Raw genomic sequence first — 55,225 nt, 5'->3', positions numbered from 1 at the left:
CCCAGGGCTGAGCCCATGCCCATGGCCGAGGTGCGGTGTTCGGGCTTTACTGCGCGGCCCACAGGGCCCAGCACCACGGCGAAGCTGGTGGCGGCCAGCCCGAAGCCCGACACCACGCCCAGGCCGATGGTGGTCATGGCGATGCCGCCCATGCCCACCATCATCATGCCGAGCCCGAAGGCCAACGCGCCGAAGGCGGCGACCTTGGCCGCGCCGAAACGGTCGGCGGCGGCGCCGGTGAACGGCTGGAAGAAGCCCCACATCAGGTTGTGGACCGCCACCGCCAGGGAAAAGGTGGCCAGCGGCCAATGGCGCTCGGCCGACAGCGGACCGATCAGCAGGCCCTGGGCCTGGCGGGCTCCCATGGAGACGCTCATCATCAGCGCGCCGCCGATGAAGACGAGCAGGACGGCGGGTGATAGCCATGCGGGACGGGACATGATCCGTGCAGCCTTCGAGTGGTAAGACCAGAACGATGCTAATGTGCGCCGGGCGGCTGGCGCAAACGAGATTTGTTCAGCCGTGCCGTTAGGAAATCTAACCCGCTGTCGGGGCTCAGAAATCCGGCGTCGAGGCGGCGGGCGGCGGCGGGGGAGGCGGCGGCATCCAGCGGCCGGTCGCGCCGTATACCGCCAGGGCGGCCACGGCCAGCGCCAGGACCAGGGCGACGGGGCCGCCGCCCGCGGCCGGTTCGCCCGGTCCCTCCTTCTCGCCGGTCAGCATGGGCAGGACGAGGTTCTGCTTCTTGATCCGGACATAGAAGACGATGGCGCCCACATGCAGGGCGACCAGCAGGTAGACCAGCTTGGACAGCAGGTGGTGGATTGCGGTCAGGCGGTTGGACAGCGTCTTGCCGGCCAGATCGTAGAGCGGGCCGGTGAAGGCGATGTCATCGTTGGCGAACAGGCCGGTGGCCACCTGGACCGAGAGCAGGCCCAGCAGGCCGATGACCGAAAGGGCGCCCAGCGGGTTATGGCCCTCGCCATGCCACTCGCCCTTCAGATAGGCCCTGATCCTGGCAGGCGTCGGAATGAAGTGGGCGAAGCGGGCATAGGTCGATCCCACCACACCCCAGACCAGGCGGAACGCCAGCAATCCCACCACGGCCAGGCCGATGCGCCCGTGCCAGGTCATCAGGCCGCCGCCCAGCTGGCCGCTGAAAGAGGCGGCGACGATGGCCGCCACCAACAGCCAGTGGAACAGGCGGGTGGGCAGGTCCCACAGGCGGAATTTCGGTTGGCTCATGGCGTATTCCGCCTGTTGCTTCAGCTAGAGGCATTCTCGTCCGTCGTCATGGCCGGGCTTGACCCGGCCATCCATGGACCCCCGGTATCCAAGTCCGGGGGTGACGGCAAGAGGAGGAATGCTGAACTCTACTGCTTGATCTTGAACTCGTCGTGACAGCCCTTGCAGGTGCCGGCCAGCTTGCCGAACTGCTCCTTGGCGGCGGCCGCGTCGCCGGCGGCGGCGACCTTGGCCATCTCGTTGGCTTCCTTGTTGAAGGCGGTGGCCACCTTGCCGAGCGTCTCCTTGTTGGTCCACAGCTCGGGCTTGGCGCGGGTCTTTTCCCAGCCGGTGCCGGTGTCGGTGCCAGGCAGGTACAGCGCGCCCATGCCGGAATTGGCGATGGCCTGAATGGCGTTGGCGGCCTTGATCACCTCGTCCTTGTTATAGGCGGCGCCTTCGACGTTCATCTTGATGCGGGCCATGTTCCAGGCCATGAAGCCGTAGCCCGACTGACGCCACTTGATGGCGTCTTCCGGCTTGATCTGGGCGCTGGCGGTACCGGCCAGGGCGACGAGGGCGGTGGCGGCGATCAGAAGCTTGAACTTCATGGCGAGGTCTCCGAACGGCTTTGGGGGAAGAGAACTTCCAGTCAGGCTATCTAATATAACCCCCTGCGTAAATTCCGTATTCGGTAACAGATTGTTTCATCCTCATCGACAGACGAGGACGATTTTTCCCGTGGCGGCGCGGCCCTTCAACATTCCGATGGCTTCGACCGCCTGAGACAGGTCCATGACCTTGGAGACGTGGGGCGAGAGCTTTCCCGCCGCCCACCAGTCCAGGCATTCCTGCATGGACTCGCGCACCAGCTGGGGCGCGATCTTGCGGTAGGCGCCCCAGTAATAGCCGATCACCGTGACGTTCTTGACCAGCAGGATGTTGGCGGGAATCTGCTGCACCGTGCCGCCGGCGAAGCCGATGATCAAAATCCGCCCGTCGGCGGCGATGGAGCGCAAGGACGCATCGAACACCTGTCCGCCCACCGGATCGTAGACCACGTCGGCGCCCTTGCCGTCGGTCAGCGCCTTGACCCGTTCGCGGATGTCCTCGACCTTGTAGTCGATGCCGTGGTGGCAGCCGTGTTCCAGCGCCACCTTGACCTTGTCGGGGCCGCCGGCGGTGCCGATCACCGTGGCGCCCAGCGCGCGCCCCACCTCGACGGCGGTCAGGCCCACGCCGCCCGCCGCGCCATGGACCACCAGGGTCTCGCCCGCCTTGAGGTTGGCCTTGGCCTTCAGCCCCAGATGCGAGGTGCCGTAGGCGACGGGAAAGCCGGCGGCGGTGACGAAGTCGAGGTTCTCGGGCAGGACGTAGACGTCGGTCCAGGCGCAGACCGCCTCCTCGGCGAAGGCGCCCCCCGTCACGGTGGCCATCACCCGGTCGCCGGGTTTGCAATTCGTGACGCCCGCCGCCACCTCGGTGACCAATCCGGCCAGTTCCATGCCGGGGACGAAGGGCGGCTCCATCTTTTCCTGGTACTTGCCCCCGGTGATCAGCGAGTCGGCGAAGTTGACGCCGGCCGCATGCACTTTGATGCGCACTCCGCCGGGGATCATGGCGGGCGCGGGGAAGTCGGTGACGACCAGATCCTGGCCGAAAGCGGGACAGATTACGGCTTTCATGGAATCTCTCGAGGGGATGTCAGATGGTGGGGCGGCCGGGCGCGTGCTTCTGGGCGGCCCAGGCCCGCTTCAAGGTGGTGAACAGGACGATCTCGGTGATCTGGTCTCTGGTCATGCCACCCGACAGCTCGCCCTGGGCGAACTGGACCAGTTCCAGCGGCGCGGCGTTGGAGGCCAGCAGGTTGGTCAGCAATTCCTTGCGCACCAGCGGCGGGTATTTCAGCACTTCCCTGACCAGCGAGACCTTGACCATCAGCGGAATGTTGGGGCTGACGAACAGCCGGTCGACGCACAGCGCGTAGATGCCGAAATCCAGCTTGCCGGCCACGCTGCGGGTGAAGTCCAGGAACTCGTCCAGGAAGCCCGGTTCGGAGATCTTCTTCTCGATCAAGAGCTTGATCACGTCGAGGAAGGCGCGGTAGCGGGCCCGGGCGGGGCCCACATTGCCGCCCAGTTCGGCGGCCAGCTCGCGGATGCGGGCCTCGCGGAAGCCGGCGGCGATCATCGCCTCGGCCGAGCCGCGCACAGCCGTATCGAAGGCGGTCTCCTCGATCAGCTGGAAAAGCTGCTCGTATTTGGGGCGGTGGCGGGGCTTGACCTTGGAGGCGGCCACCGACAAGGGCAGCATGGCGGCCAGGGCCACCTGGGAATCGCGGGCGACGATGGCGGCCATGGACAGCGCGGCCACGTCGCCCACCGTGCCGTTCAACAGATCGTCGGTGATCACCAGCCGTTCGCCCGGCGCCAGGCTGAGATTGGTGTTGAGCGCCCCGCATTCCATGAAATGCGTCGCCAGATCGGATGGCCTGGCGGCAAGGGGATCGGCGATGGGGGCGTATGTAGTAGCCATGATCGCATTCAGCCACAATACCGGCGGGGGAGCAAGGGTATTGGGATTCCTGCATCTTTTCCCGGCGGCGACGAAGTGCTAGGATGGCGAATTGGGTTCGTCGGGAATTTGGCAAGACCATGGTTGATTCCACTCGCGGCTTCGGCTCGTCGGCATTAGGCAACGCGGTTTCCGGTATCCGCGATGCGTTCAGCCGCGACCAGCGCGCCTCCATCGCGGCCGGCGGCGGCGAGGCGGTGACCGCCATCCATGGCGCCACTCCCGCCGGTCCGCGCGGGCGGCGCATGCTGTCGCCCAACACCTCCGTGGACAGCCTGGACCGCAACGCGCCCCGGGGCACCTATCTCGACATCCTGGCCTGAGGTCTTATGAAGCCGTCCGGGCCGACCCTTCGCTCCATCCCCGAAGGCGATGACCGCGAACGCCTGGTCTGCGGCGATTGCGGCTTCGTGCTTTACGAGAATCCCAAGGTCATCGTCGGCGCCGTCTGCACCTGGGGCGACAGGTACCTGATGGTGAAGCGGGCCATCGAGCCCCGGCTGGGCTATTGGACCATGCCCATCGGCTACATGGAACTGGGCGAGACCACCGAGCAGGGCGCGCTGCGCGAGGTGTGGGAGGAAGCCCGCGCCGTGGCCGAGGTGGACGGCCTGCTGGCGGTGTTCTCCATTCCCCAGATCAGCCAGGTCCACATGATCTACCGCGCCCGCATGGTGGCTCCCGAATTCGCCGCCGGGCCGGAAAGCCTGGAGGTCGGGCTGTTCACCTGGGACGAGATTCCCTGGGACCATCTCGCCTATCCCAACGTCCGCATGGCGTTGGATTACGAGCGCGAGGTCAAGGGCAAGACGGCCTTCGCGCCGATCGGCCTGTAGCCGGCAAGGGGCATCTTTCGAGAGTACCGTCATCACCGGGCTTGTCCCGGTGATCCACGCCCATCCGCCCGGGCCATTGCGTCATGGGGCTTTCAGGCCGGGCCGCGTGGATGGCCGGAAGGTGCTTACATCTCCCGCGCTTCGGCCTCCGCCTCGTCGTGGGCGGCCACGTCGCCCGCCCGTCCGAACAGTTTGGCCGCCGCGTGCATGGATTTGCGGGCCTCGTCGCGGCGTCCCTCGTCGGCCAGAATGCGGGCCATCAGCCGGGTGGCCTTGGCCTCGCCCAGCATGTCGCCCGCCTGGCGCAGCAGGCCCAGCGCCTCCTCGCACTCGGCCCTCGCCCGGTCGGGGTGACCCAGCGCCCGCTGGATGGCGGCCATGGATTTCAGCGCCCCGGCCTCGCCCAGGGTGTCCGAGGCGCGGCGGTAGCAGGCCAGGGCCTCGCGGTAGCGGTCCAGCGCCCGGTCCTGGTCGCCCTGGTCGCGGTCCATGTGGCCCAGCGCGCGATGGACATGGCCGAGGCCGGAGAAATCGGCGGCGGATTGATAGAGTTCCAGCGCGGAGAGGTAGATGGAGCGGGCCTCGGGCCTGTCGTCTTCCCTCAGGGACAGATGGGCGAGGCGCACCAGGATGGCGGCCTGCTCGCGCTGTTCGCCGTTTCGCGCGTGAAGCTGGCGGGCCTCGACGAAGGCCTGGCGGGCGGCGTTGCCGTGGCCGGTCTCCGCCTCGATATCGCCCATGCGGGTCAGCGCGTCGGCCTCGCCCCGTCCGTCGCCCGCCTCGTGATACATCAGGCGCGCCCGCAGGCAGCATTCCCGCGCCCGCTGCTTTTCGCCCGACAGCCACAGGCTTTCCGCCTCGTCGAGCACCCGGTCGGCTTCGCTGCGGCTCATGCTTGCCCTCCGTGACGAATTTGCGACGGGACTAGGGTAAACTTCTCTCACGCCGCTACCAAATATTCCTTTTATGTGGACGCAGGGGGGAATAAAAATCGGATATGAGGTTGGTCCTGATCCTTGCCGCCATCGCCCTGGTCCGCCCGTCGGTATCGCTTGGCGCCGATTGCACCCAGCCGGCGGCGCCGGGCGTGGATTGGCAGCGTTGCTACATGGATGGCCGCGACCTGTCGCGGCACGACCTGAGCGGGGCGCGCCTGCGCGAGACCAGTTTTCAGCGTGCCCGGCTGGCGGAAACGGTTCTGGCGAAGGTGGACGGCTATCGGGGCAAGTTCATCAGCGCCGTCATGACGGGCGCGCGGCTGGACGACGGCGTGTTCAGCGACGCTGATTTCACCAAGGCCGATCTGGCGGGGGCTTCCCTGGCGCGGGCCGATCTGCGCCGCGCCCGCTTCTTTTACGCCTCGCTGCGTGGCGCCGACCTGACGGGGGCCAAGACGCTGGGGGCCGACTTGTTGAACGCCGATCTGTCCGGCGCCCGGTGGACGGACGGGAAGACCATTTGCGCCGAGGGCTCCCTCGGCCAGTGCAACTGAGGTTCAGGTAACGATGAAGAGCCCGGATACCCTTGATGTCGCCGCCCATTGCGCCCGGGCGGCGCTGGCCATGATGGAGCGGCACAAGGTGCCGCCGCATCCGGAGAACTACGCCATCTGGTACGCCTACGTCGCCGGGCGCAATCCCGAGCTGACGGCCGCCATCGACGCGATCCTGGCCTCGGGCAAGAAGTTCACGACCAAGGTCAACGACGAGCTTTACGAGCGCTTCGCCGTCTTTCCCCAGGATACCGCCGAATTGCGCGAGGTGGGCCAAAGGGTCGAGGAAGCGGTGGGCCGCGTGCTGGAATACTTGAGCAACGCCAACCAGGGCACCTCCAATTACGGCGCCGCGCTGGAGGATTTCAGCGGCAAGCTGGCCGACGGGCCGTCGGCCGCCGGTCTGTCCGAGCTGATCTCCGGCATTCTGTCCGAGACCAAGGTGATGGCCGAGTTGAACCGGCAACTGGAACAGCGCCTGGAAAACTCGTCCAACGAGATCGCCCGGCTGCGCAACCATCTGGACGACCTGAAGCGCGAGGCGTCCACCGACGCCCTGACCCAGCTGGCCAACCGCAAGCTGTTCGACCACTCGCTGAATCTGGCCGTGCTCGACGCCCGGGCCTCGGACGCGCCGCTGTCCCTGCTGATGATCGACATCGACCATTTCAAGCAGTTCAACGACACCTACGGCCACCAGCTGGGCGATCAGGTGTTGAAGCTGGTGGCGCGCTCGCTGACCGAGATCGCCCAGGCCAAGGATACCGCCGCCCGCTACGGCGGCGAGGAATTCGCGGTGATCCTGCCCGCCACCTCGCTGGACAAGTCGGTCGAAGTGGCGGAGGCCATCCGCAGCCAGGTCTCCACCAAGCGCCTGACCAACCGGCGGACCGGCCAGGTCCTGGGGCAGGTGACGTTGTCCATCGGCGCCGCCGTGCTGAGGCCGGACGATGCCCCCGAGGTACTGGTCCATCGCGCCGACGAGGCCATGTATCTGGCCAAGCGCGACGGGCGCAACCGGGTGAAGAGCGAGGCGCACCTGGAAAATCCGCTCACCGACGCGGCGAAATAGATGCGCCCCTGGACCCGCGCCGCCGCCGCCTGTATTACTGCTGGAGCGCGTGGCCGGGTGGGGTCGCGACAATCGCCGGTGTGTGGTCCAAGATGATTCTGGAACGTCGCGTCATCGTTTTTCCCCGAGCGGATTTCCTTGACGCCATCCGTCGCTACGGTGAACGGATCGGTAAGATGCTGCCCGACACCGCGCCCGATCTGCTCAGTTTCGATCCGTCCCAGGATATCGCGCTCACCATCCGCTTTCCGGCGGTGTTCGCCGGCGGATCGCCCAAGGATTTCGTCTTCTCGCGCGATGACGTGGGTCAGGCGCTGACGCTGTATTGCCGCGAGCGCAAGGTGCCGCTGCCCAAGAACTCGGCCAAGCAGATCGAGAAGTTCAAGGACGGCGCCGCGTTGACCATGCAGATCGGCGGCGCCGGGCTGCACATCATGGTCATCGACGACCAGGAAGTAATGCGCAACATCATCAAGAAGCTGCTGGGCAAGGCCAATCCCGCCCAGATCTCCGAGGCCAGCGACGGCCTGAAGGCGCTGGAGATGCTGCGCTCGGGCGATGTGGACCCCGATGTCATCATCTGCGACCTGCACATGGAGCACATGGACGGCATCGAGTTCCTGCGCACCCTGCGCACCGAAAAGGGCAACCTCAACAGCCGCAAGCCGGTGCTGATCCTGACCGGCGACAAATCCGAGCAGGCCCACGAGATCACCCGGCAGGTGGGCGCCTCCAAGGTGCTGACCAAGCCCATCGGCGCCGACGACCTGATCCGCCAGATCAATCTGGTGCGCGGCCATTTCGAGGCCGGGCGCTAAGGCGAAGGCAAGGGGGGGCAATGGGGATCTTCCGCTATTGCCGTCTGGCGTTTCGCAGCCTGCTGATCCTGATCGAGCAGTTTCCCGTCTTTCTTCGCCTGTCCTGGCTGTGCATGGCGGTCAGCCTGCTGGGCGCCGCCGTGTCGTCGCGCCACGCCATGGCCGGCGGCATCACCGACCTGCTGGCGCGCGGCGTCTTCGTGGTGGCGTGGCTGCGCCTGGTGGGCCTCGGCGAGGTTCCCTCCAGCCGCCACTACTTCCGCCTGGGCCGCCGCGAGACCTTTGGGGCCCTGGCCTGGATGGCGTCGGAGGTGTTCATCGGCTTTCCCGCCCAGGTGATTTCCGCGTCCCTGGCCATCGCCACCGGCGTGCCCATCGCCGATTCGGTGATGGTGCTGTCGGGAGTGGCCAATCTGCTGCTGGGCGGGTTCTATCTGGTGCCCGCCGATGCGGCGCTGGAGCGGGCCGGCCATTCGGGCAACCTGGGCTGGCGCGTACCCGACCTGATGATCCGGGGCGGTCTGGCCCTGGGGGTGGCGGCCTTTCTGTGCTGGCTGCCGCTCAACCTGCTGCAGGAAGGGGTTCGCCTGCTGCCCGAGATGGATCTGTTCGACGGTCTGGCCCTGCGCGACGCGGCTTTGGTGCCGGCGCGCTATCTGGGCATGGCGCTGACGGCGGGAACCATGGCGCTGGCCTGGAACAGGCTGATGGCTGAGGAAACGGCCGAAGAGTAGTTCAGATTTGGGCCGCCGCCCGCAGGTCGGCGATGCCTTCGCGGGCCAGGGCGTCGGCGCGCTCGTTCTCCGGGTGGCCGGCATGGCCCTTGACCCAGTGCCAGGAAATGCGGTGCCGCGCGGCGGCCTCGTCCAGCGCCTTCCACAGGTCGTCGTTCTTCACCGGCTTCTTGTCGGCGGTCTTCCAGCCCCGCGCCTTCCAGCCGCGCAGCCACTCGGTCATGCCCTTCTTGACGTATTCGCTGTCGGTGTAGAGGTCGATGGCGCAGGGGCGGGTCAGGGTGTTGAGCGCCACCAGCACCGCCGTCATTTCCATGCGGTTGTTGGTGGTCTGGGCCTCGCCGCCCTTCAACTCCCGCTCGATGCCGCGAAAGCGCAGGATGGCCCCCCAGCCGCCGGGGCCGGGATTGCCGGAGCAGGCGCCGTCCGTATAAATCTCTACGGATTCGGGTTTGGGGGCTGCCTCGCTCATTCGATGCCGTATTGGCCGGGGCCGCCGACACCCTGGTGGAAGCGGAGCTTGCGGTAATACTCCATGGGGTCCTTGCGCTTGACCATGGCGCCGGCCGGCGTGTTCAGCCAGTCGTAGCTGCGCGTCAGCAAGAAGCGCATGGCCGCACCCCTGGCCAGCAGCGGCAGGGCCAGCAACTCGTCGGCGCAAAGCGGACGGACCTTGCGGTAGCCGTTCAGCATCAGCCTCGCCTTGGTGGCGTTGAAGGCGCCGTCGTCCTCGAAGCACCAGGCGTTGAGGCAGATGGCGATGTCGTAGGCCAGGATGTCGGTGCAGGCGAAATAGAAGTCGATGAACCCCGACATGCGGTCGACGCCTGCCGCCTTGTCGGCGCGGAAGAAGACGTTGTCGGGAAACAGGTCGGCGTGGATCAGCCCCATGGGCAGGGTCTTGGGCCAGTGGGCCTCCAGATAGTCCAGCTCGTCGGCGATCACCTGCTCGAGATCGGCCTTGATCTCGGCGGCGCGGGGCCGGATGGCCTCGAACAGCGGCCGCCAGCCGGCGACCGACAGGTTGTTGGCCCGGGTCAGGGGGAAATCGGCCCCGGCCAGATGCATGCTCGCCATGGCCGGACCCAGCTCGGCGCAGTGGTTGAGCGTGATGCGCCGGGTCCACATGCCCTTGAGGAAGCTGACGATGGCCGCCGGGCGGCCGCACAGGGTGCGCAGCGCCTGGCCGTCGCGCCCCCGAATGGGGGTGGGGCAGGCCAGGCCGCGCGCCGCCAGATGCTCCATCAGGCCCAGGAAGAACGGCAGCTCTTCCGGGTTCACCCGCTTCTCGTAGAGGGTGAGGATGTAGTTCCCCTGGTCGGTCTGCAGCAGGTAGTTGGTGTTCTCGACGCCTTCGGCGATGCCCTTGCACGACACCACCTCGCCGATGTCGTACTCGGCGGCGAACTCTTCCAATTCGTCGTCGGAAACCTCGGTGTAGACGGCCATGCTCTCTTGCCCCATTGCCCTCAGTCGGCCCAAGCGCTCACGCTTGGCTTTCGCGGCACAAGCCGCGGCGGGCCTTGCCCTTGCCATCGCCCAACGGGCCGTTTCGGCCCATCGGGCGATGGGGTCCAAACGGCTGGAATCGGCGGAAGGTACGATGTTTCTTCCGCCGATGCCAGAGGAGAGAGCCTATTCCGACAGGGCTTGTGGCAGCTTGAAGGTCACGGTCTCGGTGGTGACGCGGATTTCCTCGATGGTGACGTCGAAACGCTCGCGCGCGGCCGCCACCACTTCCTCCACCAGAATCTCGGGGGCCGAGGCGCCGGCGGTGATGCCGAGGCGGTCGACGCCGTCCAGGAGGCTCCAATCCACCTCGGCGGCGCGCTGCACCAGCACCGAGCGGGCGCAGCCCGCCCGCGCCGCCACTTCCACCAGACGCGACGAGTTGGAGGAATTGGGCGAGCCGATGACCATCAGCGCCTCGCAATGGGGCGCGATGGTCTTGACGGCGGCCTGACGGTTGGTGGTGGCGTAGCAGATGTCTTCGCGTTTCGGGCCGACCATGTCGGGGAAACGGCGCTGCAGCACGTCGATCACGGCGGCGGCGTCGTCCACCGACAGCGTCGTCTGGGTGATGTAGGCCAGCATGGAGGGGTCCTTGGGGGCCACCGTCTCGGCCTGTTCCGGCGTGCCGACCAGCAGCACGGTGCCTTCGGGGACCTGGCCGATGGTGCCGATCACCTCGGGGTGGCCGGCATGGCCGATCATGATGATCTGGCGGCCCATGGCGTGGTGCAGTTCCGCCTCGCGGTGGACCTTGGTCACCAGCGGGCAGGTGGCGTCCAGCGAGGTCAGGCCCCGGCGGTCGGCCTCGGCCGGCACCGTCTTGGGCACGCCGTGGGCCGAGAACACCACCGCCGCCTCGTCGGGAACCTCGTTCAGTTCCTCGACGAACACCGCGCCCTTCTGGGCCAGGGATTCCACCACGAACTTGTTGTGGACGATCTCGTGGCGGACATAGACCGGAGCGCCGTACTTCTCAAGCGCCCGCTCGACGATGTGGATGGCGCGGTCGACGCCGGCGCAGAAACCGCGCGGGCTGGCCAGCACCAGGGTCAGGGGCCTCTTGGCAACGCTTGTGGTCACTTTGTCGTTCTCCGGTTTGGCTGGGGGCAGGGGGTTGGCGGCTTGTGTCCGCGCCCCGGCTTCACTACAGTCGGGGGCACCTTTACCAGATCATGTGGCGTTTAAGGAAGTTTGGCATGAACACCCCTCGCATTGCCCGCCTGCTGTTTTTCGTCCTGGCGGCCCCGCTGGTGCTTTCGGGGTGTGATTCCTGGTCGCGCGTCAAGGGCAGGACGGCGCCGCCCTGTCCGCCGGTCTACATCATGGCCGACGCCGCCAAGATCACCAAATACCGGCCCGGTTCTGGGCGCGACCTGACCGACGTGGAGATGGAAGGCGAGGTGGTCGCTTTCAAGGGCGATTGCGTCTACGACGACAAGGGTGGCGAGGTGTCGCTGCAACTGGCCTTCGAATTGCGGCGCGGCCCGGCGGCCAAGGGCCGCACCCTGGACGTCAGCTATTTCGTCGCCGTCCCCAAATACTATCCCGCCCCCGGCGCCAAGGGCGTGTTCACCTTCCCGGTGACCTTCCCCGAGACCGTGGACCGCATCCGCGTCACCGACGACGAGGTGAGCATGCGGCTGCCGGTACGCGATAAGGAACTCATTGATAATTATGAAATTTACCTCGGGTTTCAGCTGACCCCCGAGGAGATGGAGGATAACCGGCGCAACAAGCGCTAGGGAGTCGGACTCCCGTTGACTCCATCGCCGGCGTGGTTGATAAGATGGCCGGCACAGATGATCCCCGTGGGAGAGACCGGCCCTTTATCGGGTCGGCGCCGAAGGAGCAACCGCCCCTGGAAACTCTCAGGCAAAAGGACCGCGGGGGGATGAAACTCTGGAAAGCGCGTCGTCGGACCCTTTAGGGTCAGGCGGCCCACCGACGATGAAAGCCGCGACGTCCCTTCGGGCAGAGCGGTGAATCTTTCAGGTTCCCAGACAGAGGGGGGCAAGCCGGGTGACGTCACAGCCATGCCCGGTGCCCTTCAATTTCCCGCGCGGCGCTGCCGTGAAGGAGGAACCCGGTGTCTGAGTCCGATACTCCCCTGTTGACTGTCCCCCTGGACGCCCTGCATCGCGAGCTGGGGGCCAAGATGGTGCCCTTCGCCGGCTATGCCATGCCGGTGCAGTATCCCGCCGGCGTGCTGGCCGAGCACCTGCACACCCGGTCGGCGGCGGCGCTGTTCGATGTTTCCCACATGGGGCAGGCGGAAATCCGCGGGCCCAAGGCGGTGGAACTGCTGGAAACCCTGGTGCCCGGCGACATCCAGGCCCTGGGAATCGGCAAGACCCGTTATTCGGTGTTCACCAACGACCAGGGCGGCATCCTCGACGACCTGATGATCAGCAAGCTGGCCGACGACCACCTGTTCCTGGTGATCAACGCCGCCTGCAAGCACGCCGACTTCGCCCACCTCGCCCGGCATCTGGGCGGCAAGGTCGAGCTTCGCATGATCGAGGACCGCTCGCTGCTGGCGCTGCAGGGGCCCGGCGCGGCCGCCGCCATGGCGACCCTGTGCCCCGAGGCGGTTGCCATGACCTTCATGACCATCGCCGAGATCAAGGTGGCGGGCATTCCCGTGCTGGCCACCCGTTCGGGCTATACCGGCGAGGACGGCTGGGAGATGTCGGTGGCCAATGCCGACGCAGAAAAGCTGGCCCGCGCCCTGCTGGCCGCGCCGGGCGTCATGCCGGCCGGGCTGGGGGCGCGCGATTCGCTTCGCCTGGAAGCCGGCCTGTGTCTCTACGGCTCGGACATCGACACCACCACCACGCCGGTCCAGGCCAACATCGCCTGGATCATGAGCAAGCGCCGCAAGGCCGAAGGCGGCTTCCCCGGTGCCGCCGTGATCCAAAAGCAGTTGGCCGAGGGCGCGCCCACCCTTCGGGTCGGCATCCAGCCCGATGGCAAGGCCCCGGCCCGCGCCCATACCGAGATCACCGACGAGGCGGGCAACCGGCTGGGCGAAATCTGCTCCGGCGGCTTCGGCCCGTCGGCCGGCGGGCCGGTGGCCATGGGCTATGTCCCCGCCGCCTTCGCCGCAATCGGGACCAAGCTGAAGCTGGTGGTGCGCGGCAAGGCCATGGACGCCCATGTCTGTGCCCTGCCGTTCGTGCCGCATCGTTATTTCAAAGGCTGAGGGGAAATCTTCAAATGAGCAGCAAGCGTTTCACCAAGGATCACGAGTGGATCAGCGTCGAGGGTGACATCGGCACCGTCGGCATCAGCGACTATGCCCAGCACGCGCTGGGCGACGTGGTGTTCGTCGAGGTTCCCGACGCCGGACGTGACTTGGCCAAGGGCGCCGAGGCCGCCGTGGTCGAATCGGTCAAGGCCGCCTCCGAGGTCTATTCCCCGGTATCGGGCACCGTGACTGCCGGCAATTCCGCCATCGTCGACCAGCCCGGCCTGGTCAACGAGGATGCCGAGGGCGCCGCCTGGTTCTTCAAGGTGAAGCTCGCCAATCCGGCCGAACTGAACGACCTGATGGATCAGGCCGCCTACGACGCGTATCTCAAGACCCTGGAATAGGCTTGGCCGCTCGTCATGCCCGGGCTTGACCCGGGCATCCATGGACCCCCGGATCAAGTCCGGGGGTGACGACAAGGAAAGTCGAATTGCTGACCTCAAGGTGACCAACCCATGCGCTACCTGCCGCTGACCGAGTCCGACCGCCGTGCCATGCTCGACGTGATCGGGGCTCCGACCGTGGACGAACTGTTCCGCGACGTGCCCCAATCCGCCCGTCTGGACCAGCCGCTGCCGCTTCCCCGCCACCAGGGCGAGATGGAGGTGGAGCGTGCCTTCACCCGCATGGCCGGCAAGAACCTCTCGGCGGGTTGCGCCCCCTTCTTCATCGGAGCCGGCGTCTATCGCCACCACATCCCGGCGGCGGTGGACCAGTTGCTGCTGCGTGGCGAGTTCCTCACCGCCTACACGCCCTACCAGCCCGAGGTCAGCCAGGGCACGCTGCAGGTGCTGTTCGAGTTTCAGACCCAGGTGGCGACTATCACCGGCATGGATGTGGCCAACGCCTCCATGTATGACGGCGCCACGGCCACCGCCGAGGCGGCGATCATGGCGTGCCGCATCACCAAGCGGAACAAGGTGATCGTGTCGGGCGGCGTGCATCCCCATTACGCCGAGACGGTGGAAACCTCGCTGCGCTACACCGAGATGGAGGCCGACATCCTGCCCCCCGACCCCCTGGGGCTGGAGGACATGATCGGTCGGGTGGATTCCAAGACCGCCTGCGTGGTGGTGCAGAATCCCGGCTTCTTCGGCACGGTGCGGGATTTGCGGCCGCTGGCGGCGCTGTGCCACGAGGCCGGCGCCCTGCTGGTGGTGATGGTGGCCGAGCCCACCAGCCTCGGCCTGATCGAATCCCCCGGCGCCATGGGGGCCGACATCGTGGTGTGCGAAGGCCAGAGCCTCGGCATGGGCATGAATTTCGGCGGCCCCGGCCTCGGCCTGTTCGCCACGCGGGAAAAGTATCTGCGCCAGATGCCCGGTCGCCTCGCCGGCCAGACCGTCGACGTGGACGGACGGCGCGGCTGGGTGCTGACGCTGTCCACCCGCGAGCAGCATATCCGCCGCGAGAAGGCCACCAGCAACATCTGCACCAATTCGGGCCTGTGCGCGCTGGCCTTCTCCATCCACCTGACCATGCTGGGCGGCACCGGCTTCGGCCGTCTGGCTGAGCTGAACCATCTGGCCGCCACAAGGCTGGAGCAGAAGCTCAAGACCGTGAAAGGCGTGCGCGTGCTGCCGCAAAGCTATTACAACGAGTTCGCGGTGCATCTGGGCGATGACGCGGACGCGGCGGCCGTGGTCGACGCCCTGGCCGATAAGGGCATCCTGGCCGGCGTTCCGGCATCGCGCTTCTATCCCAGTTTCCCGGAACTCAAGCCGGTGCTGATCCTGGCCGCCACCGAAACCAACACCGAGGACGACATGGACAAGCTTGTCTCCGCCCTGAAGGAGGCCGTGTGATGAGCGAGGTCAACACCATCAGCGGCAACCGCGCCCTCCTGATCGAAGAGAAGCTGATCTTCGAGATGGACAATCCCGGCTCCGTCGCCATCGACTTGGCCGAGCCCGCACCCTTCGACCTGGAGCGGCTGGGCGACGCGCCCCGGCGCGGACGCGTGGCGCTGCCCGATCTGTCCGAGCCCCAGGTGGTGCGCCACTACACCCGCCTGTCGCAGAAGAATTACGGCATCGACACCGGTTTCTACCCGCTGGGCTCGTGCACCATGAAGCACAATCCCCGCCTGTCGGAGAAGGTGGCGCGCCTCGCCGGTCTCGCCGACCTGCATCCGCTGCAGCCGCAGAAGACCGTGCAGGGCGCGCTCGAGGTCATCGACCAGTTGGCCACTTGGCTGAAGGAGCTGACCGGCATGCCGGCGGTGGCCATGAGCCCGGCGGCCGGCGCCCATGGCGAGTGGTGCGGCCTGATGGCCATCCGCAGCGCCCACGAGGACAAGGGCGAGGGGCACCGCAAGCGCGTGCTGGTGCCGGAAAGCGCCCATGGCACCAATCCGGCCTCGGCCGCCATGTGCGGCTACACCGTCGATCCCATTCCGGCCTTGGAGAACGGGCGGGTGGATCTGGCGGCGCTGAAGGCCAAGCTGGGCCCCGACGTGGCCTGCCTGATGCTGACCAACCCCAACACCTGCGGCCTGTTCGAGACCGAGATCATCGAGATCGCGTCAGCCGTGCATGGGGCCGGGGCCTATTTCTACTGCGACGGCGCCAATTTCAACGCCATCGTCGGCCGGGTGAAGATCGCCGATCTCGGCATCGACACCATGCACATCAACCTGCACAAGACCTTTTCCACGCCCCATGGCGGCGGCGGTCCCGGCGCCGGCCCCACCGTGCTGTCGGCGGCGCTGGCGCCCTTCGCTCCCGTGCCCTACGTGGTGCATGGGGCCAAGGGACTGGAACTGGTCGAGGGCAAGCGCGACGGCGCCAAGCCCTTCGGCCGGGTCAAGGGCTTCCACGGCCAGTTCGGCGTGTTCATCCGGGCGCTCGCCTACATCATGAGCATGGGCTCGGACGGCCTGCGCCAGGCGTCCTCCGACGCGGTGCTGAACGCCAATTACCTGCTGGCTTCGCTGAAGGACGATCTGTCGGCCTCGTTCGACGGCCCCTGCATGCACGAGGCGCTGTTCGACGACCGCTTCCTCAAGGATACCGGCGTGACCACGCTGGATTTCGCCAAGGCGATGATCGACGAGGGCTACCATCCCATGACCATGTACTTCCCGCTGGTGGTGCATGGCGCCCTGTTGATGGAGCCCACCGAGACCGAGTCCAAGGAGGCCCTGGACCAGTATATCGGGGTGGTGAAGGGCTTGGCCGCCAAGGCCAGGGCGGGCGCCGCCGACGAGTTCAAGGCGGCCCCCCGGCTCACCCCCCGGCGGCGTCTGGACGAGACCCTGGCGGCCCGGTCCCCGGTGCTGCGCTGGAAGCCGGCCGCCGAATAGCCGTAACACGCGGTGGGGTGGAGGAGGGTGCCTCCGCCCCATCACAAAGCGGTTCGGAATCGCACCAACACTTACTTGCTACCCGCCAACCTTTGGCCTAGGCTTTGAGCCTGGATACGAGGGGAATGGGCATGGCGGAAAAGGACGATCTCGGCCGGTCGAGCGACATGTATGTCGCCTTTGCCTTCGCGGCCGCCGACGTTCTGCTCGAGCTGGATTACCAGGGAAACGCCGTGTTCGCGGTGGGCGCCGCCATGGCGTTGCTGGGCCGTGGCGCCCGGGCCCTGACCGGCCAGCCGCTGGCCAGGATCATCCATCCCAATGACCATACCGCGCTGAATCAGGCCTTGAAGCAGATGTCGGGGGGCGAGCGGGTGCGCAACGCCGTCCTGCGCGTGCTGCGCCCCGACGGCAAGGCGTCCGAGGTGACGCTGTCGGGCTATCGCCATCCCAGCACGCCTGACCGGCTGATGGTGGCGCTCGGCCATCCCGGCGGCTTCCACGCCCACAAGGAAGACCGGGTGGGCGAAACGGGGCTGCTGGACAAGGACAGCTTCCAGGCCATGGCGGCCAGCCTGCTGGAAAGCGCCGCGCCGGACGACCCCTATCAGCTGACTCTGGTCGAGCTGCCCAAGATCGACGCCCTGTCCGGCGATTCCGAGGCCCAGGAAGCACTGGCCACCGAACTGGGGAACAGGCTGAAAGCGCTGTCGGTGGGCGGCGACGGGGTCGGTCAGCTGGACGACGGCAAGTTCGGCGTTCTGCACTCCGCCTCGGTCTCGGCCGATTCCATCAGCCAGTCGGTGACCCAGGCCGCCGCCGTGGTGCTGCCCGACGCGCCGCCCATCCAGGCGACGCTGGCCACCTTGATGCTGGACGTGGCCGACGTGCCGCCCGAGGAAGCGGCGCGCGCCCTGACCTACACGCTGAACCGCTTCGCCCTGGAAGCCGAGAACGGCGGCAACCTCGCCGATCTGATGAAGGACCTGCAGCCCCGCCTGTCGGCCACCGTCAAGCAGATGAACGACGTGCGCAACACCGTGACCGGCGGTGAATTCGACCTGATGTTCCAGCCCATCGTCGACCTGTGGACCGGCGTGGTGCATCACTTCGAATGCCTGGTGCGCTTCAAGGGCGACGACAACAAGTCGCCCTACGAGACGGTGACCTTCGCCGAGGACACCGGCATGGTCGGCATGCTGGACATGGCGCTCTTGGAGCGCGCCATCAAGTTCATGCGCTCCAACGTCGCCAACACCGAATCGCTCAAGTTCGCCGTCAACCTGTCGGGCTATTCCCTGTCCGATCCCACGGTGGTGCGGCGCTTGAAGGAAATCCTCACCACCACCAAGGACCTGCGCAAGCGTCTGGTGTTCGAGATGACCGAATCCGCCCAGGTCCGCGACCTGAAGGCGGTCAACGAGGTCATCCAGACCATCCGCAAGCAGGGGCACGAGGTCTGTCTGGACGATTTCGGCGCCGGCCATGCCGCCTTCCACTACCTGCGGGCCTTGAAGGTGGACAACGTCAAGATCGACGGCTCCTACATCAAGGACGCCATGCGCAACAACGAGGACGTCTCGTTCATCAAGGCCATCGTCGGGCTTTGCACCGAACTGGGCGTCACCACCACCGCCGAATACGTGGAAGACGCCGAGACCGCCAATCTGCTGAAGCTCTTGAAGGTCCGCTTCGGCCAGGGCTGGTATTTCGGCAAGCCGTTGCGCCCGTCGTCCGACGACATCCGCACCGCCTGGCGCACCCCGACGCTGGGGTGGAAGCAGGGATTGCTCTACTTCACCAAATAGGGCGCAAACTCGTTTCCTCCCGCCCGGCTTTGCGATAAGCATGGGGGATGAACTCGTCCCAGACCCTGCAGGGCGACATTCCGGTCGGCAACTGGATCGACCGCTACGTCCCCGCCGCCGCCCGGCCCTATTTCCGCCTGATGCGCCTCGACCGGCCCATCGGCACGTGGCTGTTGCTGTTTCCCTGCTGGTGGAGCATCGCGCTGGCCGGCCAAGGCTGGCCGGATCTGTGGCTGTTCGCGCTGTTCGCCATCGGCGCGGTGGTGATGAGGGGGGCGGGCTGCACCTTCAACGACTGGGCCGACCGTGACTTCGACGGCCGCGTGGCGCGCACCGCGACGCGCCCCATTCCGTCCGGCGCGGTCAGCCCCAATCAGGCCCTGGCCTTCCTGGGGCTGCAGTTGCTGACCGGCCTGGTCGTGCTGATGCAGCTGAACAATTTCGCCGTCGCGGTGGGCATCGCCTCGCTGCTGCTGGTGTTTCCCTATCCCTTCATGAAGCGCATCACCTACTGGCCGCAGGCCTGGCTGGGGCTGACCTTCAATTGGGGGGCGCTGCTGGGCTGGGCGGCGGTCAGCGGCCATATGGGCCTGCCCGCGCTGCTGCTTTACGCCGCCGGGCCGTTCTGGACCCTGGGCTACGACACCATCTACGCCCACCAGGACAAGGAGGACGACGCCCTGATCGGCGTGAAGTCCACCGCGCTGCGCCTGGGTGACAAGACGGTGACCTGGCTGTGGCTGTTCTATCCCATGACGCTGGCCCTGATCGGCGCGGCGGGCTGGGCGGCGGGTCTGTCCTGGGCCTTCTGGCCGGGCCTCGCACTGGCCGGCGGACATCTCCTGTGGCAGATCAGGAACGTCGACATCCACGACGGCGCCGATTGCCTGGCCAAGTTCAAGTCCAACCGCCATTTCGGCTGGCTGGTTCTGGCGGCCATCGTGGCGGGGAAGGTGCTGTGACCCCCGTCTCCGCCACCTACGAGGCCGCGTCCGAGTTCATCCGCGCCAACACGGAAGTCTCCCATCCGCCGGCCTGTCCCGAGATCAAGCTGTGGACCGCCACCGAGGTGACGCCCTTGTGGGAAGCCACGGAAGAGGCGCTGCTGCGCGTCAACCTGCCGCCGCCCTATTGGGCGTTCTGCTGGGCCGGGGGCCAGGCGCTGACCCGCTGGGTGCTGGACAATCCCGAACTGGTGGCGGGCAAAAGGGTACTGGACTTCGCCGCCGGCTCGGGGGTCACGGCCCTTGCCGCCGCCAAGGTGGGCGCGGCCAGGGTCGAGGCCGCCGAGATCGATTCCATGGCCTGCCACGCCATCCGCCTCAACGCCGAACTCAACGGCGTGGACGTGCATGTGCTGGACGAGGATGTGGTGGGAGCGCCCTGCCGCTGGGACGTGGTGATGGCCGGCGACGTCTGCTACGAGGCGCCCATGACCGCCCATATCTGGCCGTGGCTGGTCAGGCTCGCCGCCGAGGGCGCCATGGTGGTGATGGCCGATCCGGGGCGCGCCTACCTGCCCAAGACCGGCCTGTTGCGGGTCGGGCACTATACCGTGATCACCAGTCTGGACCTGGAAGACAAGGCCCAGCGCGACGTCGGCATCTACAAGATCGTCGGCTAAAGGCTATTCGCCCACGTTGAGCAGCGCGCCCCGGACCCTGGCTCCGTGCCAGGCCCACAGGAACAGGCCGGCGCCCAGCGACAGGTAAAGCGCGTTGAGCGCGAGCGCCGAGGCCAGCAGGTCGAGGCGCACGGCCCCTTCGAACACCACGGCGCGCATGCCCTCGAACACATGGGCGGGGGGCAGGGCCCAGGCCACCGGCTGCAGCCAGTGGGGCAGGGTGCTGATGGGGTAGTAGATGCCGGCCAGGGGCGCCATGGCGAAGATCAGCACCCAGGCCAGACTCTCCGCCCCCAGGCCGAAGCGCAGCACCAGGGCGGATACCGCCAGACCCATGGCCCAGCCGCTGACCATCAGGCAGAACCAGAAGGCCACCAGGGGCGCGCCTAAGGTGAAGATGGAGTAGTGGTAGAGCGGAATGGCCAGGAGTGCCGCGGGCAGCACGCCGATCACCGTCCTGATCAGGCTCATGGTCAGCATGGCGAGCACCAGTTCGTGCGGGCGCAGCGGGCTGACCGACAGGTGCCCCAGATTGCGCGACCACATCTCCTCCAGGAACGACAGCGCCACCCCCAGATTGCCGCGGAACATCACGTCCCACAGCAGCACGGCGCCGATCAGGATGCCGCCCGCCTGGGCCACCCAGGTGGAATGCTCGGCGAAGAAGCGGTTGGTGAAGCCCCACACCACCATGTTGACCGCCGGCCAGTAGGCCATTTCCAGAAGGCGCGGCCATGAGCCCTTCAGGATGTAGAGGTGGCGCAGGCACATGGCCTCGATGCGGCGAAGCGAAAGCGAGGTCATGACGCCGCCTCCGGCCGTTGCCGGTCGCGCGCGATGTCCAGGAACACCTCCTCCATGCTGGCGCGGCCGAAGCGCTCGATCAGCTGGGCGGGCGAGCCCTGGTCGACGATGCGGCCCTGCTTCATCATCAGCACGTGGTCGCACATGCGCTCAACCTCGGTCATGTTGTGCGACGCCAGCACGATGGTGGCGCCGGTGGCCTGCTGGTAGGACTGGAACCAGCCCCGCACCCAATCGGCGGTATCGGGATCGAGCGAGGCGGTGGGTTCGTCCAGGAGCAGCAGATCGGGCTTGTTGAGCAGCGCCTTGGCCAGGGCGACGCGGGTCTTCTGGCCTGCCGACAGCTTGCCCGCCGGGCGGTCGATGAACTCGCCCAGCTCCAACTCGGCGGCCAGTTCGGTGATGCGGTTCTTGAGACGGGGCACGCCGTACAGCCCGCCATAGACGATCAGGTTCTGGCGCACCGTCAGGCGATGGGGCAGGTCCACATAGGGGCTGGAGAAGTTCATGCGCGGCAGCACGCGGTAACGGTGCCGCACCATGTCCTCGCCCAGCACGGTGATGGAGCCCGAACTGGGCAGCAGCAGGCCCAGCAGCATGGACAGCGTGGTGGTCTTGCCCGCGCCGTTGCCGCCCAGGAGCGCGGTGGTGGAGCCGGCCCGGATGGTGAAGTCGAGGCCGTCCACGGCCTTGACCGGACCGAAGCTCTTGAACAGGGAACGGACCTCGACGGCGCTCAACCTCTGGGCCGCGCCCTGAGGCCCCGCTTGTTGCGGGGGTCGCCCTGGACCATGGATTCGATGTGGCGGCCCTGGAACAGGGTGATGCCCACCGAATGGCCGTATTCGATGCCGGCCTGGTTGTCGCAGCGGCACAAGATGATGCGCGTCACGCCGATGCGGCGCAGCGCCTCGGTCTTCTTGTCCTTTTCCTCGGTCAGCGAGGGGTCCCACACCAGCTTGATCAGGTCGGCGCCCAGGCGCTCGCGGTCGACGAAGGGCAGCTGCGAATAGGTCAGGCCGTCGATGCAGATGCGGTAGCCGCGGTCGTGGGCGAAGTCGCGCGCGAAGAGATAGCCGCCCAGGTCGGCGAAGATGTCCACCTTCTGCAGCTCCAGCACGATGGTGCCGCGCATGCCCGCCTTGACGTTGTCGTCGAACACCAGGAATTCGGGGCTCAGGATGGTGGAGACGTTGAGGTTGATGCTGATGTCGCCTTCCAGCGTGCGGTCGTCGTGCTTGTTCAGCATGGAAAGCACGCGGCGGTCCAGCGTCTCGGTCAGCTGCTGGAACAGCCAGGGGCTGGAATTGACGTTGACGCTGGGAAACAGGGTCTGGCGCAGATCGGCGATGGAAATGAACAGCTCGTGGAAGACCGGGGTGGGCGGTGACTTGCCGACCACGGCGCACACCGCCTGGCGGCGCATCAGGTTGGCGAGGTCCGCCTGGCCCAGCGAGCTTTCCACCCGGTGCAGCAGTTCAGGGGTGAACGGGCTGCCCTTGGGCTTTTGCGCCTGGAACTTGGCCTCCTGGGCCTTGCGCTCCGAGGCGGCGTTGCGCTTGGCGTTCTCCTCCTGGACCATCTTCTGGGCCAGGGACAGCAGCATGTCGTATTCGCGGTCCAGCGAGTACCAGGTGCAGAACAGCGCCTGGCGGGTGCGCTGCTCCTCGATCACCAGGGGGTCGTCGGAGAACAGGAAGCGCAGCTTGACCACCGCCGCCTCGACCTCGTCCTGGGCCTGGGCCTTGTAGATGACCATCAGGTCGGCGTTGGTCAGGGTGAACACCTGGGCCTGCATCAGCTTGACCAGCTGCTCGAAGGTGTTGCCGGCGATGCGGGTGTGATGCTCGCGCCGGTTCTGGGCCTGCAGCCCCGACAGATGCACATGCACCGCCCGGCGGTCGGCGCGGTGGCGCTCCAGCCGGTGGACGTAGTCGAGCAGCAGGCTTTCCTGGCTGTTGGGCCGGGGCATCCCCCCCGTGGGCGGCGCGTTCATCATCAGCGCAGCGCCTTCAAGACGGGGAACAGGTCGAGCATGTCGTTGTCGCCGCATTCGGCCCGCGGCCGGCCGTTGATGACGGCGTGGCGGTGGGTGCATTGCTGCAGCGTGCAGGCCGAGGATTTCTCGCACTGGGCCATGGTGACGGCCGAGATCATGGAATCCAGGAAGCGGCCCTGGAACATGCGGATGCCCTGGGCCAGGCCCCACGACACCGAGGTCTCGGAATCGCAGCGCGACAGGATCACCCGGTCAAAGCCCACCGGCCCCAGGGCGGCCAGCAATTCGGCGGTCTTGATGTCGTCGAGCATGTCGTTGCTCCACGCCACCTTGACGTAATCGGTGTCGTAAAGCTCGGCGTCCATGAACTGCAGCGTCACCGGCGTCATGCCGTCCAGCACCGAGCGGTGCCCGCGCGAGCGCAAGAGGTCGCGGGCGCGGAAGAAGCCGTCCAGGTCGTTGAAGATGTCGAGCAGCTGGAATTCCACCACCAGCCCGGCCCGGCCGCGGATGGCGGCCTCGAACTGCTGGAACACCGGCGTCTGCACGGTGGCCATGTTGAGGTTGACGGAGAACGCCGTGGGCATCTTGCGGAAACCCACGTCCTGGAGCACCGACAGCACCCGCAGGTCGAGGACCTGGGACAGGTGCTGGAACAGCCAGCGGTTGGACAAGATGTTGACGTCAGGCGCCAGGGCCTTCTGCAGGTCCATGATGGACATGAAGAATTCCTGGAAGGCCACCTCGGCGTGCATGTTCTCGTTGATGCGGATGCAGGCCTGGCGCCGCACCACGCCGGCGATGTCGGTGGCGCCGATGCGCTCCAGCACGCGGGTCAGGTTCTTGGCGTCCAGCGGCTGGATCTGCGGCGCGGTGCGCTGGTCGGCCACGGCCTTCTTGGCCTCGACCACCATCTGCCCGCACAGCGAGAAGAAGGAATCGTAATCGGCTTCCAGGTCGTAATAGCTGACGAAGCGGTCGCCGCCGTCGGGCGATTCGGCGTAGGTCAGGGGATCGGTGGAGAACAGGGCGCGCAGCTTGTAGACGATGGCGTCCAGATCGGCGAAGCGGGCGTCCTTGCAGATCAGGATGATGTCCGAATTGGTCATCAGGAACATCTGGCCGCGATAGGCGTCGACCATGGATTCGAACATGCGGAAGGCAATACGGATGCGGCCCTCCTCCCGATTGGCCGGGAGAAGGCGGGACAAATGCAGGTGAAGACCCACCCGGCCCTCGCGAATCCTGCCTACGCGTTCGGCAGCATCGTAGAGAAGGCTTTCCGGCGTGACGACTTCCTGTTGTCTTCCTCCGAACGCGCTGGCGTTCATACGCACCCCGTTATCAACGAACCGCTATTCCCAAAAGTCGGTCGCAACCCCCATTGTGATCCGCCATATATAAAGACCCGGTTACCTGGGTGGAAAAAAGTACCATCGCCAAGGTCTGTACCCTAGTGGAAATGATAGACGAATCTGTGCGTCGAACACATCAGGTGCCCCCCGGCAGCCGCGTCTACGCCATCGGCGACGTCCACGGGCGGCTCGACCTGCTGGACCGTCTGCTGGGCCAGATCGCCGCCGATGCCGCCCAGGCTCCCGACCGCCGGGTGGTGGTGGTGTTTCTCGGCGACCTCATCGACCGGGGGCCGGATTCGCGCGCCGTCATCGAACGGGTGATTGCCGGCCCGCCGGATCAGGGGCCGCTGGCCGGGGCGCGCTATGTCTGCCTGCGCGGCAATCACGAAGACATCCTTCTGCAATTCCTGGCCGACTTTTCGGTGGGGCCGCGATGGTTCCGCAACGGCGGGCTGGAAGCGATCCGCTCCTATGTGGGTGAGGTGGACGGCCTGCTTGCCCATGACTACCCCCGTTTGCAGAAGATGCTGTACCGGGCGCTGCCCAGCCATCACCTGCGCTTCCTGTCGTCCATCCCCGCCCGGCACGAGGAGGGCGACTACCTGTTCGCCCATGCCGGAGTGCGGCCCGGCGTGGCGCTGGACCGCCAGGATCCCTACGATCTGATGTGGATCAGGGAACCGTTCTTGAGCGCGGCCGAGCCCATGGAAAAGATGGTGGTGCATGGCCACACCGTGGCGTCCGAGCCCGAGGAACGCGTCCACCGGATCGGCATCGACACCGGCGCCTACCGCACCGGCCGGTTGACCGCGCTGGTGCTGGACGGCGGCGGGCGGCGCTATCTGCGCACCTGACGCCGCCTTTTGTCTTGCAAGGCGCAGACGGTTGGGTTAGCAGGCATCACGCCATCAAGGAACCGGGATTTCCATGACCGAACTTTCCGCCCTCGTCGAACGCGTCGAAAAGCTCCGCGGCATCATGGTGCTGTGCATCGGCGACGCCATGCTGGACCGCTTCGTCTATGGCGCGGTGGAGCGCATCTCCCCCGAGGCGCCCATTCCCGTCCTGTGCATCGAGCGCGAAACCGCCATGCTGGGGGGCGCCGGCAACGTGGTGCGCAATCTGGTGGCGGTGGGCGCCGCGCCGGCCTTCGTGTCGGTGGTCGGCGACGACGCCGCCGGGCGCGAGGTCACCCGGCTGGTGGGCGAACATGGCGAGATCGATCCCTGCATCGTGGTCGAGCCCGGCCGCCAGACCACCATCAAGACCCGCTTCTTCGCCAGCCACCAGCAATTGCTGCGCGCCGACCGCGAGTCGCGCAGCCCGGTGGACGATGCCATCCGCGACCAGTTGCTGACCCGGGTCGAGCGCCTGCTGCCCAAGGCCGGGGTGGTGGTGCTGTCCGATTACGGCAAGGGCGTGCTGGCCGCCCCCGTCGCCGGCGAGCTGATCCGTCGCGCCAAGGCGGCGGGCAAGTCGGTGATCGTCGATCCCAAGGGCACCGACTACACCATCTATGCCGGGGCGACCCTGGTGACGCCTAACCGCAAGGAACTGCACGAGGCCACCGGCATGGAGGTGGACAGCGACGAGCAGGTGGTCGCCGCCGCCCGCCATCTCATCGCCACCTGCGGCTTCGAGGCGGTACTGGTCACCCGCAGCCAGGACGGCATGACCCTGGTCCACTCCAGCGGCCAGATCAACCACCTGCCGGCCGAGGCGCGCGAGGTGTTCGACGTGTCGGGGGCCGGCGACACCGTGGTCGCCACCCTGGCCGCCGCCCTGGCGTCGGGCGCCACCCTGCCCGAGGCCGCCCATCTGGCCAACGTGGCCGCCGGCATCGTGGTCGGCAAGGTGGGCACCGCCGTGGCCTATGCCGACGAACTGGTGGCGGCGCTGCATCACGAGGATCTGATGCTGGGCGATTCCAAGATCGTTCCGGCCAATGCCGCCGCCGAGATGGTCGACCGCTGGCGGCGCAAGGGCCACAAGGTGGGCTTCACCAACGGCTGCTTCGACCTGCTGCATCCCGGCCATGTCTCGATCCTGGCCCAGGCCAGGGCGGCCTGTGACAAGCTGGTGGTGGGGCTCAATTCCGATGCCTCGGTCCAGCGCCTGAAAGGTCCGACCCGTCCGGTGCAGTCCGAGGCGTCGCGGGCCACCGTGCTGTCGTCGCTGGCCACCGTCGATCTGGTGGTGATCTTCGGCGAGGACACTCCGCTCGAGGTGATCGGCGTGCTCAAGCCCGACGTGCTGGTCAAGGGCGCCGACTACACCATCGACAAGGTGGTGGGCGCCGACCTGGTCCAGTCGTGGGGCGGCAAGGTGGTGCTGGCCGAACTGGTCGACGGCCAGAGCACCACCAACACCATCAAGAAGATGAACGGGAACTGAGATGAGCGACCTGAACCTCACCCAGTTGGGGCAGGCGGCGGCGCTGCCCGAAAGCCCCGACAAGGCGGTGCTGGAGACGGTGCCCAATCCCCATCCGGACACGCTGTATCTGGTGCGCTTCACCGCGCCGGAATTCACCTCGCTGTGCCCCATCACCGGCCAGCCCGATTTCGCCCAGCTGGTCATCGACTACGCGCCCGAGGGCGCGCTGGTGGAAAGCAAGTCCTTGAAGCTGTTTCTGGGCTCGTTCCGCAATCACGGCGCGTTCCACGAGGATTGCACCATCGCCATCGCCAAGCGGCTGGTGGCGGCCTGTCAGCCGAAATGGCTGCGCATCGGCGGCTATTGGTATCCCCGCGGCGGCATTCCCATCGACGTGTTCTGGCAGACCGGCCCGGCGCCCGAGGGCCTGTGGCTGCCCGACCAGGGCGTGGCCGGCTATCGCGGCCGGGGATGACCGGGGCGGACATCAAAGCCGCTATTCGCGCCAAGGCCCTTGAGCTGGGCTTTTCCGACGTGGGTTTCGCCCGCGCCCAAGCCTTGCCCGAGTGGAAGGCCTGTCTCGAAACCTATGTGGCCGAGGGCCGCCACGGCGACATGGAATGGATGGCCGAGACGGCGGAGCGCCGTGCCGATCCGCAGGTCCTGTGGCCCGAGGCCCGATCCGTGATCGTGCTGGGCACCAATTACGCGCCCGCCGGCGATCCCTTGAAGCTCACCCGCATGCCCGAGCGCGGCAATGTCAGCGTCTATGCCCGCAACCGCGACTACCACGATCTGGTCAAGCGGCGCCTGAAGGCACTGGGCCGCTGGATGGCGGAGCGCTGGGGCTGCGAATTGAAGGTCTTCGTCGACACCGCCCCGGTGATGGAAAAGCCGCTGGCGGCCCAAGGCGGGCTGGGCTGGCGCGGGCGGCACACCAACATCGTGTCCAGGCGTTTCGGCTCGTGGCTGTTCCTGGCCGAGGTGTTCACCACCCTGGAGATCGAGCCCGACCCGCCCGAGACCGATCATTGCGGTTCGTGCCGGGCTTGCGTCGAGGCCTGCCCGACCCAGGCCCTGGACGGCGAGGGACGCATCGACGCCCGGCGCTGCATCTCGTACCTGACCATCGAGAGCAAGAGCCCGGTGCCCGAGGAGCTGCGCCCCGGCCTGGGCAACCGTCTCTACGGCTGCGACGATTGCATGGCGGCGTGTCCGTGGAACAAGTTCGCCCCGCCCACCCGCGAGCCCGACTTCCTGCCCCGCGTCGAGCTGACGGCGCCGAAACTGGCCGATCTGGCCCGGCTGGACGAGGCGGCATTCCGCGAGGTGTTCACCGCGTCCCCGGTCAAGCGGGCCGGTTACGAGCGGTTCATGGCCGGGGTGATGATCGCTGTCGGCAACAGCGGTCGCGATGATCTGGGAAGCGAGGCGGAGCGGCGACGCGATGATCCGTCGCCGCTCATCCGCGATGCGGCCCGTTGGGCCTTGTCAGTCCTCGGACGCCAGGGCCCGGGCAAGCTGTGACAGGGCTTCCTGGTGGCGTTCGTTGGTGATGGACGTGAAGTTGCGGGCCAGTTCCAGGCACATGCGCTGGCGGGCCGAGAGATCGCTGCCGCGCCGGTTTTCCAGCCCTTCGTAGAAGAAGCCGACGGGAACGCCCAGAACCTGGGCGATCTCGAACAGGCGCCCGGCCGAGATGCGGTTGATGCCGCGTTCGTACTTGTGGGCCTGCTGATAGGTCACCCCGATCAGGTCGGCCATCTGCTGTTGCGACAGACCGAGCATGATGCGGCGTTCGCGAATGCGGCTACCCACATGCTTGTCGGTGTCGTTGGCCCGATTCATGGGGCGGGCAGGCTTGGCCCCGGCAGTTGTCGGCATAGTGTCTAATTGATCTCTTGTTAAACCGCGATGAAGTCGCGACTGCTTCGCTGTATCAGGCATGGCTACCCTTCCCCGTGCATAGTCGGAATTGGTAAGGCAAGCAACCCGAAACTAGGCAAGTATCGGAAACCCGAAAGATGTATTTAAGGATTCTAGAATGTGTATTTAATTTACTGTGTAAATATGTTCGAAGACAATGCAACCGGGGCGTTCCCGCTCCGGATTGCGGGGGGCGTTCTCCTTTATTCGGAGGCGTTTTCTTCGGAAATTACATATGGCGACGGCCACAGGCGGGCACCAGGGGCGCCCGGCCAATTAGAGCAATTCGCGATCACACTGGTTCATATCCGGCAGCCTTGAAGAAATTTCGGCACTCTTGAGGTTCGTAGAGATCGCAGATTCGGCCGATGGCGTCCCATAGGTCCTGAATGGTCCTGGCAGCCGTTTTTCTGAGGTGTGCCTTGAGCTTCGAGAAGGCCATTTCGATGGGATTGAGGTCGGGGGAATACGGCGGCAAGAACAGCATGAAGGCACCACGATCTTGGATGATCCGTTCTGCCCGAGGACTTTTGTGAGCTGAGAGATTGTCGAGGATCACGACGTCGCCCGGCTCCAGGGTTGGGGCCAGTTGGGTCTCGATATAGGCCTCGAACATCTTCCGGTTCATCGGGCAATTGATGACAAAGGGCGCCACCAAGCCATCATGACGCAGCCCGGCGATGAATGTTTCCGTCTTCCAATGTCCGAAGGGCACAGCGGCTTTCAACCGCGCCCCTTTGGGTGAGCGGCCCCGCAGACGGGTCATTTTGGTATTGGTTCCGGTCTCGTCGAGGAACACCAGGCGATGGGCCTGACGCCGCATCAGCGGTTGGCGGCCTTTAATCCACTCCTCGCGCAGCAACCGGACGTCCGGCCTCATCTGCTCGGACGCGACCAAAGTTTTTTTTATAGGTCAGCCCCTGTGCCCGGAGAAACCGGGCAAGGTTGGAAAGATGGATTTGAACGCCCCGCTCGGCCAGTTCTTTGGTTAAATCGGCCAGCGAGATATCCGGAACCTGCTTAACACGCAGCAGCACATAGGCCCGATGGTCGCCCAATTTACTGCGCCGATCACCGCCTTGCCGCTTTGGCGCCACCGTCCCACTCGACAGATATTGCGCCACATAGCGTACCGCCGAGCTCACCGAGATATTGAAGACACTGGCCGCCTGTCGGCGCGAATGGCCAGCCAGAACATATCGCGCAACACGGTCGCGCAGATCTACGGATAAAGGTCGAGTCATCGTGGGCCACCTCCACAGGAAGTGAATCACGATTAGCCGCGCCTGTGAATCCCCTGCGATTCCGTTAGATCGCGAACCGCTCTAGTGCGAATGGAAGGGGCGCTGTTCCGATTGGGCTAGGCCCAATCTAGACGCTCAGATCCACGCCCCGGCCCGAGGCGGCGGAGGGGTTGGGCGACAGAACCTCGAATTCCACGCCGCGGCCGCGGTCGCGTCCCGACAGGGTCGAGGCCCGTTCCGCCGCGTCGGCATAGGCCGCGTTGGCGTAGGCGGCGCTGCCGGCCGTCGCCGACGGGGACTGCGCCGAGGTTTCGGACGTGCGGTTTTGCTCCTGCTCCTGGGCCAGGGCCTGGGTCAGGTAGGCGGAGGAGGGGCGGGAACCGGATTGCTGGTCCTGGTTCTGGCGCTCGGTGTCGAGCGTCTGGCGGCGCTGTTCGGACTGGGCCTGGGCGGCTTGCTGCCGGGCCGAGGATTGCTGCTCCTCGACCTCGGCGTAGTCGCGCGGGTCCAGCTGGTTGTTGACCGCCTGGCTGGCCGCCACGGCGCCGGCGCGCAAAGCCTTGATCGCGTCGATCAGGTTGGCTGTGCTGCCCGAGCCGGTGATGGCGCCGATGGACAAGGAAAAGGCTCCGCCCAAGAGTTAAGAAATCGATAATAGCTTCGGGCGTGGGATTTCCGCAATCGGGTGGAGTCCCGGTACGGAAACTATTTTGCCGTCCCGTGCATGCGCTCGTGCATGGCGCGGTGGTCGGGGTCCCTCATGTGTTCTTCATGCATGGAGCGGTAGGCCGGGTCCTGCATGTGCTGCTCGTGCATGGCGGGGTCGTGGGCGTGATCGCCTTGCATGGGCTGGCCGGGCATGGCCGGGCCCGGCTGGGCCGCGCCGGGCGGCGGCGCTCCCTGGGCGACCACCGCCACCGGAACGGTGACCGGTGCCGAGGCGGCGAAGGTCAGCGTCAGGGGGAAGCTTTGCCCGGCGACGAGGCGGGCCTTGAGGCCGTCCAGCATCACGTGCAGGCCGCCCGGCGCGAAGCGCACCGGACTTCCCGGCGGCAGGTCGATGGCGCTCTGCTGCTGCATCTTCATGACCCCGTCGGCATGGACGTGGCGGTGGAACTCCACCTTGGCGGCCGTCGGGGTGGTGGCCGAAACCAGGCGGTCGGGTCCGGCGGCGGTGTTGGTCAGGGTGATGAAGACCATGCCGACCTTGGTGTCCGGGCCGGTGGCCCGCGCCCAAGGATCGGCGGCGCGCACGCTGCCTTCGGCGGCGCCGGCCACGGAGTTCCAGCCAAGCGCCAGGGCGACGGCGATTCCCAGAACGATTTTCATCTGCGATGATCTCCATGGATGGGCGCAAGATGGCGTCATTGAACTCCGGGGCAACGGGGAAAGCAATGAACGAAAGATCCGAAGGAACGGCGGCGGCGACGCTGCCCGGCAACAACCGGACGGCGCTGCGCCGGGTCACGCGGGCGGCCCGCAAGGCGGCGCTGGCCACCAGCCAGGCCGGCGATCAGGGGGGGCGCCCCTACGTCTCGCTGGTGGCGCTGGCTTTCGACCATGACCTGTCGCCGATCCTGCTGTTGTCGCGCCTCGCCGACCATACCCGCAACCTTCTGGCCGACAGCCGCGCCGCGCTGCTGCTCGACGGCACCGACGGCTACGCCAATCCCCAGACCGGCCCGCGCGTCACCCTGACCGGAAGCGTGGCCGAGGATGCCGACCCCCGGCTGCGCCGCCGCTTTCTCGCCCGCCATCCCGGCGCCTCGCTCTATGCCGGTTTCGGCGATTTCGCCATCTGGCGCATGAATGTCGAGCGGGCCCATTTCGTCGGCGGCTTCGGCCGCGCCGTGTGGTTCGACGCGCCGCTGGTGGCGCCCGAGGAGACGGCCTTCATGGTCGGGGCCGAAGAGTCCGCCCTGGCCGAGATCAACGATTCCCATCCGGACCTGCTCGACGCTCTGGCGAGGCGGGGCGGCGGCGAGCCGTCCTCCGGTTGGCGGCTGGTGGGAATCGACCCCGACGGCTGCGAGCTGGAGGCGGGCGAGTCGGTGCTCCGACTGGCCTTCGAACAGCCGCCGGCCGCAGAGCGTTCGGCGCTTTCCTGCCTGCAAAGCCTTGTGGCAAGCCAATCAACCTGACGCAGGCAAGGCGATGCCCTGTATCGCTTTCAACCCAGCTTTCTTAAGAATGCATGAAGTTTTCGCACCAAGAGCATTGCTCCGGGGACGTCGGGCGGCTATCTTCGCGTCCTCTTTCGCGGCGGTGGCGCAATCGTCAAAAAGCGCCTGACCGGCGGCCGGTCCAAGGAAGGCCCGATCCATCCGGGGGGTATCGTCCCCCACGGGCGGCGGGTGGGCCGAAGCCTCCGGTCTTCAACGGAGTAGGATGGAAATGACCAAGAGCGGTATTCCTGGCGGGACCACCATGAACGCCAAATTGCTGGCGTGGATCGACGAGATGGCGCGTCTGTGCCGTCCCTCCGGCATCCACATCTGCGACGGCTCCCAGAAGGAATACGATGCCCTGTGCGAGATGATGGTCGCCGGCGGCACCATGATCAAGCTGAACGAGAAGCTGCGTCCCGGGTCCTACCTCTGCCGCTCCGACCCCCGCGACGTGGCGCGCGTCGAGGACCGCACCTTCATCTGCTCGCACAACAAGAACGATGCCGGCCCCACCAACAACTGGGTCGAGCCGCGCGAGATGAAGGCCCGCATGACCAAGCTCTATGAGGGCTGCATGAAGGGCCGCACCATGTATGTGGTGCCGTTCTCCATGGGGCCGCTGGGCTCGAACATCGCCCATATCGGCGTGCAGATCACCGATTCCGCCTATGCCGCCGCCAACATGCGCATCATGACCCGCATGGGCCAGCCAGTGCTGGACATCCTGGGCGCCGAGGGCGACTTCGTGCAGTGCCTGCATTCGGTGGGCGCGCCGCTGGCCGATGGCGCCACGGACGTTCCCTGGCCCTGCAACCCCGACAACATCACCATCTCCCACTTCCCCGAGGACCGGCAGATCTGGTCGTACGGCTCGGGCTACGGCGGCAACGCGCTGCTGGGCAAGAAGTGCTTCGCGCTGCGCATCGCGTCGGCCATGGCCCGCGACGAGGGCTGGCTGGCCGAGCACATGCTGATCGTCGGCGTCGAGAACCCCCAGGGCGAGAAGACCTACGTGGCCGCCGCCTTCCCGTCTGCCTGCGGCAAGACCAACTTCGCCATGCTGGTTCCGCCCAAGGGCTTCGAGGGCTGGAAGATCTGGACGGTCGGCGACGACATCGCCTGGATCAAGCCCGGCCCCGACGGCAAGTTCTACGCCATCAACCCGGAAGCCGGCTTCTTCGGCGTGGCGCCCGGCACCGGTGCCGCCACCAACCCGTCGGCCATTGCGGCTTGCGCCAAGAACTCCATCTTCACCAACGTCGCCATGACCGATGACGGCGACGTGTGGTGGGAAGGCCTGACCGACGAGGCTCCGGCCCATCTGATCGACTGGAAGGGCAACGACTGGACCCCGGCTTCCGAGGCTCCGGCGGCGCACCCCAACGCGCGCTTCACCGCGCCCGTGGGCCAGTGCCCCAGCGTCGATCCCGATTGGGAGAACCCGGCCGGCGTGCCCATCTCCGCCTTCATCGTCGGCGGCCGCCTGTCCAAGAACGCGCCGCTGGTGGTGCAGTCCTTCAACTGGGCCCACGGCGTCTATCTCGGCGCCACCATGGGTTCGGAGGCCACCGCCGCCGCCGTCGGCCAGGCCGCCATCCGCCGCGACCCCTTCGCCATGCTGCCGTTCTGCGGCTACAACATGGCCGATTACTTCAACCACTGGCTCAACATGGGCCGTAAGGTGAAGAACCCGCCGCCGATCTTCCGCGTCAACTGGTTCCTGCGTGACGACAACCGCAAGTTCATGTGGCCGGGCTACGGCCAGAACATGCGCGTCCTGAAGTGGATCGTCGACCGCGTCGCCGGCAAGGCCAAGGCCGTCGAGTCGCCCATCGGCCTGGTACCCCAGTACGAGGACCTGGAGTGGAAGGGCCTCGACTTCTCGCGCGACACCTTCAAGCAGCTGATGCGCATCGACCGCGAGGCCGGCGTCGCCGACGCCCGCAGCCAGGAAGAGCTGTTCGACAAGTTCCTGGACCGCGTGCCGAAGGAAATGCTGTTCGAGCGCGAGCTGCTGAAGTCGCGCCTGTGGCGCGCTCCCGCCGTGTGGGAGATGGCCAGCGAGGAAATCTGAGCGGTCTGACCGTTCGGGAGTTTCAAGGATCCCCGCCCGGAAACGGGCGGGGATTTTTGCTGTTCGGCCGCCGGGTTCCCCCCGAAGGGGCGTTTGCAGGTTGTTGTTAACCCGGATAAGCTCTATTACTTATCTTAGGATAATCCATTCGTATTGGGCTGTTATCTCTGGCCCGCGGGAAGCGTCTGGCTTGCGGAAGGGATGGACCATGCTGATTTCCGAGGTATTGGCCTACAAGGGGCACAAGATCTATGAGATCTCGCCGGGGGCCTCGCTGCGCGAAGCGGCCTCCCTGCTGCTGGAAAAGAACATCGGCGCGGTGATCTGTTCCGATGGGGGCGGCGGCATCGTCGGCATCCTGTCCGAGCGCGATGTCGCCCGCGCCTTCGCCCGCATGGGCGCCGACATGATCGCGCTCTCGGTGGGGGACGCCATGTCCCGCGACGTGGTCGCCTGCGCCGCCACCGACAGCGTCGATGAAATCCTCGAGATCATGACCGAGACCCGCTGCCGCCACATCCCCGTGGTCAGGGACGGCGAGGTGCAGGGCCTGGTCTCCATCGGCGACCTGGTCAAGGCCGCCAAGCGGAGCGCCTGAGGCGCCCCGCTTGGGGTCCGGCCAAGGGCTACTTCTTCACCGCGATCAGGTCGGCGTCGCCCTTGTCGAGCACCAGCGAGTGCTCGAGCGACACATAGTGGAAGCGCCGCGCCGTGTGGCCGGCATGGATGGCGAAGCCCACATTGTAGGTCTTGCCCGCCTCGATGGCCTTGAATGGCGCCGGGGCCGCCAGCGGGCGCGACAGCGTCACCGTCCAGGTGTCGCCGGCCTGGGTGGCCTCGGCGGTGACGGGAGCGTTCTTCACCTCGACCCGCTTGTCGAAGATGGTGCCGCCGGCCGCCACGGCCGCAGCGCCGGGCTTGATGCGGGCCTGCCAGTATTCCATCAGCTGGCCGGAGGCCTGCATCTTCTCCAGCTCGGCGGCGGCCACCAGCTCGTCGCCGGCACCCTGGCGGCCGGGCTTGGCGCGGGTGCGGTTCAGGTACTTGGTGCGCTCGCCCGCGCCGCCGGCCGGCATCTTGGCGGCGTCCTCATGGCAGGTGCCCCAGCAGCCGGCCTGGGCGGCCTCGGGCAGCTTGCCGTCGTCGAGCATCATGGTGACCTTGGTGGCGAAGTCCGGGTCCATCTTGGAATTGGGCTGGGCGCCCTCCTTGAACTCCAGGCGGACGTGCAGCTTGCCGCCCTCCTGGGCGACCTTGACCATGGCCGGGATGAAGGCCGGCTTGGCCGCGATGGGGGCGGGCTCGTTCTTGGAGCCGTTCACCAGGGTGGCGCCCATGTCCTTTTCCTCGCTCAGGTGGCATTCCTTGCAGGCCTTGCCGTTCTTCACCTTGGGCGCGCCACCGTGGTCGCCCGACAGAACCCATTCCAGCGACGACTGGCCGGGGTAGAACAGCGCCACCTCCTTGGCCGGAACGCTGCCCCAGTCCAGGGCCAGGGCGGGGGTGGTGGCGAAAACCATCAGGGTGGCGAGCGCGGTACGGTTCATGGCGGTCTTCCTTGGAAACGGGGAGGGGACCTAACCACAGGGCGAAGGGCGATGACTTGACCTTGCTCAATGCAAAGCGACGTTGGCGCACGTAACCAGTGCCACATCGGCATGGTTTCGGAGGATGGGCGATGAGGATCGGTTTCGGCAAGGGATTGGCGGCGTTGGTGCTGGCCGGACTGGTCGCGTCCCTCGGTACCGCCCAGGCCCAGCAGGCGCCGATCATGATCAAGGGCGAGCCCTACGTCTACGACAAGGACAACGCCCAGGACGTCATGCGCATCTGCGCCGGCTGCCACGGCGAGCTGGGCAACGGCGGCGGCGGCGGCGCCTATCCCCGCCTGGGCGGCCTGAACGCCGATTACCTGGCCGAGCAGATGCGCAAGTTCAAGAGCCGCGAGCGCGAGAACATCCCCATGATCCCCTTCGCCGTGGACCGCGAGCTGTCCGAGCGCGACGTGCTGGACGTTACCCGCTTCCTGTCCGAGGTCAAGCTGGAGACCAAGCCCCCGGCCAACATGCCCGCCGACGGCTATGCCCGCCTGCAGATCATGAAGAAGGTGCTGCAGATCCCGCGCGAGCCGGGCGACGTCGAGGCGGGCAAGGCGTTCTATGCCGCCGATTGCGGCCCCTGCCACGGCAACAAGGGCCAGGGCCGCCTGAAGAAGCCGTCCATCGCGCCCCAGCACATCGGCTACCTCAAGACCCAGGTGGACAGCTTCCTGTCGGGCAAGCGCCAGCATGACGACATCGAGATCATGAAGGCCAAGACGCCCGAGGACTGGAAGAACCTCTGGGCCTTCCTGTCCAGCTTGCAGGACTGACGTTCCGCAGTTCCGATGACAAGGCATCGGAACTGCGGCAAGCGCAAGGCGCGCCGCGGCTTATACCGCGAGAGCCAAGCGGAGCGCCCGGCGATTGAGGGACTTAAAGGCTGCTCGATTTATTGAGCAGCCGGCTGATACGAGCGGGCTTGCGTTTGGAGCGTCTCCAGAATATCTGAGAGATATGACTACACAGCAGACCTCCGGCTATCTGGCCGGCCAGCTTCTCATCGCCATGCCCCAGATGGAGGACCCGCGCTTCGCGCGCGCCATCGTCTATCTGTGCGCCCATAACGCCGATGGAGCCATGGGCATCGTCGTCAACAAGCTGTTCGGCGGGCTGACCTTCCCGCAATTGCTGGAGCAGCTGGACATTCCCCCCACTCCGGTCTGCGACGAGATCCGCATTCATTTCGGCGGGCCGGTGGAAAGCGGGCGCGGCTTCGTGCTGCATTCCGCCGACTACCTGCACGAGAACACCATGATCGTCGAGGGCGACGTGGCGCTGACCGCCACGGTGGACGTGCTGCGCGCCATGGCCGACGGCACCGGCCCGCGTGAAAGCCTGCTGGCGCTGGGCTATGCCGGCTGGGGGTCGGGACAGCTGGATTCGGAAATCCGCGAGAACGCCTGGCTGACCGTGCCCGCCGACCCGGCCCTGCTGTTCAGCCGCGATCTCGAGCACAAATACGAGCAGGCCATCCACAAGCTGGGCATCGACATGGGCCTGCTGTCGTCCGACGCCGGCCACGCCTGACCCCTTCTACTTGAACTCCGTCCGGCTTTCGCGGATTCCCGCCGGGTCCTCGTGGATGATCACGTCGAAGCCGGGGAATTCGGCCAGCAGGGCCTTTTCCACGTCGTCCGAGATGCGGTGCGCGTCGACCAGGGGAAGATCGCCCGGCAGTTCCAGGTGAAACTGGATGAAGCCCTGGCGGCCCGAGGTGCGGGTGCGCAGGTCGTGATGGTCCAGCACGCCGGGATGGCCCGCGACGATGGCGCGGATGCGCTCGCGGTCGGCCTCGGGGAGTTCCTTGTCCATCAGGGTGTCCAGCGACAGGCGGAAGATCTGCCAGGCGTTGATCATCAGCCAGCCGGCGATGCCGATGGCGAACAGCGGATCGGCCAGCGGCCAGCCGGTGCCCGCCGCCAGCAGCAGCGAGACGATGACGCTGGCGTTGATCAGCAGGTCGCCGGTGTAGTGCAGCGAATCGGCGGAAATGGCCAGCGAGTTGGTGCGTCTGGCCACCATGCGCTGGAACCACACCAGGGCCAGGGTGGCCAGGATGGAGAACACCATCACCGCGATGCCCCATTCGCCGTGATTGACGGGCTGGGGGTGGACCACGCGGCTGCCGGCCTCGGCCAGCAGGAAGGCCCCCGAGCCGACCACGAAGGCCGCCTGGCCCAATCCGGCCAGGGCCTCGGCCTTACCGTGGCCGAAGCGGTGGTCGTCGTCGGCCGGCACCAATGCATGGCGCACCGCCATCAGGTTCAGCGCCGAGGCGGCCAGATCCAGGGTGGAATCGATCAGGGTGGACAGCAGCGCCACCGAGCCGGTGGCGACCCAGGCCACCAGCTTGACGGCGATCAGCAGCGCGGCGGTGCCGGTGGAGGCATAGGTCGCCAGCCGCATCAGGCGGCCATGATCGCTCGAAGTGCTCATGGATAGAGATGCTCCAGACGCCAGCCATCGCCGTCGCGCACATAGTCGAAGCGGTCGTGCAGGCGGAACGGCCGGTCCTGCCAGAACTCGATGCGCCGGGGCGCCAGGCGGAAGCCGGACCAGTGGGGCGGGCGCGGCACCTTGCCCAGGCCGAACTTGGCGGCGAACTCGCCCACCCGCTTTTCCAGCTCGAAGCGGCCGTTGAGCGGGCGCGACTGGATGGAGGCCCAGGCGCCGATCTGGCTGGCCCGCGCCCGGCTGGCGAAATAGGCGTCGGCCTCTTCGTCCGAAACCGGGGTGATGTCGCCCTCGGCGCGGATCTGGCGGCGCAGGCTTTTCCAGTGGATGCACAGCGCGGCGTGGGGATTGGCCGCCAGTTCCTGGCCCTTGCGGCTTTCCAGGTTGGTGTAGAACACGAAGCCGGCGGGATCGACGCCCTTCAGCAGCACCATGCGCACGCTGGGCCGCCCCAGCGCGTCGGCGGTGGCCAACGCCATGGCGTTGGGGTCGTTGGGCTCGGACCGCTCGGCCTCTTCCATCCATTTGTGGAACAGGACCAGGGGATCGGCTTCGGGTGCTGACATCGCTTCTACCGCAGGTGTTGACGCATCGCCCTCAAAATGCCCAGATTCAGAGCCATATGGTAGACGTTTCCTCGCATACCCCCTTTTCAATGAGACAGCCATGCGCAGCCACGCTCCCAAGATCGTTTCCGTCCTTCTCGCCGTGTCGCTGCTGGGTGCTTGCGAGAATGCCAAGGTCGGCCAGACCACCGGCGTCATCCTGGGCGGCGTGGGCGGCGGCCTGCTGGGCTCGCAGTTCGGCGGCGGCATCGGCCGGGTGCTGATGACCTCGCTGGGCGCGGCGCTGGGCGCCTATGCCGGCTCGGAACTGGGCAAGACGCTGGACAAGGCCGACAAGGAAGAGGTGATGAAGGCCGAGGAGAAGGCCAGCACCGCCCCGGTGGGCGAGACGGTGGCGTGGAGCAATCCCGATTCGGGCAAGTCCGGCACGGTCACCCCGGTGAGCGAAAGCAAGGACGCCCAGGGCCGGATCTGCCGCGACTTCAAGTCCACCATCAGCGTCGACGGCAAGGAGGAGGTGGTCCAGGGGACCGCCTGCAAGCAGCCCGACGGCTCGTGGAGCGCGGTGAACTAACTCATAGTTCCTTAACCGAAAGGGCGGCATGGTCACGGGTTGGCGATGCCGCCTTTTTTCATTGCAGCCGGGATGATGACGCGGTGAAGGATCCCTATCTGGTGCTGGGCGTGGCCCGCACCGCTTCCGACGACGAGATCAAGAAGGCCTACCGCGCCCTGGCGCGCGAGCTTCACCCCGACCTGAACCCGGGCGATTCCAAGGCGGAATCGCGGTTCAAGGACATCTCGGCGGCCTACGACTTCCTGTCCGATACCACCAAGCGCGCCCAGTTCGACGCAGGCGAGATCGACGCCTCCGGCACGCCGAAGCGTGGCGCGTGGCGCTCTCGCTCGGGCGCTCGTCCCGGCGCGGGGGCGGGGGGCGGCTTCGGCGGCTTCGGCGAGAACGTCGACGACATCCTGGCCGAGCTGTTCCGCCGCAAGCAGAAGGGCCAGGATCAGGCCAAGGCCCAGGCCAGGGCTAAGACCCGGGGCGGCGACGTCCGCCATACCCTGACCATTTCCTTCCTCGACGCGGCCGCCGGGGGAACCAAGCGGGTGACCCTGATGTCGGGCCGCACCGTCGAGGTGCGCATTCCGCCGGGCAGCACCGACGGCCAGACGCTCAGGCTCAAGGGCCAGGGCCACGGCGCCGACGACGGGGCGATCCCCGGCGACGCCTTCATCGAGCTGAAGGTGGAAGAGCATTCCCATTTCAAGCGCCGCGAGCTGGACGTGCTGCTCGACCTGCCGGTGACGGTGCAAGAAGCGGTGCTGGGCGGCAAGGTGCCGGTGCCCACCATCGACGGCAAGGTGATGGTGACGGTGCCGCCCGGCTCCAACAGCGGTGCGGTGCTGCGCCTCAAGGGCAAGGGCATCGCCGGCCCCCATGGAACCCGCGGCGACCAGCTGGTCACCCTGTCGGTGGTGCTGCCCGAAGACGCCGATTTCCGCGCCCTGGTGGAAAAGTGGGGGCCGCGTCATGGGTATGATCCGCGCGCCAAGGCGGGGATCGTCTGACGCTCCTCTCGTCCTCTACGAGGTGACGACCTCGGCCTTGACCCAGTCCCGGAAGGCGCGGATGGCTAGGGATTCGGCCCGGTCGGGCTGGCAGACCAGATGATAGGCGCTGGCCAGCGGGCGGCCCGGGAACAGGGCCACCAGCCGGCCGGTGGCCAGTTCGTCTCCCACCAGGGTGCGCCAGACCAGGGCGGCGCCCAGCCCGGCCAGGGCGGCTTCCACCACCAGCGAGGCGTCGCCGAAGGGGCGCAGCTTCAGCTGTTCTTCGGGGGCCACCCCCATTTCGGCCAGCCAGCCCGGCCAGGTGGGGAAGTCGGAGTCCCATCCCATGAATTCGTTGACCAGCAAGGTGGTGCGGGCCAGGTCGGGCAATTCGCTCAGATTGGCCGCCAGGCGGGGCGCGGCCACCGCCACCACCTCCTCCAGGCGCAGACGCTCCACCAGCAGGCCGGGATAGCGGCCGGGGCCGTAGCGGATGGCCACGTCCACCCCCTCGCGGTCCAGGTCCACCAGCCGGGTGGTCGCCGACAGGTGCAGGTCGATGGCGGGATGGGCTTCCTGGAAACGGGTCAGGCGCGGCACCAGCCAGCGGGCCGCGAAGGTGGGCGGCGCCGAGACCACCAGCGGCCGGGCCGGGCCGTTAGGGGCCAGCCGCCCCACCGCCGTAGCCAACCGGTCGAAGGCGTCGTTGAACTCCGGCGCGGCCAGGGCGGCGGCGCGGGTGAGCGACAGCCGGGCGCCGCGATGGAACAGCGACACCCCCAGGATGTCTTCCAGCTGCTTGATCTGCTGGCTGATGGCGGCCGGGGTGACCCCCAGTTCGTCGGCGGCCCGCGCAAAGGACAGGTGGCGGGCGGCCGCCTCGAAGGCATGCAGGGCGCGAAGCGGGGGCAGGCGGCGGCGCATCGTTAGTTTTCCTTAACCCGAAGGCGAGAAAAGCTCGTTTGAAGCCAAGTATTTCCAAAGCGTATCGTCGAGGCATGGATTAGTCCATCTCAATGGAGGCTCCCATGGGCCAGACCGCGCTGTATGCCCTTGCCGCCCTGTCGGCCCTGTTCTGGGGGGCCAATTTCAATCTGGCCGGACCGGTGCTGGCCGACATGGCGCCCATGAGCGCGGCGGCCGGGCGCTTCGTCCTGGCGGCGCTGATCATGGCGGCCCTCGTCGCCTGGCGCGGCGAGTTCTCCGCCATGCTGGGAACGGCCCGGCGTTACGGCGGCCGGCTGGCCCTGGTGGGCGTGGTGGGCATCGCCGGCTTCAACCTGCTGTTCTTCGACGCCATGCGCACCACCTCGGCGGTGAACGGCGCGCTGATCATGGCCACCAATCCGCTGCTGACCGCCCTGCTGGCGGCGCTGTTCCTGGGCGAGCAATTGCCCGGCCGCCAGATCGCCGCCATTCCCGTGGCGCTGGCCGGCGTGTCCATGGTGATCCTGGGCGGCGGCGCGGCCGGCGGCGCCATGGAATTCGGCTTCGGCGACCTGGAGATGCTGGGCGCCAATCTGGCCTGGGCGGCCTACAACGTGCTGGCCCGCAAGCTGACTCCGCCCGGCCCGCAGATGGCCAACACCACCGTGATGATGACCGCCGGCGCCCTGGTGCTGGCCGCCGCCGCAATGCTGGAGGGATCGGTTTTCGTCATTCCCGGGCCCAAGGCGGGGGCGGCGCTCCTGACCATGGCGGTGACCGGTTCTGTGCTGGCCTATCTGTTCTGGAGCATGGCCATCACCCGCCTGGGCGCGGGGCGCACCGCCCTGTTCCTCAATCTGGTGCCGGTCTTCGCCGCCATCATCGCCACGCTGGGCGGCACGCCCCCCAATCCGGCGCAGCTGGGCGGCGGTGCCGTGGTGATCGCCGCCGTGATATTCTCCATGCTGCCGTCGCGGCGGCGCACCTGCCCAGCCTGAGTCATGAGAGACGAGATGACCGCCAAGCCCGACCTGAAGGATTCCGCCATCTACCCCCACTGGTGTCGCGAGACGCTTCGCTATTGCGACACCGACGCCCAGGGGCACATCAACAACGTGGCGTTCTCGGTGTTCTGCGAGACGGGGCGCACCCAATTCCTGCTGGAGCCGGGCCGGCCGCTGACGCCGCCCGGCACCTTCATGGTCATCGCCCGGCTGGTGCTGGACTTCCTGGGCGAGATCCACTGGCCGGGCGAGGTGCGCATCGGCACCGGCGTGACCCAGATCGGCCGCTCGTCCTTCCATCTGGGCCAGGGCGTGTTCGTGGGCGATCGCTGCGTGGCCGTCGCCGATTCGGTGCTGGTGCTGGCCGATCAGGAAACGCGGCGCTCGACGCCCTTGCCCGACGATTTGCGGGCGCGGATCGAGAAGATGATGATCAGCGTTCCCGCCTGAGGGTCCAGCGGGCGTTCTGGCCCGCCTTGTTGAGGGCGTAGCCGTAGATCTTGCCGTCCTCGGTGCGCACGCCCTCGAAGGCGAAGGTGGTCTCGCCGTTCTCGGTGGCCGTCAGCTTCAGGGTGCAGGGGCTGATGGCCTCCACCTTGCCCTCGATCACCGTTCCCTGCTTGTAGCCCAGGTCGCGGTTGATGTCGGGCTTCTGCTCCAGCTTCCACGCCAGGCCCTGGGCGTCCCGCTTGAATTCCCACTTGGAGTAGGGGGCGACCCAGCGGCCCAGCAGCCATTCGCCGGAATCGGCCTTGGTGGTGTCGCAGGTGGCGTCGGGCAGCGGCTCGGGCGGCGGCGCCTTGGGGCCCTTGGGCAGGTCCTCGGCCAGGGCGGGGGCGGCGAGCAGGCAGCAAAGGGCCAGGGCGGCACGGCGCATGGGCTGGGATCCTTACTTCTTGGGGGCGGGGAAATAGCCGAGCGAACGCATGCAGGCGTTGATGCTGGCGTCGTATATGCGTTTGGCCTGGGCGCGCTCGTAGTCCCGCGTCGGGCTGTAGCCGTCGCGGCCGTCGTCGCGGTAGCCGGAATCGCGGTCGGCCGTGCGGCGGCAGGCGGAATAGTCGCGGTCCCACTGGTCCTTGGGGATCTGCGGGTTGACCCAGGGGTTGCCGGCGGCGCAGGCGCCCAGCAGCAGCGGAAGCAGGAGGATCAGGCGATAGGTCAAGGCGGGCCACGCTCGGTCGTTGGATGGCCGGCATTCGGCCACAGGCGGGCGTCCAAGGCAAGGCTTGAACGTCTCCAATCCCTCGGTTGAGGATCGCCCCCCGTCCGTCTATACTCCGCCGGCGCTTTGCGCTGCGTCGCAGCAACAACCATAAATGTGGAGACGAAGGATGAGCGGCGAGTCGCTGAACGGAATGTATTTCGAGGAACTGTCGGTCGGCCAGTCGGCCATCTTCGCCAAGACCGTGACCGAGGCCGACATCGTCGCCTTCGCCGGCGTGTCGGGCGATTTCAACCCGGTCCACATCAACGAGGAATTCGCCAGCCAGACCATGTTCAAGGGCCGCATCGCCCACGGCATGCTGTCGGCGGCGTTCGTCTCCACCGTGTTCGGCACCAAGCTGCCCGGCCCGGGCTGCATCTACGTCTCGCAACTGCTGAAGTTCAAGGCCCCCGTGCGCATCGGCGACACCGTCACCGCCCGCGTCGAGGTCACCGCGCTGACCCCGGAAAAGAAGTTCGCCACCTTCAAGACCACCTGCTCGGTGGCCGGCAAGATCGTCATGGACGGCGAAGCCACCCTGATGGTCCCGTCCAAGGGCTGAGGCCAAGGCACCCCCTCTCTCCATGGCGGGAGAGGGGGAAGTCTTGCGCTTCGAGGCCTTTTGCACTACCCCTTGGCCCTCGGTTTTTTCCTGAGGTCCAGTCTTCAAGATGCGCCTGATCCGGCATTGCGGCGAACTGTCCCCCGACCACCGCGGTTGCGTGGTGGCGCTGGGCAATTTCGACGGCGTCCATCTCGGCCATCAGTCCGTCATCCTGACCGCCCGGCGCATCGCCGCCGAACTGGGTGTGGCCCATGCGGTGATGACCTTCGAGCCCCATCCGCGCTCGCTGTTCAATCCCGACCAGCCGCCCTTCCGCCTGACGCCGTTTCGCGTCAAGGCCCGCCTGATCGAGGCGCTGGGCACCGATTTCCTCTACCAGCAGCATTTCGACCGCGATTTCTCCGCCATGACCGCGCTGGAATTCGTCGGCGACGTGCTGGTCGGCTGCCTCAAGGCCAGCCATGTGGTGGTGGGCTACGACTACGTCTTCGGCAAGGGCCGCATGGGCACCGGCGCCTTCTTGCAGAAATGCGGCGAGGAATCGGGCTTCGGCGTCACCGTGGTGCCGCCCGCCATGTCCGATAGCGGCGAGACCTATTCGTCGACCGCCGTGCGCGACCATCTGGTGGCCGGCCGCCCCGACGCCGCCGCCCGCCTGCTGGGCCATTACTGGGAGGTGGAGGGAAGGGTGGAGCACGGCGACGCCCGTGGCCGCCTGCTGGGCTTTCCCACAGCCAACCTGCGGCTTGGCGAGTATCAGCGCCCGGCCGGCGGGGTCTACGCGGTGCGCGCCGGCATCGACAAGGGCGGCGCCACCGTCTGGCACGACGGCGTCGCCAATTTCGGCCGCCGGCCCACCTTCGACAAGACCGACGAATTGCTGGAAGTCCACCTGCTGGACTTCGACGAGGACCTTTACGGCCGCCACCTGCGGGTGGCGCTGGTCGAGCATGTCCGTCCCGAACGCCGCTTCGGCGGCCTGGACGAACTGACCCGCCAGATCGCCGCCGACGTGGAGACCGGCCGCAAGATGCTGGCCGCCCGCAAGTTTTCCGCCGCCGCCGGGCCCATGGTGCCCGTCGATCCTGATGTCTGAGAGCCGATCATGAGCGTCGATTACAAGAATACCGTCTTCCTGCCCAAGACCGATTTCCCCATGAAGGGCGAACTGCCCAAGCTGGAGCCCGAGCTGCTGGCCCGCTGGGAGAAGATCGACCTGTTCGGACGCCTGCGCGCCAGCGCCAAGGGCCGGGAGAAGTTCATTCTTCACGACGGCCCGCCCTACGCCAACGGCAACCTGCACATCGGCCACGCCCTGAACAAGATCCTGAAGGACGTGATCACCCGCTCGCAGCAGATGCTGGGCAGGGATGCGGATTACGTGCCGGGCTGGGACTGCCACGGCCTGCCCATCGAGTGGAAGATCGAGGAAAAGTACCGCGAAGCCGGCAAGGACAAGGACGAGGTGGACATCGTCGCCTTCCGCGAGGAATGCCGCCAGTTCGCCGCCAAGTGGATCGCCATCCAGAAGGAAGAGTTCAAGCGCCTCGGCATCACCGGCGACTGGGACCATCCCTACACCACCATGACCAACCACGCCGAATCGGTGATTGCCGCCGAGCTGGGCAAGTTCCTGCTGGACGGTTCCCTTTATAAGGGCGCCAAGCCGGTGCTGTGGTCGGTGGTGGAGAAGACCGCGCTGGCCGAGGCCGAGGTGGAGTACCACGACCACACCTCCATCACCATCTGGGTCAAGTTCCCGGTGGTCAAGGCCTGCTGCCCCACGTTGGACGGCGCCAAGGTGGTGATCTGGACCACCACGCCGTGGACCATGCCCGGCAACCGCGCCATCGCCTATGGGGCCGAGTTCGACTACGTGCTGGTCGAGGTCGAATCCTGCGAGACCGGCCTCGCCCAGCCCGGCGAGAAGCTGGTGCTGTGCGCCGACCTGGCCGAGCAGGTGGCCAAGGATTCCAAGTGCGCCTTCAAGGAACTGGCCCGCTTCAAAGGCTCTGACCTCGCCGGCACCGTCTGCCATCACCCGCTGAAGTTCCACGAGCAGGCCAAGGGCGGCTATGATTTCGAGGTGCCGCTGCTGGCCGGCTCGTTCGTCACCACCGACACCGGCACCGGCTTCGTCCACATCGCGCCGGGCCACGGCGAGGACGACTGGCATCTGGGCAAGGAACACGGCATCGCCATCCCCGACACCGTGCAGCCTGACGGCAAGTACTTCCCCCATGTGGCGATCTTCGCCGGGATGGAGGTGCTGAACCAGGGCAAGAACGGCAAGTACTACTCCCCCGTCGCCAAGCCGGTGATCGAGGCCATGACCGCGGCGGGCAATCTGCTGGCCCACGGCAAGGTGGAGCATTCCTACCCCCATTCCTGGCGTTCCAAGGCGCCGCTGATCTTCCGCAACACGCCCCAGTGGTTCATCTCCATGGAGAGCACGGGCCTGCGGGCCAAGGCGCTTTCGGCCATCGCCGAGACCCGCTTCGTGCCCGACCAGGGCCGCAACCGCATCGGCTCCATGGTGGAGAATCGTCCCGACTGGTGCGTGTCGCGCCAGCGCGCCTGGGGCGTGCCCATCACCGTGTTCGTGGACAAGAAGTCGGGCCAGCCCTTGCGCGACGCCAAGGTGATGGAACGCATCGTCGAAGCCTTCAAGGCCGAGGGCTCGGACGCCTGGTTCACCTCCGATCCGTCGCGCTTCCTGGCGCCTGAATACAAGGCCGAGGATTACGACAAGGTCACCGACATTCTCGACGTGTGGTTCGATTCGGGCTGCACCCACGCCTTCGTGCTGGAAGGCGACGAATGGCCGCGCCTGTCCTGGCCCGCCTCGCTCTATCTGGAAGGCTCGGACCAGCATCGCGGCTGGTTCCATTCAAGCTTGCTGGAATCCTGCGGCACGCGCGGCCGCGCACCCTATGACGCGGTGCTGACCCACGGCTTCGTCCTGGACGAGGACGGCCGCAAGATGAGCAAGTCGTTGGGCAACGTGGTGGCGCCGCAGGAAGTGGTGGGCTCCATGGGCGCCGACATCCTGCGTCTGTGGGTGGTCGGCTCGGATTATTCCGACGATCTGCGCATCGGGCCGGAGATCCTGAAGACCCAGGTGGACATCTACCGCCGCTTGCGCAACACGCTGCGCTACCTGCTGGGCGCGCTGGACGGCTTCACGGATGCCGAGGCGTTGCCGGTGGCCGAGATGCCCGAGCTGGAGCGCTGGGTGCTGCACCGCCTGACCGAGCTGGACGGTCAGTTCCGCGCCGCCTGCGACGGCTTCCAGTTCCACGGGCTGTTCACCGAGCTGCACAATTTCTGCGCCGTCGACCTGTCGGCCTTCTACTTCGACATCCGGAAGGACGCGCTGTACTGCGACGCCCAGTCGTCGGTGCGCCGCCGCGCGGCGCGCACGGTGATGGACATTGTGCTCGACACCCTGACCAAGTGGCTGGCCCCCTTCCTGTGCTTCACCGCCGAGCAGGCGTGGCTGGCCCGCCATCCCTCCGACGACGGCTCGGTGCATCTGGAGCTGTTCCCCGCGATTCCGGCCGATTGGCGGGACGAGGACCTGGCCGCCAAGTGGGCCAGGATCCGCGACGTGCGCAAGGTGGTCACCGGGGCGCTGGAGATCGAGCGGCGCGAAAAGCGCATCGGCTCCTCCCTGCAGGCCAGCCCGCGCCTGACCGTGTCGTCGGAGATCCACGAACTGCTGGCCGGCCTCGACATGGCGGAGATCTGCATCACGTCGGGCATCCGCGTCATCGACGGCCTGCCCGCCGAAGGCGAGTTCCAGTTGCCTGAGGTGCCCGGCGTCTCGGTCGCTCCCAATCCGGCCGAGGGCGAGAAATGCCAGCGCTGCTGGAAGGTGCTGCACGAGGTGGGTTCCGCCAAGCACGAAGGCGTCTGCCACCGGTGCTCCGACGCGGTGGAGGCGGGCTGAGTGGTTCTCTCCAACGCGCTGCCCCGGGGCCTGTCCGTCGCCACCCTGATCATCGTTCTCGACCAGCTCTCCAAGTACTGGATCATCGAGAAGGTCATGCGCCCGGAAGGCGTGGAGGGTACGCCGTTCTATTCCGCCACCCGGATCGAGGTCCTGCCGGTCTTCGATCTGGTGATGGCCTGGAACCGGGGCGTCAGCTTCGGCATCGGCAACAATAGCGGCGAATGGAACGCGCTGATTCTCTCGGCCCTGGCCATGGTGATCTGCGCCGCCATGACCTTCTGGCTGGCCAAGGCCGAGACCCTGCTGGTCCAGGTGGCGCTGGGCGGAATCATCGGGGGCGCGCTGGGCAACGTCATCGATCGCGCCCGTTTCGGGGCGGTGGCGGACTTCCTGGACGTCCATGTGGCGGGCTATCACTGGCCGGCCTTCAACGTGGCGGATTCGGCCATTACCGTCGGCGCCGTTTTTCTCGTCGTGGACTCCTTGTTTGGCGCGCGCGATTCGTCTAAGAATTAGGACCATGAAGACCAACCGCACCACCGCCCGACTGATTGCCCTGGCCGCCTTAGCCGCGACGGTGGCGATGTCCGCCTGCACCGACGTCAAGCGTTCGCTCGGCTACGAGAAGCAGCCGCCGGACGAGTTCCAGGTGGTGCAGCGCGCGCCCTTGTCCATGCCGCCGGAATTCACCCTGCGGCCGCCGCAGCCGGGCGCCGTCCGCCCGCAGGAGGGCACGACCCGCGACCAGGCCCGCAACATCCTGACGGGCAGCCGCATGGGCACCCCCATTTCCACCGAGGGCCGCACCGCCGGCGACGTCGCCATGATGAAGCGGGTGGGCGCCGATTCCATCCAGCCCGACATCCGCGTGCTGGTGAACAAGGAATCCCAGGCCTTGGTCGACGCGGATAAGAGCTTCCAGGAGCGCATCATGTTCTGGCGCAAGCCCGAGGCTCCCGGCACCCCCGTGGACGCCGCCAAGGAGACCCAGCGCCTGCGCGAGAACCAGGCGCTCGGCAAGTCGGTGTCCGACGGCGAGACACCCCAGGTCCAGCGCCGCAAGCGCGCCTGGCTGGAAGGCGTCTTCAACTAGCCCCCGCCGTGACCGGGCCGGGTGCCCGGCATGACGTTTTGTTCAGGTTGCTTGCCAAGCATCCTGTTCCGTCCCATATCCGTCGCGTCTGATCATCAGGAGGCCCGATGAGCCCCATCCGTTTGTGCGCGCTTGTGCTGGCCGCCGTGCTGGTCGCTGTCCCCGCCGCTTCTCCGGCCAATGCCCGGGTGTTCGATCCGGCGACCTTCACCCTTTCCAACGGCATGCAGGTGGTGGTGATCTCCAACCACCGGGTGCCCATCGTCAGCCACATGGTCTGGTACAAGGTGGGCGCCGCCGACGAGGAGGCGGGCAAGAGCGGGCTGGCCCATCTGCTGGAACACCTGATGTTCAAGGGCACGCCCAGCGTGCCGCCCGGCGAGTTCTCCAAGATCGTGGCGCGCAACGGCGGCCGCGACAACGCCTTCACCTCGTCGGACTACACCGGCTATTACCAGAACGTCGCCGCCGACAAGCTGGAACTGGTGATGCGCATGGAAGCCGACCGCATGCGCAATCTGGTCCTCGACGAGGCCAATTTCCGCACCGAGCGCGACGTGGTGCTGGAAGAGCGGCGCTCGCGCACCGACAACAATCCGGGCGCGCTGCTGGGCGAGCAGATGGAGGCGGCGCTCTACCTCAATTCTCCCTATCGCCGCCCGGTCATCGGCTGGCCCGACGAGATCGCCGCGCTGTCGCTCGACGACGCGCTGGCCTTCTATCGCCGCTGGTACGCCCCCAACAACGCCATCCTGGTGGTGGCCGGCGACGTGACGGCCGAGACGGTGCGCCCCCTGGCGGAGAAGTATTACGGCGTCATTCCCCGCGCCGACACGCCGCCGCGCGCCCGCACCGAGGAACCGCCCCACCGGGCCGAGCGTCGCATCACGCTCAAGGACGGCCGTGTCGCCCAGCCGTCGTGGAGCCGTCTCTACCTCGCCCCCAGCCTGGGCGCCGGGGACCGCGATCAGGCCTATCCGCTGGAGGTTCTGGCCGATCTGGTGGGCGACGGCGCCACGTCCAGGCTCTACCGCTCGCTGGTGGTGGAGAAGGGGGCGGCGGCGGCCATCAGCACCTCCTACGATCCCGTCGCGGTGGGGCGCACCACCTTCCGCGTGGCGGCGACGCCGCGTCCCGGCGTGCCGCTGGACAAGTTGGAGGCGCTGATCGAGCAGGAACTGGCCCGCATCGTCAAGGAGGGCTTCTCCGCCGCCGAGGTCGAACGCTCCAAGGCCCGCCTGCGGGCCAGCGCCGCCTATGGCCGCGATTCGCTCCACACCGGGGCGCAGACCCTGGGCCAGGCCCTGGCCTCCGGGGTGACGGTGGACGAGGTGGAAGCCTGGCCCGATCGCATCGCTGCCGTGACGCCGGAACAGGTGGCCAAGGCCGCGGCGGCCGTGTTCAATCCGGTCTCCTCGGTGACCGGGCTGCTGCTGCCCGACCCGGCTGCCGCCAAGCCGGGCCAGGTCCGCGCCGTGATGCCGCCATCGGCTCCGGCCAAGGGAGTGCATTGAGATGCTGCGTCCTGTTGCCGTTCTGCTCGGCCTGCTGCTGTTCGCCCTGCCCGCCGGCGCCGTCACCGTCGAGAAGGTGACCAGCCCCAAGGGTGTCGAGGCCTGGCTGGTCCGTGATCCTTCCAATCCCATCATCGCCATGGAGGTCGCCTTCAAGGGCGGCGCCGCCCACGACCCGGCGGCCAAGTCCGGTCTGGCCGGCATGATGGCCGCCCTGCTGGACGAAGGGGCGGGGCCCTACGATTCCCAGGCCTTCCAGCAGATCCTCGAGGACAAGGTCATCACGCTGGGCTTCAACGCCGGCCGCGACAGCTTCGCCGGGCATCTGAAGACCCTGTCGGAGAACAAGGACACCGCCTTCGAGCTGTTCCGTCTGGCGCTTACCCAGCCGCGCTTCGACAAGGAGCCGGTGGAGCGCATTCGCGGCCAGTTGCTGGCCGGGCTGATGCGCGAAAGCCAGGACCCCGGCGCCCAGGCCTCGCGCCGGCTGTTCGAGGCCGCCTTCGCCGGCCACGCCTATGCCCGTTCGCCGCGCGGCACCATCGAGACGGTCAAGGCCATCCAGATCGCCGACCTGCGGGCCCTGGTCCGGGCGCAGCTGACCCGCGACCGGCTGGTGGTCGGCGTGGTGGGCGACATCGCGCCCGACGAACTGGCGCGTCGCCTGGACGAGGTGTTCGGCGGCCTGCCCGCCACCGGTCCCCTGGGCGACATTGCCGAGGTGGCGGCCAAGCCCCCCGCCGGGCTGGCGGTGATCCCGAAGGACAATCCCCAGACCACCGCCCTGTTCGCGCTGCCCGGCCTCAAGCGCGACGATCCCGACTGGTACGCGGCTTACGTGGTGAACTACATCCTGGGCGGCGGCGGTTTTTCGTCGCGGCTGACCGAGGAGGTGCGCGAAAAGCGCGGCCTGGCCTATTCCGTCACGTCCTACCTGTCGCCCTATGCCCATTCCGGGCTGATCGTCGGCTCGGTGGCCACCTTGAACGCGCGTTTTTCCGAAAGCGTCGGCCTGATCAAGGCCGAGTTCCGCCGCATGCACGACGAGGGGCCCACCGAGAAGGAACTGGCCGACGCCAAGACCTATCTCAACGGCTCGTTCCCGCTGTCCCAGGATTCCACCACCGCCATCGCCGGCCTGCTGGTTCAGATGCAGATGGACCGCCTGGGCATCGACTTCCTCGACCGCCGGGCGGCAGTGATCGACGCGGTCAGCCTGGAGGATGCGCGGCGAGTCGCCAAGCGTCTGCTCGACGCGGACGGGTTGTCTTTCGTGGCGGTGGGGAAGCCGGCGCAGTAGGAGAACAAGCGGGCGGGACGCCCGCGCTCCACATCCGGCCGGAGCGCGGGCGTCCCGCCCGCATCGAGTTCGGAGCGCGGGCGTCTCGCCCGCATCGAGTTCGGAGCGCGGGCGTCTCGCCCGCAGGGGCCCTACTTCTTCTTGGTCAACTGGTCGATCTGCTTTTGCAGGGCCGACACGCTGGCCTGCAGATCCTCGACCTTGGGCGACGAGCCGTCGGCGCCCTGGGGGTAGAAGGGGCTGAACATCTTCATGGCGCTTTCCATGAAGGCCATGTTCTTCTTACCCATCTCCTCGAACGGACCGAAGGGAAACATCCCTTCCAGCGCGTTGCGCATGTAGTCGCGCATCTGGGTCTCGTTGTGGGAGAAGGCCTGCATGGAATATTCCAGGTAGCGCGGCACCAGCCCGCCCAGCGAATCGCCGTAGAAGCCGATCAACTGGCGCAGGAAGCTGATGGGCAGCAGGTTCTGTCCGCCCTTGGATTCTTCCTCGACGATGATCTGGGTCAGGACAGAGCGGGTGATATCCTCGCCCGTCTTGGCGTCGTAGACCACGAAGTCGTCGCCGTCCTTCACCATCTGCGACAGATGGTCCAGGGTGACGTAGCTGCTGGTCGCCGTGTTGTACAGGCGACGGTTGGCGTACTTCTTGATCGTGATCGGGGCCTTGGCGGAGGTCTGGGACTCTGACATCTGCGTTTTCGTCTCGATTCTGTCGGGCGGGCTGCATTGCCCGCTGCATTGCACCAGTAGTAACAGAATTTTACGTGTCGCGTCGATTAGCAACAATTTTCTTTCGCTGATGCGATATGGCGTCGCACCATATGGTCAAGGGCGGGGGGCTGGGCTATGATCCGCCCATGTCGAATGCGCCGCCCGATTTCCAGGCGCTTGCGCGCCGCTATCTCGACCTGTGGCAGGAGCAGGTGGCGGCCGTGGCCGCCGACCCCGCTCTGGCCGAGGCTGTCGCCCGCGGCGTCGCCCTGATGACTCAAAGCGCCGCAGCCGTGGCCCAGGCCACCGGGCTGAAGGTCAATCAACCCAACAATGGGCCGAAAGCCGATGAGCGGACCCAGCAGCCCAGCACCGCGAACGGGGCCCCGCCCGTTGGCCCTGCATCTGATGACCCACGCCTCGACCCTGATGAGCTCGCGCGCCGCCTTGCCGCACTTGAAGGACGGGTCGCTCGGCTGGAGGCCGCCCTTGGTGGAGGCGGGCCGAAACCTGACGCAAAGCCTCGCGGAGGCCGGACCCGACGCCTGGACCCGGCTTGACGCGGAGGTCGCCGCCGAATCGGCGCGTCGCCATGATTCCTTCCTGGCGGGGATAGAGGCCTATCGCCACCACCCCTATCGCCGCGCCCTCGACCCGGCCCCGGAAGTCTGGCGCCAGGGCACCACGTCCTTGCGCGACTACCGCCAGCCCGGATGCGACGGCCCGCCGGTGCTGGTGGTGCCCTCGCTGATCAACCGCGCCTACATCCTGGACCTTTCGCAAAAGCGCAGCCTGATGCGCTATCTCGCCGCCAAGGGACTGGCCCCGTTCCTGGTGGATTGGGACGCGCCGGGCGAGGCGGAGCGGAGCTTCACCCTGACCGACTACATCGCCGGCCGCCTGGAAGCGGCGCTGGACGAGGTGGTGCGCCTGACAGGGAAAAAAGCGGCGGCGGTGGGCTATTGCATGGGCGGCCTGCTGGCCCTGGCCCTGGCCCAGCGGCGGCCCGACGCGGTGTCGGCCCTGGTGCTGCTGGCCACCCCCTTCGACTTCGTGGTGGGGCGCGAGGCCAATTCCGTGCTGATGAAGGCCCTGGCCCAGCCCATGGGAACCCTGATCGACGGAGTGGGCGAAGTGCCGGTGGACATGCTCCAGGCCATGTTCGCCGGACTGGACCCCGGCCTCGCCGTGCGCAAGTTCACCGCCTTCGCCCGCCTGAATGGCAAAAGCGCCGCCGCCCGCGACTTTGTCGCGCTGGAGGATTGGGCCAATGACGGCGTGCCGCTGGCCGGTCCGGTGGCGCGCGAATGCCTGTTCGGCTGGTACGGGGAAAATGATCCCGCCCAGGGGCGCTGGTGTATCGAAGGCAGTCCTGTCAACCCCGAGAGTGTTACGGTTCCCACCCTGGTGATGATCCCCAAGCGGGACAGGATTGTGCCGCCGGTCTCAGCTTTACCATTGTGGGAACGCATCCCAAGTGCCAAGCTGATGCGGTTGGCCGGTGGACATGTTGGCATGTTGACCGGACCACGCGCCAAGACCGAGGTCTATGGGCCGCTCATGCGCTGGCTGCACCGCAGGGCAGGCAATTAGACTGGTTGCATAAGGGGTAACCGAAGCGCTATGACAGCGGGGGGAGACATGTTTCTGGAACGATGCCAGAAATCCCCCTCCCCCAAGCAGTTCTGCCTTTGAGCGGCCCCATACCCACCTTAGGAGACTCCAAGCTCATGACCGACATTGTTATCGCCGCCGCCACCCGTACCGCCGTTGGCTCGTTCAGCGGCTCGCTGGCCGGCCTTCAGGCGGCCCAGCTGGGCGAGATCGTCATCCGCGAGGCGCTGAAGCGCGCCGGAGTCGAGGCCGGGGCCGTCGACGAGGTTCTTCTGGGCCACATCCTGTCCGCCGGCTGCGGCCAGAACACCGCCCGCCAGGCCGCCATCAGGGCCGGCGTGCCGGCCGAAGCCACCGCCATGGCCATCAACCAGCTGTGCGGCTCGGGCCTGCGCGCCGTGGCGCTGGGCTTCCAGGCCATCAAGCTGGGCGATTCCAACATCGTCGTCGCCGGCGGCCAGGAAAGCATGAGCAACGCCCAGCACGCGGCGTTCCTGCGCGGCGGCGTCAAGATGGGCGGCCTGGAATTCGCCGACACCATGATCAAGGACGGCCTGACCGACGCCTTCAGCCCGATCCACATGGGCATCACCGCCGAGAATCTGGCCGAGAAGTACCAGATCACCCGCGAGGAGCAGGACATCTTCGCCCTGGCCTCCCAGAACAAGGCCGAGGCCGCCCAGAAGGCCGGCCGCTTCAAGGACCAGATCACCCCGGTGACCATCATGGTCAAGCGCGAGGAGAAGCAGTTCGACACGGACGAGTTCATCCGCATCGGCGCCACCATGGACCAGATCGCCAAGCCGAAGCCCGCCTTCAAGAAGGACGGCACGGTGACCGCCGCCAACGCGTCCGGCATCAATGACGGCGCCGCCGCCCTGGTGCTGATGACCGCCAAGGAGGCCGACAAGCGCGGCATCAAGCCGCTGGCCCGCATCGCCGGCTGGGCCACCGC

General features: G+C 67.0%; 60 protein-coding genes and 1 riboswitch (2 of these 61 only partly in view). Of the genes, 36 read left to right on the top strand and 24 right to left on the bottom strand.

The window, feature by feature from the left end:
• From XM1_RS20745 to XM1_RS20725, 5 genes are all read right to left on the bottom strand, one after another.
• On the bottom strand, positions 1-440 hold the beginning of the coding sequence (locus XM1_RS20745) for an MFS transporter (RefSeq protein WP_068436847.1). It extends 775 nt beyond the left edge of the window; only the first 440 of its 1,215 coding nucleotides appear in the window; its start codon is at positions 438-440; the stop codon falls past the left edge of the window.
• 115 nt (positions 441-555) lie between these two features.
• Positions 556-1,245, bottom strand: a complete 690-nt coding sequence (locus tag XM1_RS20740) for a cytochrome b/b6 domain-containing protein (protein ID WP_068436846.1) — start codon at positions 1,243-1,245, stop codon at positions 556-558.
• A 128-nt stretch (positions 1,246-1,373) separates the two neighbouring features.
• On the bottom strand, positions 1,374-1,835 hold the full coding sequence (locus tag XM1_RS20735; RefSeq protein ID WP_068436844.1) for a cytochrome c: 462 nt from the start codon (positions 1,833-1,835) through the stop codon (positions 1,374-1,376).
• 102 nt (positions 1,836-1,937) lie between these two features.
• Complete coding sequence (locus XM1_RS20730) at positions 1,938-2,909, bottom strand: NADPH:quinone oxidoreductase family protein (RefSeq protein ID WP_068436842.1); 972 nt, start codon at positions 2,907-2,909, stop codon at positions 1,938-1,940.
• A gap of 19 nt (positions 2,910-2,928) precedes the next feature.
• The gene (locus XM1_RS20725; protein ID WP_068438121.1) at positions 2,929-3,759 is read right to left on the bottom strand and encodes a hypothetical protein; all 831 of its coding nucleotides are present in this window, start codon (positions 3,757-3,759) and stop codon (positions 2,929-2,931) included.
• Between the two features lie 119 nt (positions 3,760-3,878).
• Between XM1_RS20725 and XM1_RS20720 the strand changes: the two genes are divergently transcribed.
• Both XM1_RS20720 and XM1_RS20715 read left to right on the top strand, forming a co-directional pair.
• A complete protein-coding gene (locus XM1_RS20720) occupies positions 3,879-4,121 on the top strand; it encodes a hypothetical protein (protein ID WP_156428810.1) in 243 nt (80 codons plus the stop codon).
• A 6-nt stretch (positions 4,122-4,127) separates the two neighbouring features.
• Positions 4,128-4,634, top strand: a complete 507-nt coding sequence (locus XM1_RS20715; protein WP_068436839.1) for an NUDIX hydrolase — start codon at positions 4,128-4,130, stop codon at positions 4,632-4,634.
• 125 nt (positions 4,635-4,759) lie between these two features.
• Here XM1_RS20715 and XM1_RS20710 read toward each other — a convergent pair whose 3' ends face one another.
• On the bottom strand, positions 4,760-5,527 hold the full coding sequence (locus tag XM1_RS20710) for a tetratricopeptide repeat protein (RefSeq protein ID WP_068436837.1): 768 nt from the start codon (positions 5,525-5,527) through the stop codon (positions 4,760-4,762).
• Between the two features lie 104 nt (positions 5,528-5,631).
• On the opposite strand from XM1_RS20710, the gene XM1_RS20705 reads away from it, so the two are divergent.
• From XM1_RS20705 to XM1_RS20690, 4 genes are all read left to right on the top strand, one after another.
• Positions 5,632-6,126 (top strand): pentapeptide repeat-containing protein, encoded by a 495-nt coding sequence (locus tag XM1_RS20705; protein ID WP_068436835.1) that lies wholly within the window; start codon positions 5,632-5,634, stop codon positions 6,124-6,126.
• A gap of 13 nt (positions 6,127-6,139) precedes the next feature.
• A complete protein-coding gene (locus XM1_RS20700; protein WP_068436833.1) occupies positions 6,140-7,198 on the top strand; it encodes a GGDEF domain-containing protein in 1,059 nt (352 codons plus the stop codon).
• A gap of 176 nt (positions 7,199-7,374) precedes the next feature.
• Complete coding sequence (locus tag XM1_RS20695) at positions 7,375-8,016, top strand: response regulator (protein WP_231920609.1); 642 nt, start codon at positions 7,375-7,377, stop codon at positions 8,014-8,016.
• A gap of 20 nt (positions 8,017-8,036) precedes the next feature.
• A complete protein-coding gene (locus XM1_RS20690) occupies positions 8,037-8,750 on the top strand; it encodes a hypothetical protein (protein WP_068436831.1) in 714 nt (237 codons plus the stop codon).
• Position 8,751: 1 nt separating this feature from the next.
• Here XM1_RS20690 and rnhA read toward each other — a convergent pair whose 3' ends face one another.
• From rnhA to ispH, 3 genes are all read right to left on the bottom strand, one after another.
• On the bottom strand, positions 8,752-9,222 hold the full coding sequence (rnhA, locus tag XM1_RS20685; RefSeq protein WP_068436829.1) for a ribonuclease HI: 471 nt from the start codon (positions 9,220-9,222) through the stop codon (positions 8,752-8,754).
• The gene (locus tag XM1_RS20680) at positions 9,219-10,199 is read right to left on the bottom strand and encodes a homoserine kinase (RefSeq protein WP_068436824.1); all 981 of its coding nucleotides are present in this window, start codon (positions 10,197-10,199) and stop codon (positions 9,219-9,221) included. The genes rnhA and XM1_RS20680 overlap by 4 nt, the downstream gene beginning before the upstream one ends.
• A 186-nt stretch (positions 10,200-10,385) precedes the next feature.
• The gene (gene ispH, locus XM1_RS20675) at positions 10,386-11,342 is read right to left on the bottom strand and encodes a 4-hydroxy-3-methylbut-2-enyl diphosphate reductase (RefSeq protein ID WP_068436823.1); all 957 of its coding nucleotides are present in this window, start codon (positions 11,340-11,342) and stop codon (positions 10,386-10,388) included.
• A gap of 116 nt (positions 11,343-11,458) precedes the next feature.
• Here ispH and XM1_RS20670 point away from each other — a divergent pair, with 116 nt between their 5' ends.
• From XM1_RS20670 to XM1_RS20635, 8 genes are all read left to right on the top strand, one after another.
• Positions 11,459-12,004 (top strand): hypothetical protein, encoded by a 546-nt coding sequence (locus tag XM1_RS20670; RefSeq protein ID WP_068436822.1) that lies wholly within the window; start codon positions 11,459-11,461, stop codon positions 12,002-12,004.
• Positions 12,005-12,061: 57 nt separating this feature from the next.
• Positions 12,062-12,156: riboswitch (glycine riboswitch) on the top strand.
• A 192-nt stretch (positions 12,157-12,348) separates the two neighbouring features.
• The gene (gene gcvT / locus XM1_RS20665; RefSeq protein ID WP_068436821.1) at positions 12,349-13,464 is read left to right on the top strand and encodes a glycine cleavage system aminomethyltransferase GcvT; all 1,116 of its coding nucleotides are present in this window, start codon (positions 12,349-12,351) and stop codon (positions 13,462-13,464) included.
• A gap of 14 nt (positions 13,465-13,478) precedes the next feature.
• On the top strand, positions 13,479-13,856 hold the full coding sequence (gene gcvH, locus XM1_RS20660) for a glycine cleavage system protein GcvH (RefSeq protein ID WP_068436820.1): 378 nt from the start codon (positions 13,479-13,481) through the stop codon (positions 13,854-13,856).
• Between the two features lie 111 nt (positions 13,857-13,967).
• On the top strand, positions 13,968-15,317 hold the full coding sequence (gene gcvPA / locus XM1_RS20655; protein ID WP_068436819.1) for an aminomethyl-transferring glycine dehydrogenase subunit GcvPA: 1,350 nt from the start codon (positions 13,968-13,970) through the stop codon (positions 15,315-15,317).
• Complete coding sequence (gene gcvPB / locus XM1_RS20650) at positions 15,317-16,816, top strand: aminomethyl-transferring glycine dehydrogenase subunit GcvPB (RefSeq protein ID WP_068436817.1); 1,500 nt, start codon at positions 15,317-15,319, stop codon at positions 16,814-16,816. The genes gcvPA and gcvPB overlap by 1 nt, the downstream gene beginning before the upstream one ends.
• 131 nt (positions 16,817-16,947) lie before the next feature.
• The gene (locus XM1_RS20645) at positions 16,948-18,624 is read left to right on the top strand and encodes an EAL domain-containing protein (protein WP_231920608.1); all 1,677 of its coding nucleotides are present in this window, start codon (positions 16,948-16,950) and stop codon (positions 18,622-18,624) included.
• Between the two features lie 47 nt (positions 18,625-18,671).
• Positions 18,672-19,586 (top strand): 4-hydroxybenzoate octaprenyltransferase, encoded by a 915-nt coding sequence (gene ubiA / locus XM1_RS20640; RefSeq protein WP_068436813.1) that lies wholly within the window; start codon positions 18,672-18,674, stop codon positions 19,584-19,586.
• Entirely contained in the window at positions 19,583-20,248 is a 666-nt protein-coding gene (locus XM1_RS20635; RefSeq protein WP_068436807.1) for a methyltransferase, read from the top strand. The genes ubiA and XM1_RS20635 overlap by 4 nt, the downstream gene beginning before the upstream one ends.
• A 3-nt stretch (positions 20,249-20,251) precedes the next feature.
• Here the strand turns inward: XM1_RS20635 and XM1_RS20630 are convergent, their stop codons facing one another.
• The 4 genes from XM1_RS20630 to XM1_RS20615 are packed head-to-tail and all read right to left on the bottom strand — an operon-like array spanning position 20,252 to position 24,262.
• On the bottom strand, positions 20,252-21,052 hold the full coding sequence (locus XM1_RS20630; RefSeq protein ID WP_068436805.1) for an ABC transporter permease: 801 nt from the start codon (positions 21,050-21,052) through the stop codon (positions 20,252-20,254).
• Complete coding sequence (locus XM1_RS20625; protein ID WP_068436803.1) at positions 21,049-21,792, bottom strand: ABC transporter ATP-binding protein; 744 nt, start codon at positions 21,790-21,792, stop codon at positions 21,049-21,051. The genes XM1_RS20630 and XM1_RS20625 overlap by 4 nt, the downstream gene beginning before the upstream one ends.
• Positions 21,789-23,051, bottom strand: a complete 1,263-nt coding sequence (locus XM1_RS20620; protein WP_156428809.1) for a hypothetical protein — start codon at positions 23,049-23,051, stop codon at positions 21,789-21,791. Before XM1_RS20620 ends, XM1_RS20625 begins: the two co-directional genes overlap by 4 nt.
• Complete coding sequence (locus XM1_RS20615) at positions 23,051-24,262, bottom strand: hypothetical protein (RefSeq protein ID WP_231920607.1); 1,212 nt, start codon at positions 24,260-24,262, stop codon at positions 23,051-23,053. Before XM1_RS20615 ends, XM1_RS20620 begins: the two co-directional genes overlap by 1 nt.
• Positions 24,263-24,528: 266 nt before the next feature.
• On the opposite strand from XM1_RS20615, the gene XM1_RS20610 reads away from it, so the two are divergent.
• The 4 genes from XM1_RS20610 (at position 24,529) to queG (ending at position 28,312) form a co-directional block, all read left to right on the top strand.
• Positions 24,529-25,263, top strand: a complete 735-nt coding sequence (locus XM1_RS20610; RefSeq protein ID WP_231920606.1) for a metallophosphoesterase family protein — start codon at positions 24,529-24,531, stop codon at positions 25,261-25,263.
• A gap of 73 nt (positions 25,264-25,336) precedes the next feature.
• Positions 25,337-26,803 carry a D-glycero-beta-D-manno-heptose-7-phosphate kinase gene (rfaE1, locus tag XM1_RS20605; protein WP_068436797.1) on the top strand — a complete coding sequence of 489 codons (1,467 nt, stop codon included), beginning with the start codon at positions 25,337-25,339 and terminating at the stop codon, positions 26,801-26,803.
• 1 nt (position 26,804) lies between these two features.
• Positions 26,805-27,260, top strand: coding sequence for a preQ(1) synthase (gene queF / locus XM1_RS20600; protein ID WP_068436795.1), 456 nt, complete (start codon positions 26,805-26,807; stop codon positions 27,258-27,260).
• Complete coding sequence (queG, locus tag XM1_RS20595) at positions 27,257-28,312, top strand: tRNA epoxyqueuosine(34) reductase QueG (RefSeq protein ID WP_068436793.1); 1,056 nt, start codon at positions 27,257-27,259, stop codon at positions 28,310-28,312. Before queF ends, queG begins: the two co-directional genes overlap by 4 nt.
• Here the strand turns inward: queG and XM1_RS20590 are convergent.
• From XM1_RS20590 to XM1_RS20575, 4 genes are all read right to left on the bottom strand, one after another.
• Positions 28,277-28,669, bottom strand: a complete 393-nt coding sequence (locus XM1_RS20590; protein ID WP_068436790.1) for a helix-turn-helix domain-containing protein — start codon at positions 28,667-28,669, stop codon at positions 28,277-28,279. The two genes, queG and XM1_RS20590, sit on opposite strands and share 36 nt — an antisense overlap.
• A gap of 334 nt (positions 28,670-29,003) precedes the next feature.
• Positions 29,004-29,955 (bottom strand): IS630 family transposase gene (locus tag XM1_RS23635; RefSeq protein WP_156428594.1). Its coding sequence is split into 2 segments (ribosomal slippage): positions 29,004-29,619 and positions 29,618-29,955, totalling 954 coding nucleotides; the frame shifts between segments, so codons are not numbered across the junction.
• Between the two features lie 127 nt (positions 29,956-30,082).
• Positions 30,083-30,574, bottom strand: a complete 492-nt coding sequence (locus XM1_RS20580) for a hypothetical protein (RefSeq protein WP_068436786.1) — start codon at positions 30,572-30,574, stop codon at positions 30,083-30,085.
• Positions 30,575-30,660: 86 nt separating this feature from the next.
• Positions 30,661-31,284, bottom strand: a complete 624-nt coding sequence (locus XM1_RS20575; RefSeq protein WP_068436784.1) for a copper chaperone PCu(A)C — start codon at positions 31,282-31,284, stop codon at positions 30,661-30,663.
• A gap of 65 nt (positions 31,285-31,349) precedes the next feature.
• Between XM1_RS20575 and XM1_RS20570 the strand changes: the two genes are divergently transcribed.
• From XM1_RS20570 to XM1_RS20560, 3 genes are all read left to right on the top strand, one after another.
• Positions 31,350-32,096, top strand: a complete 747-nt coding sequence (locus XM1_RS20570) for a HugZ family protein (RefSeq protein WP_068436782.1) — start codon at positions 31,350-31,352, stop codon at positions 32,094-32,096.
• Positions 32,097-32,343: 247 nt separating this feature from the next.
• The gene (locus tag XM1_RS20565) at positions 32,344-34,197 is read left to right on the top strand and encodes a phosphoenolpyruvate carboxykinase (GTP) (protein ID WP_082700630.1); all 1,854 of its coding nucleotides are present in this window, start codon (positions 32,344-32,346) and stop codon (positions 34,195-34,197) included.
• Positions 34,198-34,405: 208 nt separating this feature from the next.
• Entirely contained in the window at positions 34,406-34,795 is a 390-nt protein-coding gene (locus XM1_RS20560; protein WP_068436780.1) for a CBS domain-containing protein, read from the top strand.
• Between the two features lie 28 nt (positions 34,796-34,823).
• Here the strand turns inward: XM1_RS20560 and XM1_RS20555 are convergent, their stop codons facing one another.
• Positions 34,824-35,744, bottom strand: a complete 921-nt coding sequence (locus XM1_RS20555; protein ID WP_068436778.1) for an ethylbenzene dehydrogenase-related protein — start codon at positions 35,742-35,744, stop codon at positions 34,824-34,826.
• A 131-nt stretch (positions 35,745-35,875) separates the two neighbouring features.
• Here XM1_RS20555 and XM1_RS20550 point away from each other — a divergent pair, with 131 nt between their 5' ends.
• The gene (locus tag XM1_RS20550) at positions 35,876-36,568 is read left to right on the top strand and encodes a c-type cytochrome (protein WP_068436777.1); all 693 of its coding nucleotides are present in this window, start codon (positions 35,876-35,878) and stop codon (positions 36,566-36,568) included.
• 184 nt (positions 36,569-36,752) lie between these two features.
• The gene (locus tag XM1_RS20545; RefSeq protein ID WP_068436775.1) at positions 36,753-37,325 is read left to right on the top strand and encodes a YqgE/AlgH family protein; all 573 of its coding nucleotides are present in this window, start codon (positions 36,753-36,755) and stop codon (positions 37,323-37,325) included.
• Between the two features lie 6 nt (positions 37,326-37,331).
• On the opposite strand, the gene XM1_RS20540 is transcribed toward XM1_RS20545, so the two are convergent.
• Both XM1_RS20540 and pdxH read right to left on the bottom strand, forming a co-directional pair.
• Positions 37,332-38,234: a cation diffusion facilitator family transporter gene (locus tag XM1_RS20540; protein ID WP_156428808.1), complete on the bottom strand. Its 903-nt coding sequence runs from the start codon at positions 38,232-38,234 to the stop codon at positions 37,332-37,334.
• Complete coding sequence (pdxH, locus tag XM1_RS20535; RefSeq protein ID WP_068436773.1) at positions 38,231-38,818, bottom strand: pyridoxamine 5'-phosphate oxidase; 588 nt, start codon at positions 38,816-38,818, stop codon at positions 38,231-38,233. The genes XM1_RS20540 and pdxH overlap by 4 nt, the downstream gene beginning before the upstream one ends.
• A gap of 100 nt (positions 38,819-38,918) precedes the next feature.
• Here pdxH and XM1_RS20530 point away from each other — a divergent pair, with 100 nt between their 5' ends.
• Together XM1_RS20530 and XM1_RS20525 are read left to right on the top strand one after the other, a co-directional pair.
• Positions 38,919-39,392, top strand: coding sequence for an RT0821/Lpp0805 family surface protein (locus XM1_RS20530; RefSeq protein ID WP_068436771.1), 474 nt, complete (start codon positions 38,919-38,921; stop codon positions 39,390-39,392).
• Between the two features lie 83 nt (positions 39,393-39,475).
• Positions 39,476-40,393 carry a DnaJ C-terminal domain-containing protein gene (locus XM1_RS20525; protein ID WP_068436769.1) on the top strand — a complete coding sequence of 306 codons (918 nt, stop codon included), beginning with the start codon at positions 39,476-39,478 and terminating at the stop codon, positions 40,391-40,393.
• 15 nt (positions 40,394-40,408) lie between these two features.
• On the opposite strand, the gene gcvA is transcribed toward XM1_RS20525, so the two are convergent.
• Complete coding sequence (gcvA, locus tag XM1_RS20520; RefSeq protein WP_068436768.1) at positions 40,409-41,299, bottom strand: transcriptional regulator GcvA; 891 nt, start codon at positions 41,297-41,299, stop codon at positions 40,409-40,411.
• Between the two features lie 104 nt (positions 41,300-41,403).
• Between gcvA and XM1_RS20515 the strand changes: the two genes are divergently transcribed.
• Positions 41,404-42,300, top strand: coding sequence for a DMT family transporter (locus tag XM1_RS20515; RefSeq protein WP_068438105.1), 897 nt, complete (start codon positions 41,404-41,406; stop codon positions 42,298-42,300).
• A 15-nt stretch (positions 42,301-42,315) separates the two neighbouring features.
• Positions 42,316-42,756, top strand: a complete 441-nt coding sequence (locus XM1_RS20510) for a thioesterase family protein (RefSeq protein ID WP_068436766.1) — start codon at positions 42,316-42,318, stop codon at positions 42,754-42,756.
• On the opposite strand, the gene XM1_RS20505 is transcribed toward XM1_RS20510, so the two are convergent.
• Together XM1_RS20505 and XM1_RS20500 are read right to left on the bottom strand one after the other, a co-directional pair.
• Positions 42,740-43,183, bottom strand: coding sequence for a hypothetical protein (locus tag XM1_RS20505; RefSeq protein ID WP_068436764.1), 444 nt, complete (start codon positions 43,181-43,183; stop codon positions 42,740-42,742). The two genes, XM1_RS20510 and XM1_RS20505, sit on opposite strands and share 17 nt — an antisense overlap.
• A gap of 12 nt (positions 43,184-43,195) precedes the next feature.
• Positions 43,196-43,471, bottom strand: coding sequence for a hypothetical protein (locus tag XM1_RS20500; RefSeq protein WP_068436762.1), 276 nt, complete (start codon positions 43,469-43,471; stop codon positions 43,196-43,198).
• Between the two features lie 169 nt (positions 43,472-43,640).
• Here XM1_RS20500 and XM1_RS20495 point away from each other — a divergent pair, with 169 nt between their 5' ends.
• The 7 genes from XM1_RS20495 (at position 43,641) to XM1_RS20465 (ending at position 51,940) form a co-directional block, all read left to right on the top strand.
• Positions 43,641-44,075, top strand: coding sequence for a MaoC family dehydratase (locus XM1_RS20495; RefSeq protein ID WP_008616671.1), 435 nt, complete (start codon positions 43,641-43,643; stop codon positions 44,073-44,075).
• A 109-nt stretch (positions 44,076-44,184) separates the two neighbouring features.
• Positions 44,185-45,174 (top strand): bifunctional riboflavin kinase/FAD synthetase, encoded by a 990-nt coding sequence (locus XM1_RS20490; protein ID WP_068436758.1) that lies wholly within the window; start codon positions 44,185-44,187, stop codon positions 45,172-45,174.
• Between the two features lie 9 nt (positions 45,175-45,183).
• On the top strand, positions 45,184-48,030 hold the full coding sequence (ileS, locus tag XM1_RS20485; protein WP_068436753.1) for an isoleucine--tRNA ligase: 2,847 nt from the start codon (positions 45,184-45,186) through the stop codon (positions 48,028-48,030).
• The gene (gene lspA, locus XM1_RS20480) at positions 48,031-48,549 is read left to right on the top strand and encodes a signal peptidase II (protein ID WP_082700628.1); all 519 of its coding nucleotides are present in this window, start codon (positions 48,031-48,033) and stop codon (positions 48,547-48,549) included.
• A 4-nt stretch (positions 48,550-48,553) separates the two neighbouring features.
• Positions 48,554-49,126: a DUF3035 domain-containing protein gene (locus tag XM1_RS20475; protein WP_068436750.1), complete on the top strand. Its 573-nt coding sequence runs from the start codon at positions 48,554-48,556 to the stop codon at positions 49,124-49,126.
• Positions 49,127-49,233: 107 nt separating this feature from the next.
• Positions 49,234-50,640 carry a pitrilysin family protein gene (locus tag XM1_RS20470; RefSeq protein ID WP_068436748.1) on the top strand — a complete coding sequence of 469 codons (1,407 nt, stop codon included), beginning with the start codon at positions 49,234-49,236 and terminating at the stop codon, positions 50,638-50,640.
• 1 nt (position 50,641) lies between these two features.
• Complete coding sequence (locus XM1_RS20465; RefSeq protein ID WP_068436746.1) at positions 50,642-51,940, top strand: pitrilysin family protein; 1,299 nt, start codon at positions 50,642-50,644, stop codon at positions 51,938-51,940.
• Positions 51,941-52,071: 131 nt separating this feature from the next.
• On the opposite strand, the gene phaR is transcribed toward XM1_RS20465, so the two are convergent.
• The gene (phaR, locus tag XM1_RS20460) at positions 52,072-52,635 is read right to left on the bottom strand and encodes a polyhydroxyalkanoate synthesis repressor PhaR (protein ID WP_068436739.1); all 564 of its coding nucleotides are present in this window, start codon (positions 52,633-52,635) and stop codon (positions 52,072-52,074) included.
• Positions 52,636-53,145: 510 nt separating this feature from the next.
• On the opposite strand from phaR, the gene XM1_RS20455 reads away from it, so the two are divergent.
• Both XM1_RS20455 and XM1_RS20450 read left to right on the top strand, forming a co-directional pair.
• Positions 53,146-54,249, top strand: a complete 1,104-nt coding sequence (locus tag XM1_RS20455) for an alpha/beta fold hydrolase (RefSeq protein ID WP_068438099.1) — start codon at positions 53,146-53,148, stop codon at positions 54,247-54,249.
• 137 nt (positions 54,250-54,386) lie between these two features.
• A protein-coding gene (locus XM1_RS20450; RefSeq protein ID WP_068436737.1) for an acetyl-CoA C-acetyltransferase crosses the window boundary here: on the top strand, positions 54,387-55,225 show its 5' portion. The gene runs 334 nt beyond the window's last position; the window shows 839 of its 1,173 coding nt (coding positions 1-839); it begins with the start codon at positions 54,387-54,389; the stop codon falls past the right edge of the window.

The organism is Magnetospirillum sp. XM-1, from assembly GCF_001511835.1.
Lineage (GTDB): Bacteria > Pseudomonadota > Alphaproteobacteria > Rhodospirillales > Magnetospirillaceae > Phaeospirillum.
Note: the sequence above shows the minus strand (reverse complement) of the source record. Positions and strands in the feature narration are given on the sequence as shown.

Coding starts and splice junctions, on each gene's coding strand:
- XM1_RS20740 (WP_068436846.1), bottom strand. CDS start 1,245: ATGAGCCAACCGAAATTCCGCCTGTGGGACCTGCCCACCCGCCTGTTC.
- XM1_RS20735 (WP_068436844.1), bottom strand. CDS start 1,835: ATGAAGTTCAAGCTTCTGATCGCCGCCACCGCCCTCGTCGCCCTGGCC.
- XM1_RS20730 (WP_068436842.1), bottom strand. CDS start 2,909: ATGAAAGCCGTAATCTGTCCCGCTTTCGGCCAGGATCTGGTCGTCACC.
- XM1_RS20725 (WP_068438121.1), bottom strand. CDS start 3,759: ATGGCTACTACATACGCCCCCATCGCCGATCCCCTTGCCGCCAGGCCA.
- XM1_RS20720 (WP_156428810.1), top strand. CDS start 3,879: ATGGTTGATTCCACTCGCGGCTTCGGCTCGTCGGCATTAGGCAACGCG.
- XM1_RS20715 (WP_068436839.1), top strand. CDS start 4,128: ATGAAGCCGTCCGGGCCGACCCTTCGCTCCATCCCCGAAGGCGATGAC.
- XM1_RS20710 (WP_068436837.1), bottom strand. CDS start 5,527: ATGAGCCGCAGCGAAGCCGACCGGGTGCTCGACGAGGCGGAAAGCCTG.
- XM1_RS20705 (WP_068436835.1), top strand. CDS start 5,632: ATGAGGTTGGTCCTGATCCTTGCCGCCATCGCCCTGGTCCGCCCGTCG.
- XM1_RS20700 (WP_068436833.1), top strand. CDS start 6,140: ATGAAGAGCCCGGATACCCTTGATGTCGCCGCCCATTGCGCCCGGGCG.
- XM1_RS20695 (WP_231920609.1), top strand. CDS start 7,375: ATGCTGCCCGACACCGCGCCCGATCTGCTCAGTTTCGATCCGTCCCAG.
- XM1_RS20690 (WP_068436831.1), top strand. CDS start 8,037: ATGGGGATCTTCCGCTATTGCCGTCTGGCGTTTCGCAGCCTGCTGATC.
- rnhA (WP_068436829.1), bottom strand. CDS start 9,222: ATGAGCGAGGCAGCCCCCAAACCCGAATCCGTAGAGATTTATACGGAC.
- XM1_RS20680 (WP_068436824.1), bottom strand. CDS start 10,199: ATGGCCGTCTACACCGAGGTTTCCGACGACGAATTGGAAGAGTTCGCC.
- XM1_RS20670 (WP_068436822.1), top strand. CDS start 11,459: ATGAACACCCCTCGCATTGCCCGCCTGCTGTTTTTCGTCCTGGCGGCC.
- gcvH (WP_068436820.1), top strand. CDS start 13,479: ATGAGCAGCAAGCGTTTCACCAAGGATCACGAGTGGATCAGCGTCGAG.
- gcvPA (WP_068436819.1), top strand. CDS start 13,968: ATGCGCTACCTGCCGCTGACCGAGTCCGACCGCCGTGCCATGCTCGAC.
- gcvPB (WP_068436817.1), top strand. CDS start 15,317: ATGAGCGAGGTCAACACCATCAGCGGCAACCGCGCCCTCCTGATCGAA.
- XM1_RS20645 (WP_231920608.1), top strand. CDS start 16,948: ATGGCGGAAAAGGACGATCTCGGCCGGTCGAGCGACATGTATGTCGCC.
- ubiA (WP_068436813.1), top strand. CDS start 18,672: ATGAACTCGTCCCAGACCCTGCAGGGCGACATTCCGGTCGGCAACTGG.
- XM1_RS20630 (WP_068436805.1), bottom strand. CDS start 21,052: ATGACCTCGCTTTCGCTTCGCCGCATCGAGGCCATGTGCCTGCGCCAC.
- XM1_RS20620 (WP_156428809.1), bottom strand. CDS start 23,051: ATGATGAACGCGCCGCCCACGGGGGGGATGCCCCGGCCCAACAGCCAG.
- rfaE1 (WP_068436797.1), top strand. CDS start 25,337: ATGACCGAACTTTCCGCCCTCGTCGAACGCGTCGAAAAGCTCCGCGGC.
- queF (WP_068436795.1), top strand. CDS start 26,805: ATGAGCGACCTGAACCTCACCCAGTTGGGGCAGGCGGCGGCGCTGCCC.
- queG (WP_068436793.1), top strand. CDS start 27,257: ATGACCGGGGCGGACATCAAAGCCGCTATTCGCGCCAAGGCCCTTGAG.
- XM1_RS20590 (WP_068436790.1), bottom strand. CDS start 28,669: ATGCCGACAACTGCCGGGGCCAAGCCTGCCCGCCCCATGAATCGGGCC.
- XM1_RS20575 (WP_068436784.1), bottom strand. CDS start 31,284: ATGAAAATCGTTCTGGGAATCGCCGTCGCCCTGGCGCTTGGCTGGAAC.
- XM1_RS20570 (WP_068436782.1), top strand. CDS start 31,350: ATGAACGAAAGATCCGAAGGAACGGCGGCGGCGACGCTGCCCGGCAAC.
- XM1_RS20565 (WP_082700630.1), top strand. CDS start 32,344: ATGGAAATGACCAAGAGCGGTATTCCTGGCGGGACCACCATGAACGCC.
- XM1_RS20560 (WP_068436780.1), top strand. CDS start 34,406: ATGCTGATTTCCGAGGTATTGGCCTACAAGGGGCACAAGATCTATGAG.
- XM1_RS20555 (WP_068436778.1), bottom strand. CDS start 35,744: ATGAACCGTACCGCGCTCGCCACCCTGATGGTTTTCGCCACCACCCCC.
- XM1_RS20550 (WP_068436777.1), top strand. CDS start 35,876: ATGAGGATCGGTTTCGGCAAGGGATTGGCGGCGTTGGTGCTGGCCGGA.
- XM1_RS20545 (WP_068436775.1), top strand. CDS start 36,753: ATGACTACACAGCAGACCTCCGGCTATCTGGCCGGCCAGCTTCTCATC.
- XM1_RS20540 (WP_156428808.1), bottom strand. CDS start 38,234: ATGAGCACTTCGAGCGATCATGGCCGCCTGATGCGGCTGGCGACCTAT.
- pdxH (WP_068436773.1), bottom strand. CDS start 38,818: ATGTCAGCACCCGAAGCCGATCCCCTGGTCCTGTTCCACAAATGGATG.
- XM1_RS20530 (WP_068436771.1), top strand. CDS start 38,919: ATGCGCAGCCACGCTCCCAAGATCGTTTCCGTCCTTCTCGCCGTGTCG.
- gcvA (WP_068436768.1), bottom strand. CDS start 41,299: ATGCGCCGCCGCCTGCCCCCGCTTCGCGCCCTGCATGCCTTCGAGGCG.
- XM1_RS20515 (WP_068438105.1), top strand. CDS start 41,404: ATGGGCCAGACCGCGCTGTATGCCCTTGCCGCCCTGTCGGCCCTGTTC.
- XM1_RS20510 (WP_068436766.1), top strand. CDS start 42,316: ATGACCGCCAAGCCCGACCTGAAGGATTCCGCCATCTACCCCCACTGG.
- XM1_RS20505 (WP_068436764.1), bottom strand. CDS start 43,183: ATGCGCCGTGCCGCCCTGGCCCTTTGCTGCCTGCTCGCCGCCCCCGCC.
- XM1_RS20495 (WP_008616671.1), top strand. CDS start 43,641: ATGAGCGGCGAGTCGCTGAACGGAATGTATTTCGAGGAACTGTCGGTC.
- XM1_RS20490 (WP_068436758.1), top strand. CDS start 44,185: ATGCGCCTGATCCGGCATTGCGGCGAACTGTCCCCCGACCACCGCGGT.
- ileS (WP_068436753.1), top strand. CDS start 45,184: ATGAGCGTCGATTACAAGAATACCGTCTTCCTGCCCAAGACCGATTTC.
- XM1_RS20475 (WP_068436750.1), top strand. CDS start 48,554: ATGAAGACCAACCGCACCACCGCCCGACTGATTGCCCTGGCCGCCTTA.
- XM1_RS20470 (WP_068436748.1), top strand. CDS start 49,234: ATGAGCCCCATCCGTTTGTGCGCGCTTGTGCTGGCCGCCGTGCTGGTC.
- XM1_RS20465 (WP_068436746.1), top strand. CDS start 50,642: ATGCTGCGTCCTGTTGCCGTTCTGCTCGGCCTGCTGCTGTTCGCCCTG.
- phaR (WP_068436739.1), bottom strand. CDS start 52,635: ATGTCAGAGTCCCAGACCTCCGCCAAGGCCCCGATCACGATCAAGAAG.